Origin of the sequence: Streptomyces silaceus (assembly GCF_001419745.1) — a bacterium.
GTDB classification, from domain to species: Bacteria; Actinomycetota; Actinomycetes; order Streptomycetales; family Streptomycetaceae; genus Streptomyces; species Streptomyces silaceus.
In genome coordinates, this window is sequence record NZ_LIRJ01000001.1 from 1 (window position 1) to 45,718 (window position 45,718).

Below are 45,718 nucleotides of genomic sequence, written 5' to 3' on the forward strand. Positions count from 1 at the left end.
CCGGCCCGCCGGCGGGCCGGAACACCGTCATGAGCACACCCGATCGGCTTGTTCCGGACGGTTCCGGAGATGGCCTCACGGCACCGCATCTGAGGTGAAACGCCCTGCAAGCGGGGCGAGTTGATAACCCCTTGTGGCTCACGGGCACCACTGATAATTTCCTGGTCTAGACCAACGCCGGGCCGTCGCGCCACGTCGGCCCCGCGCAGGTCTGTCCCCACCTGCCTCGGAAATGGAGCATCGTGGAACGTGCACTTCAGGTCCAGCCGTCGTCGGGAATCGCCGAACCCGACAGCAATGAACCGCACGACACCAGGAACATGCGCTCGATCACTTCGGGCCTCCGCGTCCTGGACTTCGCCGACACCAAGGTCGTCATCAAGCCCTGGGGCCGCGAGCGCTGGCTCCACGAGACGGACGCGCCGTACGGCTTCAAGGTCATCCGGATCACCGCCGGGAGCCGCACCAGCCTGCAGTACCACCGGGAGAAGCGGGAGAGCTACTTCATCCTGGAGGGCGAGGCGGTCCTGCACTACCGGGCGGAACACGACGGCCCCACCCTGGAACTCCCCATGCCGTCCGGCACGCTGGCCCACGTCGACCCGGGCAGCGTGCACCGGGTGGAGGCCGTGACCGACATCGTCCTGGTGGAGGTGTGCACGCCCGACGACGGTTCGGACAACGTGCGTCTCGACGACGACTACCGGCGCGGGGACGGGCGAGTCGAGACGGAGCACTAGGCCCGGCCGTCGGGGTTCCGCCCGATGGTGTTCAAGACGCTGTCGAAGTCGGTGCCGGAGGTCGGCGAACACCGCAGGATCGTGGTGGCGGCCGCGGTGGACACCCTCGGGGTCGGCCTGTTCCTGCCCCTGTCGCTCTACTACTTCACCGTCACCACCGGTCTGCCGGTGGCGGGCGTGGGAGCCGCCACCAGCGCGGCGACCCTCTCCGCGCTGGCCCTGGCACCGGCGGCCGGTGCCGCCACCGACCGGTTCGGCCCCCGCGCCCTCGCGGTCCTCAGCAATCTGGTGACCGCGGCCGGCTACCTGGCCTATCCCTTCGTCGACGGGTACGTCGGCCTCTTCCTCGCGGTGTTCACCGTGATGGCGGGAGACCGGATGTACTACGCGGCCTGGCCCACCCTGATCGCCGTGATCGCGGGCCCCGGCCGCCTCGACGCCTGGTACGCGCTGATGCAGGCCGTCGGGTCGGGCAGTCTCGGCCTGGGCGCCCTGGCCAGCGGGGTGTTCCTGGCGGGCTCGGGGCCGGGCTCGCTCGACGTCCTGGTCGTCTTCAACGCGGTCACCTCACTGGTCTCGGCGGTGCTCGCCCTGTCCCTGCCCAAGCGGCACCTGCAAGGAGCGCGGACCCCGCGGGAGGACGCGGGCCCCCGCGCCGGATTCCGGCGCGTCCTGCGGGACCGCGTCTTCCTGAGACTGCTGATCGGCCAGGCCCTGATCGCCACGGCCTGGACACTGCCGAGCAGCTTCCTGTCGCTCTACCTCGTCGACTCGCTGGGCCTGCCGGTCTGGTGGGTCATGGCCACCACCTGCCTCAACTACCTGATCCTCTTCGCGTTCCAACTGCCCGTCACCCACCTCGTCCGCACCCAGCACCGCACCCTGACCATGGCGATCGGCGCCGCCTGCTTCATCGTCACCAGCGCCCTCTTCGCGCTCGCCGCCGAGGTCGGGCGCACGGCGGTGCTGGCCGTGGTGATCGCCGCCATCGTCGTCTACAGCGTCGGCGAGATGCTCTGCGTGCCCGCGGGCAACGCGGCCGTCGCCGCCCACGCCCCCGAGGAGATGCGCGGCAGCTACATGTCCGTGTTCCAGATGACCGGCACGATCGCGTTCGGCGTCGCGCCGGGCATGGTCGGCGCGCTCTACGAAGCCGACCCGCGACTCGTGCTTTTGGCCGTCGGCGTACTGGTGACGGCCGGCGGCTGCGCCGTCCTGTCCAGCCGGAGGGGACTGACCACCGATCGTTGAGAAGGAGGCGAAGACACGATGGCCCCTCGTGATGCCGACGGCCTCACCGCGTCGCAGCTCCTGGCCCGCCGCCTGGCGGGCTGCGTCGTACTGACCGCCGATCCCGACGCGCAGAGCACCGCGTGGGGCATGTGGCAGTGGTGCCGCGACGACCACCTGGCGGCACTCGCCCGCTACCGCGAACGGGGCGGCGCGCTCCTCGCGCCGCTGATCGACACCCTGGCCGCCGCGCCCCGGGACCTCGCCGCGTTCCGGGCGCTCACCGCGGCGACCACGAAGGTCCTCGACGAGGACCGGACGGCCGCCGCCGCTCTCACGGACGTGGTGCGCGCCCTGCGGCAGACCGCCAGGATCAGCGCACACATCGGCGCGGACGTCACCGACACCCACGTGGTCGCCCCGCTCCCCACGGAGCGGATCCTCGCGGGAATCGACACCTCGCGCCCCCGCCCGACGGCCGATCCGGTCCTCGCGACCGTCGTCGTCCCGTTCCGTTCCACGAGCGCCGACGACGGCCGGGCCCGCAACCTCGCCGCCTGTCTGGCCTCGCTCGACGACCAGGACCTGCCCCGCGACCGGTACCGCGTGGTCATCGTCGAGTCCGACACCCGGCCGCGCTGGCAGTCCGTCTTCGGCGCGTACGCGGACAGCTACGTCTTCGCGTACGCACCGGGGCGCTTCAACAAGGCATGGACGGTCAACTGCGGTGTGGTGCACGGCGGCGGTCCCGACGAGCTGGTCTGCGTCCTGGACGGCGACCTGCTGCTCGACCCCGGCTTCCTCTCCCGCTGCGTCGCCCGCTTCGAGGACGACACCCTCCAGGGCCACTGGCCCTACCAGCACGTACTGTTCGCCGACGGGCCCAGCAGCGACCTGGCCGTGGCGCGGCGCTGCGGGCCGGAGCGGGCCGCCGTGGACGCGGAGCGGCTGCGGGGCACCCACCTGCACCGGACGCCGGGCGGCTGCGTGTGGGTCCGCCGCGGCCTGTTCGACCGGATGGCCGGGATGGACGAACGCCTGGAGGGCTGGGGCGGCGAGGACAACGACTTCGCCTGGCGCGCCGAACTGTACGGCGGACTCGAACGGTTCGACACCGACCTGCTCCACCTCCACCACGAGCGCTGCGCGCCCGACACCGCCGACCGTCCCCCCTCCCTCGAACAGTTCCCGTGGTGCACCTGGCCCGTCGACTCGCCCATCGGGGACCTCGACAAGTACCGGGGCGACCGGCCCGGCGCGCCGCGCGACCAGCGCCCCTGACCTCTCCCCCGCCGCGAGCCTCCGGCATCCCTCTCGGCCAGCACCTCCGACACCTTTGACACCTCTGAGGAGACGAACGTGCCCAGTTCCCCTTTCGACAGAGAGCAGCTCCCCTTCCTCGGCATCGGCCCCGTGTCCCGGAACACGGTCGACGCCGCGCTCAGCGCCGCGTACCGCTGCGGCAGTCGGATCATGCTGATACCGAGCCGCTCCCAGGTGGACTCCGAGCGCTTCGGCGGCGGCTATCTGGGCTGGTCGACCGATGACTTCGCCGAATACGTACGAGCCCGCGACCCGGAGCGGCGCGCCCTGCTGTGCCGGGACCACGGCGGCCCGTGGCAGCACCCCACCGAGCGGTCGCTGACGTCCGAGGACGAGGCTCTGGAGTCCTGCACGGACTCCTTCCGCAGCGACATCGAGGCCGGCTTCGACATCCTGCACATCGACTCCTCGGTGGAGCGCTCCGGCGAGGCGCCCTTCGACGCGGCGGCCCGCCGCCTGGTCTCGCTCTACGAACGCTGTGCGACCGCCGCCGACGAGGCACGGCGCCCGATCCGCTTCGAGATCGGCTTCGAGCCGCAGGGCGTGGAGGCCAACGACCCGGAGCAGTTCGCCTCGCAGCTCGACGAGGTGTGGGCCGAGATCATCGGCCGCGGCCTCGCGGGACCGGTCTTCGTCGTGGCGCAGACCGGTACGAAGGTCCAGGAGCTGTCCAACACCGGCGCCTTCCTGCGGCCGGAGTCCCGGGACGCGGTCCGGGCCCGCATCGCCGCCTTCGCCGAGACCTGCCGGGAGCGGGGCACCCGGCTAAAGGCGCACAACTGCGACTACCTCAACCCGGCCGACATCGGCGCGCTGGCCCGCGCCGGAGTGCACGCGGCCAACGTCGCCCCCGAATTCGGCACCGCGGAGACCCGGGTGGTGCTCCGCCTCCTCGGCGAGTTCCAGCTCGCCGAGGCGACCGAACGGTTCCTCTCGCTCTCCTTCGAGTCGGGCAAGTGGGGCAAGTGGATGACGGCGGACACACCCGCGACGGACTACGAACGCGCCGTCATCTCCGGCCACTACGTCTTCGAGACCGAGGAGTTCCACGAGATCCGCGCCGAGCTGGACGCCGTGCTCACGGCACGCGGCCTGCCCGGCCTGCGGGCGCAGATCGTCTCCGAACTCACCCTGCTCATCGAGCGCTATCTGCTCGCGGGCTCGGACCGCTGGTACGCCGAGCCGCAGCTCCAGGCCAGGTGAGGGGCGCCATGGACCACTCCGCGTCGACGACTCCCCCCTCGGCGTACCGCGTGCCGAAGTACCACTACGCGGACCAGTTCCCCGACCTCGACACGGTGACGCTGCCGGGGCTGCGGCGCATCCTGCTCTCCGGCCAGTACGTCCTCGGCCCGGAGGTCGAACGCTTCGAGCGCGCCTTCTCCGACTACCTCGGCGTCGCGCACACCGTCGGCGTCAACTCCGGCACGGACGCGCTGGTGCTCGCGCTCGACGCCCTGGGCATCGGTCCCGGCGACGAGGTCGTGACCGTGGCCAACAGTTTCCACGCGACGGTCCAGGCGATCGTGCGGCTCGGTGCGACGCCCGTGCTGGTCGACTGCGGGGAGCGGGACTTCCTGATCGACCTGGACCAGGTGGCCGCCGCCATGACCACGAGGACGAAGGCCGTCGTGGTGGTGCACCTCTTCGGCCGCAGCGTGGACGTGCCCGCCGTCGCCGAGCTGTGCCGCGCGGCGGGGGCGGCGCTGGTCGAGGACTGCGCGCAGGCGGCGGGCGCCCGGTTCGCCGGCGTCCGGGTCGGCACCACGTCGGCGGCCGGCTGCTGGAGCTTCGCCCCGGCCAAGAACCTGGCGGCCGCCGGTGACGGCGGCGCGGTCACCAGCGCCGACGCGGACACCGCCGCACAGCTGCGGCTGCTGCGCCACTTCGGCCAGTCCCGGCAGAACGAGCACGAGCTGCTCGGCTACAACTCGCGCCTCGACGCGCTGCACGCGTTCCTGCTCACCGAGAAGCTCGGGCGGCTCGACCGGTGGAACGAGGCCCGCGGCACGGTCGCCGCCGCGTACCGGGAGCGGCTGGCCGGCCTGCCGGTGTCGTTCCAGACGCCCGGCGCGCCCGGCGAGCACGTCTACCACCTGTTCCAGCTGCGCACCGAGTCCGAGAAGGTGCGCGACGGGCTGGTGGACCACCTCCAGGCGCGGGGCGTCGACGCCGTGGTGCGCTACCCCGTGCCGCTGCACCTCCAGCCGGCGTTCGCCGGTCTCGGCCTGCGGGCGGGCGCGTTCCCGGTCGCGGAGGCGCTCGCCGTACAGAATCTGTGCCTGCCGATCAGGCCCGATCTCGACGCGGACGACATCGACTTCGTCTGTGCGTCGGTCGCCGAGTACTTCGCGGGCGACCGGTCCGCGGCCGGCGCGGGGAAGGAGTGACCACGATGAGCGGGTACGAGATCCGGCCCATGGCGGGCGAGGACGACCTGAACGCCGCGCTGGTCCACATGCGGCGGTCCTTCGGCAAGGCACCGTACGAGCCGGAGACGCTGCTGCGCGAGGGGCACGGGAAGGTGGCCGTCAAGGGCGGGGAGATCGTCGGCGGCGGTCTCGTCTTCGCCTTCGACCAGTACTTCGGGGGGCGGGCGGTGCCCTCCGGGGGCACCGCCTGGCTGGCGGTCGCGCCATGGGCCCGCGGCGAACGGCTCGGCAGGCGGATCATGCAGAGCAAGCTGGCCTGGCTGAAGGAGGAGTGCGGCGCCGCCGTCACCTCCGGCTGGAGCCCCGCCACCGGCATGTACCGCAGCTGGGGCTGGGAGGTGGGGGCCATCGGTTCGACCTTCACCGTCCGCCCGTCCGAGATCCCGGTGGCCGACCGGTCCTACGAGCCGGTCCTGCCCACCCCGCAGGAGTGCCGCGCGCTCCACGAACGGCTGGCCCCCCGCTGGGACGGGCCGCTGCGCCGCCCGGACTGGTGGGCCGCCTGGAAGCAGCGGTGCACCCCGTCCCTGCACACGCTGGGCCTGCGCAAGGACGGCGGGCTGGTCGCCTTCTCGACCTTCACCGAGGAGCCGGTCCAGCCGTGGGGCTTCCGGGTCGTCGTGCACGACTTCTGGGCCGACCGCGCCGAGCACGTTCCCGCCGCGCTGGACATGCTGAGCACCCGGGCGCTCCAGGTCCGCGAGATCGAGTTCCGGCGCTCCGTGCTGTCCCGTGCCCCGTACGCGGCCTGGGAGCTGCCGCAGTACACGCTGGTCGAGGAGGGCCGGTACCCGGTCATCTTCAAGATCCTCGACGTCCGGCGGGCGCTGGAGGCGCGGGGCTGGTCGACCGCCGTCGAGGCCTCCGTCTGTCTGGAGGTGAAGTTCGCCGACGACTCGGTCCGGGCGTACACCCTGGACTTCTCCGGCGGCAGCGTGTCGGTCAAGAGCGGCGGCACGCCCACCGTGTGGTGCACGGAGGGCTCGCTGGCGTCCTGGTACGCGGGCGCCATGTCGATGCGCCGGGGCCGGGACTTCGGCCGGGCCTGGGGCCAGGACCGCGAGATCGACCTGCTCGACGCGGCGATCGTGCCGCGCGAGGCATGGATACCCGACACCTTCTGAGCGTGGACAGCCGACACCTTCTGAGCAGAGGAGCCGATGTGAGCGGGCAGCACCGATGGACGGCTCGGGCCGTGCTGTTCGACCTGGACGGGGTCCTGGTCGACTCCATGCCCCTGATCGGCGCGCTGTTGGACCGGTGGGCCGACCTGCACCGCCTCGACCGCGAGCTGGTGCACCGGACGGCGCACGGCAGACGGGAGGCGGAGCTGGCGGCGGCGCTGGTCCCGTCGGCCGACCCGGAGGAACAGGTCGCGCTCATGCAGGGCTGGCAGCTCACCGAGTTCGACGGCTGCCGGCCCTGCCCCGGAGCGGCCGGGCTGATCGCACGCCTCGACGAGGGCCAGTGGGCGGTGGTCACCTCGGGCTCCGGTCCCGTGGCGCGCGGCCGGCTGCGGGCCGCGGGCCTGCCGGCCCCGAGGACCATGGTCACCGCCGACGACGTGGTCCGGGGCAAACCGGACCCCGAGCCGTACCTGCGGGCCGCCGCCGCGCTGGGCGTGGACGTCGCGGAGTGCGTGGTGATCGAGGACGCCCCGTCCGGTGCCGCGGCCGGACTCGCCGCGGGCATGCGGTTGATCACGGTGACGGGCACGGACGCGACCTGGCCCGACGCCCTTTCCGGACCCGTCGTGCGGGTGGACTCACTGGAGCGGATCGCGGTGGCCGGGGCTGGTCCGGATCGGGTCGACCTGCTGATCGGCGCGGAGGGCGAAGTGGTCGCCGGGGGCGGGGCGTAGGCGCGGGCCCCGCCCTGGGCGCGGGGGTGGGCGCGGAGGCGGGAGGCGCGTGCCGCGGAGGCCCGCCCCCCGTACCCCTCACGTCACCTGCGGCACCACCGCCACCGGGCAACCCGCGTGCAGCAGCACGGCGTTGGTGACGGAGCCGAGCATGCGGCCCGGCGCGAGCCTGCGGCGGTGGCGGCCGACCACGACCAGGTCGGCGGAGCGCGAGGCGTCGACGAGGTGACCCGCCGCGTCACCGGAGGGCACGCTCACGTCCACCGGCACGTCGGGGTACCGCCCGCGGAACGGGGCGAGCAGGCCTCCCGCGAGTCCCCCGTACTCCTTCTCCGTCTCCGCGTCCGCGACGGCGCTCATCACGAAGTCACCCGCGGCCGTGGAACTGAGGACGGGCCACGGGTAGGCGGCGATCACCTGGAGCCGGGCCCCGCGCCGCGCGGCCTCCGCGAAGGCGAAGGCGATGGTGGCGTCGTCGGGCGCGGGCGCGGCGAGCCCGAGGACCACGCGGGGCCCGTCGGCCACGGCGGGGTCGTCCTCCGCCGCACGGCGCCGCCGCCCCGGCTCCGGGCTCGCGTCGGGCGCCGGGCGCACGACCACCACCGGGCAGGCCGCCTCGCGCGAGCACGCCAGGCCGTTCGAGCCGAGCAGCAGCCCGGTGAAGCCTCCCCGGCCGCGCGAGCCGAGGACCAGGAGCCCGGCGTCGTCGCCGAGCCGCGGCAGCTCGTACCGGGGGCCGCCGTCCACCGTGACGAACTCCAGCTCGGGCAGGTCCGCGCGTCCGTCCAGCAGGCCGCGGACGTGGTCGAGCACGGGATCGGACTCGGGGCGCTCCAACAGGGCCGTGAACGGCCCGTCGACGAGCGGTGTCCGGTACGAGCGCACATGCGCGATCCGCAGGCGCGCGCCGCGCAGCCGGGCGGCGGCCAGCGCCCACTCCAGGGCGCGGCCGCTGCCGGCCGAACCGTCCACGGCCACCACGACGGGCCGTCGCGCGTCCGATTCCCCTCCGCCCACGAGCCCGCTCGTGGCGGGCTCGTTCCCGACGCTGTCGACCGGCTCGCTGTTCATGCCCTCAGCCTGGCGCGGCCCCGCCCGCGCGGGGAGGGCCGAAGGTCACCGTCGGCAGGGCCGAACGGCCTTGCGGCGGGCCGCTGTTACGTCAGGTCGAACTCGCCCTCGCGCGCGCCGTGCACGAAGGCTCCCCACTCGGCCGGAGTGAAGATCAAGGAGGGGGCCTCCGGGCGGCCGCCGTTGCGCATCGCGATGAAGCCCTCGACGAAGGCGATCTCCACGTCTCCGCGCCCCGCGCTGCTGGATCGCCAGTCGGCACTGCTGAGGTCGAGCTCCGGCTTGTCCCAGCCCGCGAGTGGGTGCTGCTGAATGGTGCTGTCGGCCACGTCCGTGCTCCTCCCGAATGCGTCGTCCGGCGCCAGCCTAGCTTTCGCTTCCGGCGCCGCACAGGCCGCGACGGAAGGACCACGGCCCGGCCCGCGCCGCGTCCACCCTCACGTGGTGGGCGGCTCCGCCCCGACGAGCCACATCGCGAAGAACTGCGAGCCGCCGCCATAGGCGTGCCCAAGTGCCCTGCGGGCCCCGTCCACTTGATGTTCTCCGGCCTGGCCGCGCACCTGAAGTGCCGCCTCGGCGAAGCGGATCATGCCGGACGCGCCGATGGGATTGGTCGACAGGACACCGCCCGACATGTTGACCGGGAGGTCGCCGTCCAGCTCGGTCACGCCGGACTCGGTGAGCTTCCAGCCCTCGCCCTCGGCCGCGAAACCGAGGTTCTCCAGCCACATCGGCTCGTACCAGGAGAACGGCACGTACATCTCGACCGCGTCGATCTCCCGGCGCGGGTCCGCGATGCCGGCCTGCCGGTACACGTCGGCCGCGCAGTCCTTGCCCGCCCGGGGCGAGACGAAGTCCTTGCCCGCGAAGAGCGTCGGTTCGCTGCGCATCGCGCCGCCGTGCATCCAGGCGGGCGGACGCGGCGAACGGGCCGCGCCCGCACGGTCGGTGAGGATCATCGCGCAGGCGCCGTCGGACGACGGGCAGGTCTCGGAGTAGCGGATCGGGTCCCAGAGCATGGGCGAGGCCTGGACCTTCTCCAGGGTGATGTCCTGCTCGTGGAGGTGGGCGTAGGGGTTCTTCAGGGCGTTGCGGCGGTCCTTGTACGCGACGAGGGAGCCGACGGTGTCGGGGGCTCCGGTGCGCCGCATGTACGCGCGCACGTGCGGGGCGAAGAAACCGCCCGCGCCCGCGAGCAGCGGCTGCTGGAACGGGATGGGCAGCGACAGGCCCCACATCGCGTTGGATTCCGACTGCTTTTCGAAGGCGAGGGTCAGGACGGTGCCGTGGACGCGGCCCGCGACGAGGTTCGCGGCGACGAGGGCGGTGGAGCCGCCGACGGAGCCCGCCGTGTGGACGCGGAGCATCGGTTTGCCGACGGCGCCGAGCGCGTCGGCGAGGTACAGCTCCGGCATCATGACGCCCTCGAAGAAGTCGGGCGCCTTGCCGATGACGACGGCGTCGATGTCGGCCCAGGTCAACTCGGCGTCCGCCAGGGCACGTCGGGCAGCCTCGCGGACCAGACCGGCGATCGACACGTCGCGCCGCGCGGCCACGTGCTTGGTCTGCCCGATCCCCACGACGGCGACCGGTTCCTTTCCTGCCGAACCGCCCGCCTGACTCCTCACCGGACTGTTCATCGGGCGTCTCCTTCCAGGACGGCGACCAGGTTCTGCTGGAGGCAGGGCCCGGACGTGGCGTGCGCGACGGCACGGTCGGACTCCCCGCGGTGGATGCGGGCGGCGGCCTCGCCGAGCCGGATGAGCCCCGCGGCCATCACGGGGTTGGCGGCGAGCGCGCCGCCGGACGGGTTGACGGCGACGTCGTCGCCGAGCCGCAGCGCCTTGCGCAGGACGACCTCCTGGGAGGTGAAGGGGGCGTGCAACTCGGCCGTGTCGACGGGCCGTTCGAAGAGCCCGGCCCGTTCGGCGGCCAGCCGGGTCGACGGCGAGTCGGTGAGGTCGCGCACGCCGAGGCCGTGGGCCTCGATGCGGTGGTCGATGCCCCGGATCCACGCGGGCCGCTCGCACAGCGCCCCGGCCCGCTCGCCCGCGGCGAGGACCACGGCGGCGGCCCCGTCGCCGATCGGCGGGCAGTCTCCGGTGCGCAGCGGGCGTACGAGATAGTCGCCCTGCGCCACCGGACCCCGCAGCTGCGCATGGGAGTTGGCGGCGGCGTCGGTGCGGCTGCGGTGGGCGACTCCGGCGAGCGCGGGCTCGTCGGTCTCGCCGGCGTCGATGAGCGCCTGCGCCTGGAGCGCGGCGAGCGCCACGGAGTCGGGCCACAGCGGCGCCACGTAGTACGGGTCGAGCTGGCGGGTCAGGACGTCGCGCACGGAGCCGGGCGAGGACTTGCCGTAGGAGTAGACGAGCGCGGTGTCGGCCTCGCCGGTCTGGAGTTTCACCCAGGCCTCGTACAGCGCCCAGGCGCCGTCCATCTCGACGTGGGACTCGGAGATCGGCGGCCAGGCACCCACCCCGTCGAGCGCCATCGTGAAGGAGAAGGCGCGGCCCGCGAGGTAGTCCGAGGACCCCGAGCAGGTGAAACCGATGTCACTGGTCCTCAGGCCGGTGGCGGCGAGGACCTCGTGCAGCACCGGCATGAGCATCTCGACCTCGGAGAGCTCGTCGGTGGAGCGCAGGTGGTCGCTCTGCCCGAAGGCGACGACGGCGACGTCCCGGGCGGGCCGCCGCGCGGCGGACGGTGACGACGGCATCTACACCAGCTCCTTGTACGTGTCGTAGTCGGCGTCGGGTTCCCCCGTGGGCCGGTAGTGGTCGGGGTAGCGGCCGCCCTCGGTCCACACGGGTTCGACGCGCAGGCCCATGCGGACCTGGTCGTAGGGGATGCCCGCGATGCGGGCGTGGAGGGCGAGGTCCGCGCCGTCGAGGGCGATGTGCGCGTAGACGTAGGGGACCTCGATGTCGAGGTTCTTCGCCTTGATGTTGACGATGCAGTACGTCGTGACGGTGCCGCGCGGTCCGACCTCGACGCGGTCCGTCGTGGCGACGCCGCAGGTGGGGCAGGCGCCCCGGGGCGGGACGTAGACCTTGCGGCAGGAGGGGCAGCGCTCGCCGACGGTCCTCTGGTCGGAGAGGGCGTGGATGTAGGCGGACTGGGCGCGCCCGGGCGAGTAGGTGTAGTCGAGCCGCGCGGCCGCGACGATGCCGCTGACGGGCTCGGTGAACTCGCCCGTGTGCGGGGCGGGTCGGCCGCCTTCCTCCTGCCCTTCGTACGGCTCGAAGCAGGCGATGTCCGTGATGGCGCCGACGCGTTCGGCGGCCCAGCGGACGCGGACGCGCATGCCGGTGCGCACGGCGTCGGGGCCGGGCGCGTCGAGGGCGTGGAGCAGGGCGGTGTCGGCGCCGTCGAGCGTGACGAGGACCCAGGCGAAGGGGGTGTCCAGGGGCTGGCCGCGGCGGGGTTCGTGGTTCCAGGCCCAGGTGGTGACGGTGCCGGTCGTGGCGACCTCGACCAGGTCCCGTATCTCTTCGGCGGTCACCGGGTCGTACTCGACGGGCGGCACGAGTGTCCGGCCGTCGCCGGTCCTGACCCCGAGCACGGTGCGTTCGCGCAGCCCGGTGAGGAAGGCGCTCTGCACGGGCCCGAGGGAGCGGGTGAAGGGGAACTCGACGACGAGAGGCGCGCGCAGCACCTCCGGCGAGGGGGCGGATGCCATGAGGGGAACTCCGTTTCCAGGTGACGGGGAACGCGCCCCGGAGAGGGGCGCGAGGAACTGCGTGACCAGCCACGACGGCCCCGCAGCCGAGGAACGGTCTACGCGCGCCGGAAGACGGGCGCCCGCTTCTCCGCGAAGGCCCGCGCCCCCTCCTTCGCGTCGGCCGTGTCGAACACGGGCCACCCCCGCTTCAGCTCGGCGGCGAGCCCGTCGGCCTCCGTCATCTCGGCCGTCTCGTACACGGACGCCTTGACCGCCTCGACCGCCAGCGGCCCGCACGCGTTGATCTGCTCGGCGACGGCGAGGGCACTCTCCAGCGCCGTGCCGTCCGGGACGACCCGTCCGATGAGCCCGATCGACGCCGCCTCGGCCGCCGAGTAGGGGCGCCCGGTGAGGAGCATCTCCAGGGCGTGCGTACGAGGGATCTGGCGGGGCAGTCGCACGGTCGAGCCGCCGATCGGGAACAGGCCGCGCTTGACCTCGAAGAGCCCGAACGTCGCCGACTCGCCCGCGACGCGGATGTCGGTGCCCTGGAGGATCTCGGTGCCGCCCGCCACGCAGTGGCCCTCGACGGCGGCGATGACGGGTTTGCGGGGCCGGTGGTGGCGCAGCATCGCCTTCCAGTGCAGATCGGGGTCGGCCTGGAGCCGGTCCCGGTACTGCTGGCCCTCCATGCCCTTGCCGGCGAGGGCCTTGAGGTCCATGCCCGCGCAGAAGGAACCGCCCGCGCCGGTGAGCACGATCGAGCGGATGCCGTCGTCCTCGTCGGCCGCGACCCATCCGTCGTAGAGGCCGACGAGCATGGCCAGGGACAGCGCGTTCTTCGCCTCGGGCCTGTTCAGCGTGAGTATCAGTGTGGCGCCCTCGCGCCGCACGGAGAGGTGTTCGGTCCCACCCATGTGCCGTGCTCCCTCCATCGGCCGTCGCCGGGCGACTGCCCCGTCGCCCACGGACCTGGAACAGGTTGCAGTAGGCGGAGAGCCAGTTCAAGAGTTTTCTGACAGTCAGTCAGTTTTCTTCTGCGGGGGCCCTTCCCACTTGTGGGTGCCTCTGCTCTGATGACCGCCAAGCCAATCGCCAAGCCAGACGTCGCTTGGACTCCGGGGTCAGGAGGAGCACGGTGGAGTACAACCTTGCCGACCTGTTCGAGTCGGTCGTCGACGTGGTCCCCGACCGCGAGGCGCTCGTGTACATCGACCATCCCGGCACGGGCGCGGAGCGCCGTCTGACCTACGCCGAGCTCGACGCCGCCGCCAACCGCGTGGCGCACCACCTGATCGACAGCGGCCTGAAGCCGGGCGAGCACCTGGGTCTGCACCTGTACAACGGCGTGGAGTACCTGCAGACGGTCCTGGCCTGCCTCAAGGCACGTCTCGTGCCGGTCAACGTCAACTACCGCTACGTCGAGGAGGAGTTGGTCTACCTCTACCGCGACGCCGACCTCGCCGCGCTGGTCTTCGACGCCGAGTTCACCGAGCGGGTCGCGGCCGCGCTGCCGCGCACGGACAAGCTGCGGCATCTGATACGGGTGGGCGCGCCGCCCGCCGGCGCCCCGGCGCTCGACGTGGTGGCCTTCGCCGACGCGGAGAGCGCGGGCTCGCCGGAGCGCGGCTTCGGACCGCGCTCGGCGGACGATCTGTTCATCATCTACACCGGCGGCACGACCGGCATGCCCAAGGGCGTCATGTGGCGCCAGGAGGACCTGTTCTTCGCCGGGCTCTTCGGCGGCGAGCCGGCGGGCGACCCGGTCAAGCGCCCCGAGGAGCTCGCCGAGCGCGTCGCGGCGGGCGGCCCCGGCATCACCTTCTTCCCCACTCCCCCACTGATGCACGGCACGTCGACGCTGACCTCGTTCATCGCCTTCAACTACGGTCAGCGGGTGGCCATTCACCGCAAGTACGTGCCCGAGGAAGTGCTCCGCACGATCGAGAAGGAGAAGGTCTCCAGCGTGTCGCTGGTCGGCGACGCGATGCTCAGGCCACTCGTCGACGCGCTGCGCGGACCGCTCAGGGGTACCGACCTGTCGTCGCTGTTCAGCGTCTCCTCGTCCGGGGCGATCATGTCGGAGACGGTGCGCGCCCAGTTCCAGGAACTGGTGCCGAACGTACTGCTCCTGAACAACTTCGGCTCCTCCGAGTCCGGCTCCAACGGCAAGGCCACGGACGACTCGGGCCCGGAGAAGGGCTTCCGCCTGGAGGTCAACGAGCGGACGCGGGTGGTGGATCCGGCGACGCACGATCCCGTCCCGGTGGGCGAGGTGGGCCGCCTCGCGCAGCGCGGCCATGTCCCGCTCGGCTACTACAACGACCCGGCGAAGACCGCCGAGACCTTCTTCCAGAAGGGCGACGAGCGCTGGGTGCTGCTCGGCGACATGGCGACGGTCGACGAGGACGGCATCGTCACCGTGCTCGGGCGCGGCTCGCAGTGCATCAACACGGGCGGCGAGAAGGTGTATCCGGAGGAGGTCGAGCAGGCCCTGAAGTCCCATCCGGACGTGTACGACGCGCTGGTCGCCGGAGTACCGGACGAGCGCTGGGGCAACCGGGTGGCCGCCGTCGTCCAACTGCGCCCCGACGCCCCCTCGTTGGACCTGACCGCGATCCAGACGCACTGCCGGGCCCTGCTCGCGGGCTACAAGATCCCGCGCGCCGTCGTCGTCACGGACCACATCCAGCGCTCGCCGAGCGGCAAGGCGGACTACCGCTGGGCCAAGTCGGTCGCCTCCCAGGGAGCGCGCGAACAGTAGCGGCGGCCACCCTTCCGCTTCCCCGGCACTCCGGTCGAAGGCCCAGGTCAGCTCTGATTAGACTGGCTGGTCAGATCATTGGACGTGTGACACGACGGCCCGGCCGTCGCCGGGGAGTAGTGAGCAGCCGATGGCCATGGTGGGCCTGTTCTGGATCGCCGAGGGCGACGTGTACGTGGGCGCGAAGCCGTCCGGCCTTGCGCCCGGCGTCCGCCTGACCCCCGAGGGCGTGGAGGCGCTCGGCGACGGACAGGCCCGCCTGTACCTGTGGGAGGACGTGGAGTCCCTCACCGTGGCGGACGTGCCCGCCAAGTCGCTGATGCGGCGGGTCGGCACGGTCACGCGCCTCACCCTGGGCACGGTGAAGGAGCTGGCCATGCCCGTGGGCCCCGGCATGGTCGAGGAGGCCCCGGCGATGATGACGGTGCGCGTGCGCACGTCCGCCGGCGAACGCGAGCTGTCGGCCTACGTCGCCGCCTCCGCCGGCTACCCCAGGACCGAGGTCGACCTCTCCCGCGCCCTGCTCGCCCGCCTCACGGAGGGCGCCGCGACGATGTCCACGACGCTGGCGGCCATGTCGGAGTGGGGCCGCGGCGCGGAGGGCGCGTCGCCGCGCGGGGCGGAGCGGGAGAAGCTGCTGCGCGGCTGGGTGGGCTAGGACCCGGGGCGGGCCCGCGGTGACGGCTTCCCGTACCCGCGAGCGCGCCGCCCCGGGTCCCGCCCGTCAGGCCGCGTTCTCCTCCGTGAGCTGGTAGAGCTCCGGCACGGAGACCTTGATCGGCTCCTGTGTGGTCCGGGCGATCACGACCACCGCGGGCTCGTCCGGGTCGGGATTCTCCTCCCGGTGCGGGACGAACGGCGGCACGAGGAAGAAGTCACCCGGGCCCGCGGCGACCCGCACCTCCCGCGTGCCGTCGTGGTAGACGAACACGGGGTGGCCGCTGACCACGTAGATCCCCGCCTCCGAGTCGCCGTGGTGGTGGTTGTCCGTCGAGCTCAGCGGCGGGTTCTCCACCATGCCCATCCAGAGCTTCTTCGAGCCGACCATGCTGCCGCTGATGGCGGCGAAGCCGTCCAGCTCGCCGGAGCGGACGTGGTGGACGCGGTTGTTCAGCGGCGTGCTGTCGTCGGAGTCCTGCGCGGTCCCGGTGCCGTCCTGGAAACTCATCGTGAAGCCTCTCGATTCCGATTGCCTGGCTGTGCGGAGGCCTGGCCTGTCGACTCGTCCCCCGCGTCGGCTTGACGGAATCCAGAGTGCTCCCGTCGCATCAGATACGGCAATTGACCTTGCTGATGCGGCAAACGGAATCACGAGCGCCGGGACTCAGCCCGCGCAGACCGACCGCACCGCGCGCCCCAGGGCCACGGAGTGCAGGGCGTCGAGCCGTTCCTGGTGCCCCACCCGGACGGCCGCCGCCGTCAGCACGCCCCCGCAGGAGGGCGCCGTCCGCGCGTCCGGGGACGCGGCGACGGCCCGCACCAGACCGGTGTTGATCCGGTTGATCTCCTCGCGCACCTCGGCGAGGTCGGGCCGCTCCGTCGGGGCCTGGGAGGGGTCGGCGTCCCAGCGCCGGAACAGGCCCCGCTGGACGAGCTTGTTGGCCTCGATCTGGTCGCGGAAGATCCGCACGGTCGCCTCCGGGTCGGCGCCGAGCTCCTTGGCCTGGGCGGCCACCGCGTCCAGGACCTGCTTCTCGCGGGCCGGGTCGTCGATGGGGCTGTCCGTGCCGTACTTGGCCGCGGCGACCAGGTCGGCGGTGGCCAGGCGCCGGGCGGACAGCTCGGCCAAGGGGTGCAGCAGGGCGTACGGACCGGCGGAGGCCGCGGGCGCCGGCGGGTGCGCGGGCGCCGCGACGGCCGCGCCGCCTCCCGCGAGCAGAGCGGCGGCCACGGCGCCGGCGGTGAGCAGACGGCCGGCCGTAGAGGTGAGGCGCACGACGGTTCCCCCAGGGGGTCGGTGACGGACGTTCGGCGACCGCGCGGGAGCGGCCGGGGCCGCGCGCGATCGGCGCTCATCGTACGAGCCGTGCAACGGGCGAACCGTGTGCTGACGAACCGTGCGCGCCGCCACCGGGCGCCACTCGCCCACCGCCGCCCGCCCGCCGCTCAGTCCTGCGCGAGGAACCCCGCGACGCGCCGCGCGAACCACTCGGGATCGTCGAGCCACGGGAAGTGCCCGCCACGCGGCTGCACTTGGCGCACCCCGCGCGGGAACAGCCCGGCGAACTCCTCGGCGTGCGCGGGGTTCGGGCCCCCGTCCCACTCCCCCGCGAGGACGAGCACCGGCGCGTCCAGGGCGGTCAGGGCGGCGCGGGTCGCGGGCGGGTCGAAGGCACCCTCTCCGTAGAAGGCGGCCGCCGCCTCCGCGTTCTTCTCGCGGGCGCTCGCCGCGCGGTGCGCCCGGGCGGCGGCGTCCCAGCGGCCGTAGGCGAGGGGCGCGAGGGCGTCCCACACCTCGGCGGGGCCGCGGCCCGCCGCGATCTCCTTCAGCGCCGCCTCGGCGGCCGGGAACCAGGGCTCGTCCGCGCGCAGCGCCGCTGCGGCGCGGTGGTCCTCGTCGGTGACCGTGAGGCCGACGGAGTGCGTGGACGGGGTGACCAGGACGAGGGTGCGGACCCGCTTGGGGTGGCGGGCCGCGTACAGCGTGGCGATGTTGCCGGACGCCGAGTGCCCGAGCAGGTCGATCTCGTCGAGCCCCAGGTGCTCGCGCAGCGCCTCCACGTCGTCCACGAGCCGGTCGCAGCGGTACGTCGCCGGGTCGGCGGGCGCCGCGGAGTCGCCGGTGCCGCGCAGATCGAGCAGGACGAGGCGGCGGTGCGCGGTGAGGCCGCCGAGGTCCCCGAGGTAGGCGGAGGCGCGCATGGGGCCGCCCGGCACGCACAGCAGCGGTTCGCCGTCCCCCTTCTCGTGGTAGGCGAGCTCCGTCCCGTCGTACGCGCTGAATGTCGGCATGCGAGTGATCATCACATCCCGCGTCGGGCGCGGGCAATCGGCCCTCGCCCGCGCTGGCCCATGACGGTGGCCCATGACGCGGCGCCCCAGCTCAAAGCGGAGGTGCCCGATCTCTTGACGCCCACCGTCCGGACTGGATTACTGAGGTCCAAGGAAGATCGACGACCGAATGATCGGTCGCCCGTTCGGGACGGGAGCACACCTCATGACGCGTATGCCGCTACTGCTGGACGCGGCGGAACGGCTCGGCCCCCGGGAGCTCGCCGCGCTGCAGCTGGAACGCCTCCAGGACACCCTGCTGCACGCGTACGAGAACGTGCCGTTCTACCGGGCGGCGTTCGACAAGGCGGGCCTGCACCCCGACGACTGCCGTTCGCTCGCCGACCTGGCACGGTTCCCCTTCACCACCAAGGACGACCTGCGGGCCAACTACCCGTTCGGGATGTTCGCGGTCGAGCAGTCCGAAGTGCGCCGCCTGCACGCCTCCAGCGGCACGACGGGACTGCCCACGGTCGTCGGGTACACGGAGCAGGACCTGTCGATGTGGGCCGACGTGGTGGCCCGCTCGATCCGTGCCGCGGGCGGCCGGCCCGGGGACAAGGTCCATGTGGCGTACGGCTACGGCCTGTTCACGGGCGGGCTCGGCGCGCACTACGGCGCCGAGCGGCTCGGCTGCACGGTGATCCCGGCGTCCGGCGGCATGACCGCGCGTCAGGTGCGCCTGATCCAGGACTTCCGGCCCGAGATCATCATGGTGACCCCGTCGTACATGCTCACGCTCCTGGAGGAGTTCGAGCGGCAGGGCGTCGATCCCCGTACGACGTCCCTGCGCGTCGGCATCTTCGGCGCGGAGCCGTGGACGGAGGAGATGCGGCGCGAGATCGAGGAGCGCTTCGCCATCGACGCCGTGGACATATACGGGCTCTCGGAGGTGATCGGCCCGGGTGTCGCGCAGGAGTGCGTGGAGACGAAGGACGGGCTGCACATCTGGGAGGACCACTTCTATCCCGAGGTCGTGGACCCGATCACGGGTGAGGTGCTGCCGGACGGCGAGCGCGGCGAGCTGGTGTTCACGGCGCTCACCAAGGAGGCCATGCCCGTGATCCGCTACCGGACACGGGACCTGACGCGTCTGCTGCCCGGCACGGCGCGGATCTTCCGCCGGATGGAGAAGGTGACGGGCCGCAGCGACGACATGGTGATCCTGCGGGGCGTCAATCTCTTCCCCACCCAGGTCGAGGAGATCGTGCTGCGTACGGCGGGCATCGCGCCCCACTTCCAGCTGCGCCTGACCCGCGAGGGCCGCATGGACGCGCTGACCGTGCGGGCGGAGGCGCGCGCGGACACGCCGCCCGAGCGGCGCGAGGCCGCCGCGCGGGAGATCGCGGCGGCGGTGAAGGACGGCATCGGCGTCTCGGTCGGCGTGGAGATCGTCGATCCGGAGACGCTGGAGCGGTCGGTGGGGAAGTTCAAGCGGATCGTGGATCTGCGGGTCTGAGAGGGACACGCCGGACCGGCCCAGGACACCGGTCGCCCGGTCCCGGCTGTCCCGCCTGGACCCCGCCACGGTGGACGAGTCCCGTTCCGGCGCCGGCCGCACGGCGCGCTCCTAGCGGCCCGCGCGGCCTCCGGGCACGGGGTCGTCCGCCGTGCGGGCCCAGCGCTCGTGGTCGCGCCATGCGCCGTCGATGAGCTGGAAGGCCGTCGAGTATCCCTCGCGCCGGAAGCCCAGCCGGGCGACGAGGTGGAGCGAGGCGACGTTGTCCGGCTGGATGTTGGCCTCCAGCCGGTGCAGCCCCAGCGGCCCGAAGGCGTGCTGGACCACGAGCCCCAGCCCTTCGGTCATGTACCCCCGGCCGGTCGTGGAGGCGTAGGCGGTGTAGCCGAGGGTGCCGGTCTGCAGGGCGCCCCGGACGATGTCGTTGATGTTGACGCCGCCCACGATCGCGCCGGTGTCGCGCAGACAGATCACGAAGCCTTCGTGGGTGGGCCGCCCCAGCCGTTCGAGGCGCCGCTCGAAGGCCTCCCGCGTGAACTCACGGACGCCCAGCCAGCGCCGCTGCAACTCGGCGCTCTCCCGGGACAGCGCCGAGATCTCGTCGTGGTCCTCGCGACGGAGGTGGCGCACGGCGACGCGCGGCCCCTGCCGGAGGTGGGTGGTGTCGGCCATCAGGGGATCCTACGCAGCCGCCTCGGGCCACGTGCGGGATGCCCGCGTGCGGGACTGCGTCCTCACTCCTCTCCGAAGCGGTCCCGCAGCTCCCTCTTCAGGATCTTTCCGCTGGCGTTGCGTGGGAGTCCGTCCACGAACAGGACCCGCTTGGGCGCCTTGAAGTGGGCGAGCCTGTCGCGGGCGTGGGCGATGAGGTCGGGTTCCGTGAGCCCCTTGCCCGCGCTCGTGTCGGCGCGTACGACGACCGCCGTGACCGCCTCGATCCACCGCTCGTCCGGCAGACCGATCACCGCGGCCTCCGCGACGCCCTCGTGCTCGTACAGCGCGTCCTCGACCTGGCGGGAGGCCACGAGGACTCCCCCGGAGTTGATGACGTCCTTGACCCGGTCGACGACCGTGAAGCAGCCCTCGGCGTCCCGCACGGCGAGGTCGCCCGAGTGGAACCAGCCGTCGCGGAACGCCTCCGCGGTCTCCTCCGGCTTGTCCCAGTAGCCCTCGCACAACTGCGGTGAGCGGTAGACGACTTCACCCTGGGTGCCGTCGGGCACCTCCTGGCCGTCCTCGTCCACGACGCGCGCCTCGACGAACAGGACGGGCCGTCCGCAGGAGTCCATGCGGCCCTCGTGTTCGTCGGGTCCCAGGACCGTGGCGAGGGGGCCGATCTCGCTCTGCCCGAAGCAGTTGTAGAAGCCGAGCCCCGGCAGCCGGGACCGCAGCCGCTCCAGGACCGGGACCGGCATGATCGACGCCCCGTAGTACGCCTTGCGCAGGGCCCCCAGGTCACGGGTGGCGAAGCCGGGGTGGCGCGAGAGGCCGATCCAGACGGTGGGCGGCGCGAACAGACTGTCGGCGCGGCCCGCCTCGACGAGCTCGAAGATCCGCTCGGGGTCGGGCGCGTCGAGGATCGTGTTCTCGGCGCCGACCGCGAGGTAGGGCAGCAGGAAGACGTGCATCTGCGCCGAGTGGTAGAGCGGGAGCGAGTGGACCGGCCTGTCGGCCGCCTTGAGGTCGAGGGCGGTGATCGCGCTGACGTACTCGTGGACGAGGGCCCGGTGCGTCATGATCGCCCCCTTGGGCAGTGCGGTGGTCCCGGAGGTGTAGAGCAGCTGCGCCACGTCCTCAGCGCCGGGCCCCTCCCCCTCGTACACCGCCGCCCCGGCGAGCCGCGCCAGCAGCGAGTCCTCCGCGTCGCGCAGCGCCAGGGACGGTACGCCCTCGGGCAGACGGCCCGCGAGGTCCGGGTCCGCGAGGACGAGGGAGCTGCCGGACTGGCGGACGATGTAGGCGAGGTCGTCGCCGGTGAGGTTCTGGTTGACCGGCACGTGGACCAGGCCCGCCCGCGCGCAGGCGAGGAAGCCGATCAGGTAGGCGTCGGAGTTGTGGGCGTAGGCGCCGACGCGGTCGCCGGAGGCCAGGCCCTGCGCGCGCAGCACGGTCGCCGCGCGCGACACGGCGTCGTCGAGTTCCTCGTACGTCCAGGACCGCTCGCCGTAGTGCAGCGCCGTGCGCCGAGGCGTGCGGCGCGCACTGCGCCGGAGGACTCCGTCGACCGTGTTGTCACGTACACCCGTCATGGGCGTGATCCTGTGCCCGGCCACCGCCGAGGTCAAGAGATCTACGCCGGGCCAAAGGATCCACGTCGCCGCGGGGATCAATCGACATACCGCTTGGTACGCTCAACCGCTCCTTCCCTCACCCCAGTTGGGAGGCACGATGCGCAACCGCACAAGACGCACGGCAGCCGTGGGAATCACCCTGCTGACGGCCGTGGCCCTGCTGCCGTCGTCCGGCGCGGGGGCCGCGGTGTCCCGGGACGCCCGCCCGTCCGGCGGCGGCCTGCACGCCACCATCCGCTACACCGAGTACGGCGTCCCGCACATCCTCGCCAAGGACTACGCGAACCTCGGCTTCGGCACCGGCTGGGCGCAGGCCGCCGACCAGGTGTGCACGCTCGCCGACGGGTATCTGACCGTCCGGGGCGAGCGCTCGCGCCACTTCGGGCCCGACGCCTCGCCCGGTTCCGCGCTGTCCTCGGCGTCCACGAACCTCGCCAGCGACCTGTACTTCCGCGGTGTACGCGAGGCGGGCACCGTCGAGAAGCTCCTGAAGCAGCCCGCGCCGGCCGGACCGAGCCGTCGCTCCAAGGAACTGATGCGGGGCTTCGCCGCGGGCTACAACGCCTGGCTGAAGCAGAACCGCATCACCGACCCGGCCTGCGCCAAGGCCGACTGGGTGCGCCCGATCACCGCCCTGGACGTCGCCAGGCAGGGCTTCGCCGTGCAGGTGCTCGGCGGACAGGGACGCGGCATCGACGGCATCACCGCCGCCGCGCCGCCCGGCGCGAAGGACGTGGACCGCGCGCCCGACCCGCGGCGTACGGCGAAGGCGGCCCGCGAGCTGCTCTCCGCACAGGACGCCGACATGGGCTCCAACGCCGTGGCGTTCAGCGGGCGCACGACCGCGAACGGCAAGGGACTGCTGCTCGGCAACCCGCACTACCCCTGGCAGGGCGGGCGCCGTTTCTGGCAGTCGCAGCAGACCATCCCCGGCGAACTCAACGTGTCCGGCGGGTCGTTGCTCGGCACGAGCGTAGTCAACATCGGCTTCAACGGCGACGTGGCGTGGAGCCACACGGTCGCGACCGGCGTCACCCTGAATCTCCATCAGCTCACGCTGGACCCCGCCGACCCAACGTCCTATCTCGTCGACGGCAAGCCCCGGAAGATGACGAAGCGCACGGTGACGGTGCCGGTCAAGGGCGGTGCGCCGGTGACCCGCACCCAGTGGTGGACCCGCTACGGCCCCGTCGTCACCGGGCTCGGCCCACAGCTCCCCCTCCCCTGGTCGTCCACCACCGCGTACGCGCTCAACGACCCCAACGCCGTGAACCTGCGCGGCTCCGACACCGACCTCGGGTTCGGCACGGCGCGCTCCACCGCGGGCATCCTCAAGTCGCTGCGCGACACCCAGGGTCTGCCCTGGGTGAACACCGTCGCCGCCGACCGCCACGGCCACTCGCTGCTGAGCCAGTCGCAGGTGCTGCCCCGCATCACCGACGACCTGGCGCAGCGGTGCAGCACCGCGCTCGGCAAGGTCACCTATCCGGCGTCGGGCGTCGCCGTGCTCGACGGCTCGCGCGGCGACTGCGCGCTGGGTTCCGACAAGGACGCGGTGCAGCCGGGCATCTTCGGCCCCTCGCGGATGCCGACCCTCAAGGACGCCCCGTACGCGGAGAACTCCAACGACAGCGCCTGGCTGACCAACGCGGACCGCCCGATCACCGGTTACGAGCGGATCTTCGGCACGATCGGCACGCAGCGCTCCATGCGCACGCGCGGCGCGGTCGAGGACGTCGCCGCGATGGCGGAGAAGGGTGATCTGACGGTCGCGGACCTCCAGCGGCAGCAGTTCGCGAACCGGGTGCCGGCGGCGGACCTGGCGGCGGACGACACGGCGAAGGCGTGCGCGGCGCTGCCGGGCGGCACGGCGACGGGAAGCGACGGCACGGCGGTCGACGTGAGCCGGGCCTGCACGGTCCTGGCGCGCTGGGACCACGCGATGGACACCGACAGCCGGGGCGCGCTGCTCTTCGACCGCTTCTGGCGCAAGCTGACGGCGGCCGTGCCCGGCGCACAGCTGTGGAAGGTGCCCTTCTCGGCGGCCGATCCGGTGCGCACCCCGAACACGCTCGACACCGCGCTGCCGGGCTTCCGCACCGCGCTGGCCGACGCGGTCACCGAGCTGACCGCCGCGGGCATCGCCCTGGACGCGCCGCTGGGCGCGAACCAGTACGTCGTACGCGACGGCGAGCGCATCCCCGTCTCCGGTGGCACGGAGTCGCTCGGGGTCTGGAACAAGGTCGAGCCGAACTGGGACGCGAAGGCCGGGTACACCGAGGTCGTGCACGGCACGAGCCATGTCCAGGCGGTCGGCTGGACCGAGGGCCGCTGTCCGAAGGCCCGCACGCTCCTGTCGTACTCCCAGTCGTCGAACCCCCGCTCACCGCACTTCAGCGACCAGACGAAGCTGTACGCCGAGGAGCGCTGGGTGACGTCACGCTTCTGCGAGAAGGACATCCTCGCGGATCCGGCCCTGAAGGTGGTCCGCGCGCGAGAGCACCGCTGACACCACTTCCCGACGGCCGGGCCCCACAACCGGGGCCCGGCCCGGCACCTTTGACGGAGCCTCATACCTCGTCCGCCTCCGGCGGGGTCACATCGCGCGCTCGCGTCCCTCCCAGTACGGTTCGCGCAGCCGCCGCTTGTAGAGCTTGCCGTTGGGGTCGCGCGGCATCGTCGCGATGAAGTCGACGCTCTTGGGGCGCTTGTAGCCCGCGAGGCGCTCCTCGCAGTGGGACAGGATCTCGGCGGCCAGCGCGTCGTCGGCCGCCCTGCCCTCGGCCACCTCGACGACGGCCTTGACCTCCTCGCCCCAGTCGTCGTGCGGGATCCCGAAGGCGGCGGCGTCCGCGACCGCGGGGTGCGTGAGCAGCGCCGACTCGATCTCGGCGGGATAGATGTTCACCCCGCCCGAAATGATCATGTCGATCTTGCGGTCGCGCAGGAACAGATAGCCGTCCTCGTCCAGCAGGCCGAGGTCGCCGACGGTGAAGAAGTCCCCGATGCGGTTCTTCTTCGTCTTCGCCTCGTCCTTGTGGTACGAGAATCCGCCGGTGGACATCTTCATGTAGACGGTGCCGAGCTCGCCCGGGGCCAGTCGGTTTCCGTCGTCGTCGAAGACCGCCAACTCGCTGATGGGCCAGGCCTTTCCGACCGTCCCGGGCTTCTTCAGCCAGTCCTGCGCGGTGGCGAACGCGCCGCCGCCCTCGCTGGCCGCGTAGTACTCCTCGACGCACTCGCCCCACCACTCGATCATGGCGCGCTTCACATGGTCGGGGCAGGGCGCGGCACCGTGGATGGCGTGCCGCATCGACGACACGTCGTACGCGGCCCGCGTCGCCTCCGGCAGGGCGAGCAGCCGGTGGAACTGGGTCGGCACCATGTGCGTGTGCGTGCACCGGTGCGCGTCGATGAGGCGGAGCATGTCCTCGGGCGTCCACTTGTCCATGAGGACCAGCGGATGGCCGATGTGCAGGGCGGCGCCCGCGAACTGGAGGACGGCCGTGTGGTAGAGCGGCGAGCAGACCAGGTGGACGTTGTCGTCGAAGGGCCTGATCCCGAAGATGCCGAGGAACCCGCCGAGGTAGGACTCCTCGGGGAGCTTGCCCGACAGCGGGCGGCGGATGCCGCGCGGGCGGCCCGTCGTGCCCGAGGTGTAGTTCATGACCCAGCCGAGGGTGCGGTCGGTGGGGACCGACTCGAGCTGGCCGTCCAGGAGTTGGGCGTAGGGACGGAAGCCGCGCACGTCGCCGACGGCGTACCGGTGGCTCGTCGGGAGCCCGGCCTCGTCGGCGGCCGCGACCGCCGCGTCGGCGAACCGCTCGTGCGCGATCAGCACCTTGGCTCCGGAGTCGGAGACGATCCAGGCGATCTCGGGGCCGACCAGGTGGTGGTTGACCGGGACGAGATAGAACCCGGCCTGGGAGGCGGCGAGATACGCGGTGAAGAACTCCACGCCGTTGGGCAGGACGACCGCGAAGGCGTCGCCGCGTTCCAGGCCCGCGGCGCGCAGCCCGTGCACCAGCTGGTTGACGGCGCCGTGCAGCCGGCCCGCCGTCCACTCCTCGCCGTCGGGCGCGACGAGGACGGTGCGGCCGGGGTCGGCCGCGGCCTGGGCCCAGAAGCCGTTCGGCGGAGCGCTGTTGGGGGGTGTGCTCACGACTGACTTCCCCTTCCGGCGATGCGGTTGACTCGGTCGACGGCCCGCTCGAATCCGCGCGTCAGATCGTCGAAGACGGCCTGCACGCTGCGTTCGCTGTTCATCCGGCCGACGATCTGCCCGACCGGAGTGCCGAGCAGCTCCTGCACCTCGTACTTCTGGATGCGGGACACCGCCTCGGCGACCAGCAGGCCCTGGAGCGGCATCGGCAGCGGCCCGGGACCCTGCGGATCGTCCCAGGCATCCGTCCACTCCGTGCGCAGCTGCCGGGCGGGCTTTCCGGTCAGGGCGCGGGAGCGGACCGTGTCGCCGGATCCGGCGGCGAGCAACTTGCGGGTGAGGGCCGGCGAGTGGAGGTCGGCCTCCGTGGTGGTGAGCCAGAGGGAGCCGAGCCAGACGCCCTGTGCGCCGAGGGCGAGCGCGGCGGCGATCTGCTGCCCGCTGCCGATGCCTCCGGCGGCGAGCACGGGCAGCGGCGCGACCGCCTCGACCGCCTCCGGGGTGAGCACCATGGACGCGATCTCGCCGGTGTGGCCGCCCGCCTCGTACCCCTGCGCGACGACGATGTCGATGCCGGCTTCCGCGTGCTTGCGGGCGTGCCGGGCGCTGCCCGCGAGGGCGGCGACCAGGACGTCGTGGTCGTGGGCCCGCTGGATCACGTCCGCCGGGGGCGAGCCGAGCGCGTTGGCGAGAAGCTTGATCGGGTAGTCGAAGGCGACGTCGAGCTGGTTGCGGGCGACCTGCTCCATCCAGCCGGTGATGCGCCAACCCGACTCCTCGCCCTCGGCGAGTTCGGGCACGCCGTGCTTGGCGAGGGTGTCCTTGACGAACTGCCGGTGCCCGTCGGGGATCATCGCCTCGACGTCGGCCTCCGTGACGCCCTCGACCTTCTTGGCGGGCATCACGACGTCGAGGCCGTACGGCCTGCCGTCGACGTGCTCCTGCATCCAGTCGAGGTCTCTGGCCAGCTCGTCCGGCGCCGTGTAGCGGACCGCGCCGAGCACCCCGAACCCGCCCGCCCTGCTGATGGCGGCGGCCACCGCGGGGAAGGGCGTGAAGCCGAAGATGGCGTGCTCGACTCCCAGTCTCTTGCTCAACTCCGTCTGCATGGGCGCAGGATGCCGCAGCCGACCGGCCGAGGGAAGAGATTTTCTGATGCAGTGTCAGATATTTGGCACAGGTGCGCGGCGCGACACGGAGCACCCCTTGATCGCCTTCGACTGACCGCATGGTCAGTCATCTGACCGATCGGTTAGTGTGTCCGCACCGTGGGGCTCGACGGACGGAGGACACCGGGATGGAACGGACGACGTGCTGTGTGGTGGGCGGCGGACCGGCCGGCATGATGCTGGGCCTGCTCCTCGCGCGGGCGGGCATCGAGGTGACCGTCCTGGAGAAGCACGGTGACTTCCTGCGGGACTTCCGGGGCGACACCGTCCACCCGTCGACCCTGCGCCTGCTCGACGAACTCGGCCTCGGCGAACGCTTCGCGCGGCTGCCCGCGCGCAGGCTGCGGGAGATGCGGATGCACATCGACGGCACCACCGTCGTCGCGGGCGATCTGCGGCACATCCCCGGCCGCCACCCGTACATCGCGATGGTCCCGCAGTGGGACTTCCTCGATCTCCTCGCGGGCGCGGCCGTCGCCGAGCCGTCCTTCACGCTGCGGATGCGGACCGCGGTGACGGGCCTGCGGACGGACGGCTCCGGCCGGGTCACCGGCGTCCGGTACACCGACGCCGACGGCACCCCCGGCGAGCTCGGCGCCGACCTGACCGTGGCATGCGACGGCCGGGGCTCACTGGTCCGCACGGCGGCGGGGTTCACCCCCGTCGCGTACGACGTGCCCATCGACGTCTGGCAGGTCCGCGTGGCCGCCCCGCGCGACGACCTCAAGAACGGCCGTGTCTTCCTGAGCATCCGCGACGGCCAGATCGCCGCCACCATGGACCGCGGCGACTACTACCAGACCTCCTACCTCATCAGGAAGGGCACGGACGCCGAACTGCGCGCCCACGGCATCGACTGGTTCCGCGACCGCCTCGGCGCCCTGCTCGGCTGGGACCGCACGGCGACGGCGGAGATCACCTCCTGGGACGACGTGAAGCTCCTGGAGGTCACGATGGACCGGCTGCCCCGGTGGTACGCCGAAGGCGTCCTCTGCATCGGCGACGCCGCGCACACCATGTCGCCGGTCGGCGGCGTCGGCGTCAACCTCGCGGTGCAGGACGCCGTCGCGGCGGCCCGCCTCCTCGCCGGACCGCTGCGCCGCGGCACGGTCGGCGTCCGCGACCTGGCCCGCGTCCAGAAGCGCCGCACCCTGCCCACCGCGCTCACGCAACGCCAGCAGCGGGGCGAACACGACATGCTCCTGCGCCCGGCCCTCGACGGCACCCTCCGCGGCGACCGCCTCCCGCTCCCCCTGCGCCTGCTCCGCACGGTCCCCGCGCTGCGCACGGTGACGGGCTACCTCGGCGGCGTGGGCGTACGCCCGGAACGCGCACCGGAGTTCGCCCGCCGCTGACCTCCGACGCGGTGCGCGGGCCACGCGCGCAGCGCCCGTACCGTCCAGTCGACCACCTGCGCCAGGCCCTCCGGGGCGGGCCAGCCGTTGATCACCGCCAGGAGGTACAGGTAACGGTCCCTGCGGGGGTCGTTCATGACGTCGAGGCGGGCCGCCAGGCGTCGGCGGAGGTCCTCGCCGTCGGGGGCCCCGACGATCCCGGCGTAGTGGGCGGCCAGCGCCGCGACGATCGGGGCGGCCAGGGGCGAGGTGGGCTCGATGGCCTCGCTCAGGGCAGGGTCGGCCAGGGAACGGACGGCCTCGGCGAGGATGCGGGGCAGGCCCGTCGCGTCGTCCGGGGCCCGGTCGGCCGCCATGCCGCGGGCCATCCCCTGCACGCTCACGCGAAAACCGGGGTCCGCCATCAGACCGGCCAGTTCCACCCATGCCTCGATCTGCGCCACATCGGGGACGTCGGGCAGTTCGGGGGTCATGGAGCGGATCACCGCGGGGAACGCGGGGTGATCGTCCAGGCCCTCGAAGACCGTGCCGAGGAAGTCGCCGATCAGGCGGCCGCGCTCGTCCTCGGAGAGCGTGGCGAGCCGGTGCATCAGGTCCAACTCCTGGGGTGTGCAGCCGCGTTCGGCCACCGCGGACAGCACCGCGCGCCGCAGCCGCAGGGTGTGGATCTGTACGTCCAAAGCCTCGGCGTGCGCCGCCGCCACGTCGGGCAGCGCGACCTCGCGGTCCACGACCCTGCGGATCGTCGGCAGGTCCAGGCCCAGCTCCCGCAGGGTCCGCACCAGGTCGAGGCGTGCGGCGGCGTCGGGGCCGTAGCGCCGGTAGCCGGCCGCGCTGCGGTCCGTGGGGACGACGATCCCGGAGTCCGAGTAGAACCGGATCGTCTTGACCGAGAGCCCGGTCCGCCTGGCCAGCTCGCCGATCGAGTACAGGGTGTCCGGGAGGGGCGCCCCCGTGGTGAGGGTGTCGGGAGAGAAGGATGCGTCGTCGCTCATGGGACCACCCTCACGTCTCCCCTTACGGGAGACTCAAGCCCGCGTTCGCGGCTCGTGCCGCTCGACGGCGCGCAGCGTGAACGTCACCAGCTCGTCCGCCGCCGCGTCGAGGTCGAGGTCCGGGTGGACGAGCCAGTGCCCGATCACCCCGTCGATCGCTCCACCGATCGCGAGGGCCAGCGTCGCGGGGTCGAACACCCGGAACCGGCCTGCGCGTTGGCCCTCGGCGAGCAGGTCCGCGAGAGCGTTCCAGCGGCCCGCCGTGTCGTGCCCACCGGGGTTCTTCAGGCGTGTGCCGTCCTCGTCGTCGAGGAGCATCTCCGTGATCACGCGGACGTGGCGGCGGTTGTCCCGCTGGTAGCCGACCATCGCGCGGACGTAGGCGACGATCGCCGCGCGCGGGTCGGCCTCGGCGGCCACCTGCTCGTCCACGTACGTCATGAACCGCTCCAGGACGTACGACAGCGTGGCCCGGGTCAGGTTGTCCTTCGACGAGAAGTGGTAGAGGACGGCGGCCTTCGACAGGCCCGCCTGCTCGGCGATCGCCGCGAGCGACGTCGCCGGATAGCCCTTGGTGGAGATCATGTCGATCGTGCACTCGATGAGCTGGCTGCGGCGGGCCTGTTCGGTGAAGGTCGGAGTGCCGGCTCCCCGCCGGGACGAGCGGGTCGTACGCGGCGAAGAGGCGACGCCGGACGTACGGGACGCGTCAGCGGCCATCGTGACGCTCTCCTCTCCTCGCTCGCGCCGGTGATCGGCATCCGACCGTACACCAGCGGCTATGCCCCCATCGCGGCCATGGCGGCGTTGTGCCCGGGGATGCCGCTGACGCCGCCGCCGCGCACCGCGCCCGCCCCGCACAGCAGGACGTTCGCGTGCCGGGTCTCCACGCCCCACCGTCCGGTGTCCTCCTGCGCGTAGGGGAAGGCGAGGTCGCGGTGGAAGATGTTGCCGCCGGGCAGCCCGAGGTCGCGCTCCAGGTCGAGCGGGGTCTTCGCCTCGATGCAGGGGCGGCCCTCGGCGTCGAGGGCCAGGCAGTCGGCGAGCGGCTCGGCCAGGTGCGCGTCGAGCTGCGCGAGGGTCGACTTCAGGAGGTCCGCGCGGACGGCGTCGTTGTCCCGCGCGAAGAGCCGCGCGGGCGTGTGGAGTCCGAAGAGGGTGAGGGTCTGGTAGCCGCGCTCGACGAGGTCGGGGGCGAGGATCGTCGGGTCGGTGAGCGAGTGGCAGTAGATCTCGGAGGGCGGGGCCGCGGGCGGGGCCCCGGCGGCGGCCTGGGCGTACGCGGCGGCCAACTCCTCGTACCCTTCCGCGATGTGGAAGGTCCCGGCGAACGCCTCGCGCGGGTCGACGGCGGTGTCCCGCAGCCGCGGCAGCCGCTTGAGCAGCATGTTCACCTTCAGCTGTGCGCCTTCGGCGGGCGGGGGCGGCGCGTCGCCGAGGAGCGCGGCGAGGGCCTGCGGCGACGCGTTGACCAGGACGTGGCGCGCGGCGACGGTCCGCTCGCCGTCCTCGCCCTCGCGGTACGTCACCTCGCCGCGCTGCCCGTCGGTGGCGATGCCCGTGACCTCGCAGCCGGTGCGCAGCGTGGCGCCGGCCGCCCGCGCGGCGTCGGCGATGGCCGTGGTGAGGGCGCCCATGCCGCCGACGGGCACGTTCCAGTCGCCGGTGCCGCCGCCGATGACGTGGTAGAGGAAGCAGCGGTTCTGGCGCAGCGAGGGGTCGTGGGCGTCGGCGAACGTGCCGATCAGGGCGTCGGTCAGGACGACGCCGCGCACCAGGTCGTCGGCGAAGCGCGCCTCGATCGCGGTGCCGATCGGCTCCTCGAACAGGGTGCGCCAGGCGGTGGCGTCGTCGACGCGGGCGCGCAGTTCGGTGCGGGTGGGCAGGGGTTCGGTGAGGGTGGGGAAGACGCGGCGGGCGACCTGGCCGGTCATGGCGTAGAAGTCGCGCCAGGCGTCGTACTCGCGGTGGTCCCCGGTGAGCCGCGCGAAGGCCTGCCGGGTGCGGGCCTCGCCACCGCCCACGAGCAGCCCGGTGGGCCGTCCGGCGCGCTCGGCCGGGGTGTAGGAGGACACGGTGCGGGTGCGCACCCGGAAGTCCAGGTCGAGGTCCCTGACGATCTTCTTGGGGAGGAGGCTGACCAGGTACGAGTAGCGGGAGAGCCGCGCGTCGACCCCGGCGAAGGGACGGCTGGAGACGGCGGCGCCGCCGGTGCCGGGGAGCCGCTCCAGGAGCAGCACGGACCGCCCGGCGCGGGCGAGATAGGCGGCGGCGACGAGACCGTTGTGACCTCCGCCGACGATGACGGCGTCGTACGCATCACGATCAGGCATGACTCTTCCTAGCACGGGGGCCGGGCGCCGGGGTACGCCCGGCGCGGACAAGGCGTGGCGCTCCGCGGTGCCGTGGCGCGGCGCCATCCGGGGCGGCCCCATGGCCCGGGCGCGCCCGCCGTTCAGTGCCCGCCCGTGGCCCCTCGCTGCCGCAGCGCCGCCACCCGGCGGTACAGCTCCACCGCCTCCGTGCCCCGGCCGAGCTGTTCCAGGCAGTGCGCCTCGTCGTTGCGGCTGGCCAGCGCGTCGGGGTGGTCGGCGCCGAGGACCTGTTCGCGGGCCGCGGCGACCCTGCGGTACTCGGTGAGCGCGTCGGCCCAGCGGCCCAGCCAGCCGAGCCCGACGGCGACCTCGCGGCGGCTCACCAGCGTGTCGGGATGGTCCGCGCCGAGCACCCGCTCGCGGATGGCGCACACGTCCCGCGCCTCCGCGAGGGCCTCCTCCCAGCGGCTCTGCCGGCCGAGGTTCACACCGAGGCCGTGCCGGGCCCGCAGCGTCTCGGGGTGGGCGGGGCCGTTCACCCGTGTGCGGTCGTCGATCAGGTCGCGGTACAGCTCCAGGGCCTCGCCGCTGCGGCCGAGCCTGCCGAGGCTGATGCCGACCTCGTAGCGCGCGGCGAGCGTGTCGGGGTGGTCGGCGCCGAGCGCCCGTACCCGCGCGTCGGCGACCTCGCGGTAGGTCTGCAGCGCCTCGGGCCAGCGGCCCAACTGGCCGAGTGCGTAGGCGACTTCGTACCGCGTGACGAGCGTGTCGGGGTGCGTCGCGCCGAGGACGCGCGCGCGGGCCGCGGCCACCTGCTCGGCGAGATGGTAGGAGTCCTCCAGCCGGCCGAGGCGGCTCAGGTTGTAGGCGAGGTTGTGGCGGCAGCGCAGGGTGTCCGGGTGGTCGGGGCCCGCGGTGCGCTCGCGCACGGCGAGCACCGAGGTGTACGTCTGGTGGGCCTCGAAGTGCCGCCCGAGCTGGCCCAGTACGTACGCCATCTCCTGGCGGGCGGCGAGCGTCTCCGCGTGCTCGGGGCCGAGCGTGCGCTCGCGGCCCTGGGCGACGCGGCCGTACTCGCGCAGGGCGTCGGCGGCGCGGCCGGTGCGGCTGAGCGTGAAGCCGACCTCGTAGCGGCTGGCGAGCGTGTCGGGGTGGTCGGGGCCGAGGGCGTGTTCGCGCTCTGCGGCGACCGCGCGGTGCACCTCGCCCGCCTCGGCCCACCGGCCGAGCCTGCCCAGGCTCAGTCCCGCGTTGTGCCTGCTGGCGAGGGTGGCGATCAACTCCGGTGGCGGTGTGGGCCGTTCGGGACCGCGGGGCGCCGCGGACCGGCGCTGGTCCGCGCGCGGGATCCACTCGCCGGTCAGCCCGGCCGCCGTGTCGGGCGGGGTGGCGCGCAGCTCGGACGCGCCGGTCGCCTTGTGTCCCGTGGTCATGCCGCGGGTCCAGGAGGGCAGGGGCGGCTCGTCGGACGGCAGCGGTTCGGGGCGTCGCACGGGAGGGGTGGCGACGGTCGGTACGTACGAGGACGCGTTGCGGCCCGCGGCGATGCGGCGGCCCAACTCACGGGCGTCGCCCGGCCGGTCGCCCGGCTCCTTGGCGAGCAGGTCGAGGACGATCCGGTCGAGGTAGGGGGGCAGGTCGGCGCGGCGCCTGCGGGGCGGCTCGGGCGCGGTGTCGCGGTGTCCGACGAGCACGGCCCAGGCGTCCTCCAGGTCGAACGGCGGGGCGCCCGTGGCGATCTCGTAGAGCACACAGCCGAAGGAGTACAGGTCGCTGCGCTGGTCGACGGGGTCGCCGCTGATCTGCTCGGGCGACATGTAGTGCGGGGTGCCCATGGCGATGCCCGTGCCGGTCAGGCGGGAGGTGAAGCCGATGTCGGCGCCGAGGCGGGCGATCCCGAAGTCGCAGATCTTCACCGTGCCGTCGGCGAGCCGCATGATGTTCGCCGGCTTCAGGTCGCGGTGCACGATGCCCTGTTCATGGGTGTACGCGAGGGCGGCGGCGACCTGGTCGGCGATCTCGACGACGTCGGCGACGGGCAGGGGGTGCTGCTTGTTGTCCTCCAGGAGCTGGCTGAGGTTGCTCCCTTCGAGGAGTTCCATCACCAGGTAGAGCACGCCCTCGTACTCGCCGAAGTCGTGGACGACGGTGACGCCGCGGTGCTGGAGCGCGGCCGCGACGCGCGCCTCGCGGCGGAAGCGCTCGCGCAGGACACGGGTGAAGGACTGGTCGTGCTGGGGTCCCATCGGCTTGAGGCACTTGACGGCGACCTGGCGGCCGAGCGACTCGTCGCGTGCGCGCCACACCTCTCCCATGCCGCCGCGCCCGATCAGATCCAGGAGCCGGTAGCGGCTCTGGATCAGCCTGGTGTCCGCCATCGCGTGCTGTCGCCCCCGTTGTTTCGCTGCACCCTCCCCGGCCCGTCCAGTATGGCGTCCCGTCTGTCGAGTTTGTACGGGGCCGGGCGGGCGCGCCGACGGGCGGCGGGACGGCCCTGCGGTACAACTCATGGGCGTACGGCGGCAGGAAGGCGTACGGGAGGCCGCCCACACGCCGCCGCGGCGGGGCGCGCGCCGGGACGAGCGGGGGGAACCGCCCATCGATCGGAACCGGCCCCGCCTTCGATCAGGATTCGAGAAGCGCCGGGACCCCGTTCCCGCCTAGCGTGACGTGCATCAGTTCCGTCCCGGGGATTTTTCCCGCGAGGCGGAGATACTGCTTCAGGCTGGTGAGATCGAGCCAGGCGACGACGACGGCGACCGGGCGATCGGTCCCGCCCGACAGAGGGAGACCGACAGTCATGGCCAAGAGGACGAATCCGCGGTCGCCCGCGTCGCACGCCGCCGACAGCCACGACCTGATCCGTGTGTACGGCGCCCGCGAGAACAATCTCAAGGACGTCAGCATCGAGATCCCCAAGCGCCGTCTGACGGTGTTCACCGGGGTCTCCGGCTCCGGCAAGAGTTCCCTGGTGTTCGACACGATCGCCGCCGAGTCGAAGCGGCTGATCAACGAGACGTACAGCACGTTCGTGCAGGGCTTCATGCCGAACATGGCGCGGCCCGAGGTCGACGTGCTCGACGGCCTGACCACCGCGATCACCGTCGACCAGCAGCGGATGGGCGGCGACCCGCGCTCCACGGTGGGCACCGCCACCGACGCCAACGCGATGCTGCGGATCCTCTTCAGCCGCCTGGGCAAGCCGGCCATCGGCCCGCCCAGCGCGTACTCCTTCAACACCGCCACGGTCCGGGCGAGCGGCGGCATCACCGTCGACCGCGGCGCCGCGAAGACGAAGACCGTGAAGGCGACCTTCAACCGCGTCGGCGGCATGTGCACGCGCTGCGAGGGCCGGGGCAACGTCTCCGACATCGATCTCACCCAGCTCTACGACGACTCCAAGTCGATCTCCGAGGGCGCCTTCACCATCCCCGGCTGGAAGTCGGACAACGTGTGGACGGTGGGCCTGTACGCCGAGTCGGGCTTCCTCGACCCGAACAAGCCGATCCGCCGGTTCACGAAGAAGGAGATGCAGGACTTCCTCTACCGCGAGCCGACCAAGGTGAAGGTCAACGGCGTGAACCTCACGTACGAAGGCCTGATCCCCAAGATCCAGAAGTCCTTCCTGTCCAAGGACAAGGAGGCGATGCAGCCCCACATCCGGGCCTTCGTGGAGCGTGCGGTCACCTTCACCACCTGCCCCGAGTGCGACGGCACGCGGCTGAGCGAGGGGGCCCGGTCGTCGAAGATCAAGCGGAAGAGCATCGCCGACGCCTGCTTCATGGAGATCAGGGACCTGGCCGAGTGGGTGCGCGGCCTCGACGAGCCGTCGGTGGCGCCGCTGCTCACCGCGCTGCGGCAGACCCTCGACTCGTTCGTGGAGATCGGTCTCGGCTATCTCTCGCTCGACCGGGCCTCGGGCACGCTCTCCGGCGGCGAGGCGCAGCGCGTCAAGATGATCCGCCACCTCGGCTCCTCGCTCACCGACGTCACGTACGTCTTCGACGAGCCGACCGCGGGCCTGCACCCGCACGACATCGAGCGGATGAACAACCTGCTGTGCAAGCTGCGGGACAAGGGCAACACGGTGCTCGTCGTGGAGCACAAGCCGGAGGTCATCGCCATCGCCGACCATGTCGTCGACCTCGGCCCCGGCGCGGGCTCGGCGGGCGGCACCGTCTGTTTCGAGGGCACGGTCGAGGGGCTGCGCAAGAGCGACACGGTCACCGGCCGCCACCTCGGCGACCGGGCCGCCGTCAAGGACGAGGTGCGCGCGCCGGCCGGCGCGCTGGAGATCCGCGGCGCGACGGCGAACAACCTGCGCGGCGTCGACGTCGACATCCCGCTCGGCGTACTGGCCGTCGTCACCGGTGTCGCGGGCTCCGGCAAGAGTTCGCTGGTGCACGGTTCGATGCCGTCCGACGCGGGAGTCGTGTCCGTCGACCAGAGCCCGATCCGCGGCTCGCGGCGCAGCAACCCGGCGACGTACACCGGACTGCTCGACCCGATCCGCAAGGCCTTCGCGAAGGCCAACGACGTGAAGCCCGCGCTGTTCAGTGCCAACTCCGAGGGCGCCTGCCCCACCTGCAACGGCGCCGGCGTGATCTACAGCGATCTGGTGATCATGGCCGGTGAGGCCACCACCTGCGAGGACTGCGAGGGCAAGCGGTTCGACGCGTCGGTCCTGGAGTACCGGCTCGGCGGCCGGGACATCAGCGAGGTGCTCGCGATGTCGGTGAGCGAGGCCGAGGAGTTCTTCGGCGAGGGCGAGGCCCGCACCCCGGCCGCGCACAAGATCCTGGAGCGCCTCGTCGACGTGGGGCTCGGCTATCTCACCATCGGGCAGCCGCTGACCACCCTGTCCGGCGGTGAGCGCCAGCGCCTCAAGCTGGCCACCCACATGGGCGACAAGGGCGGCGTCTACATCCTCGACGAGCCGACGACCGGCCTCCACCTGGCCGACGTCGAGCAGCTGCTCGGCCTGCTCGACCGTCTGGTCGACTCCGGCAAGTCGGTCATCGTCGTCGAGCACCACCAGGCGGTCATGGCGCACGCCGACTGGATCATCGACCTGGGTCCCGGCGCCGGCCACGACGGCGGCAAGGTCGTCTTCGAGGGCACGCCCGCCGAACTGGTCGCGGCGCGTTCGACGCTCACCGGTGAGCACCTCGCGGAGTACGTCGGCGCCTGACCGCTCCGTCTTCGACGGCGGGCGCGCTCAGCACCGCGCCCGCCGTTTCCGCCGTTCCCCCTGTTCCCGTGGAGCCGCTTGCCCCCGCCGTGCCCGCCGCGACGGCGTTGGCGGTGACGATCACGCCGATCGCCGCCCACGCGGCCGGGTCGAGGTGCTGGTCGAGGACCAGCAGGCCGACGAGCGCGGCGAACACCGGGTTGACGCTCATGAAGACGCCGAAGGACGCGGCCGGGATGCGGCGCAGCGCCAGCAGGTCGGCGAGGAACGGCACGGCGGAGGAGAGCACACCGGCGGCGAAGGCGCACAACAGGGCCTGGGCGGTGGGCCGTTGCAGGTAAAGGACGATGGCGCCCACGGGCAGGTAGAGCAGCCCGGACACGGCCGCGGCGGCGGCCGAGCCCTGTACGCCGGGCAGGCGTGCGCCCACGGTGCGGTTGAGCAGGATGTAGCAGCCCCAGCAGACGGCGGCGAGCAGCGCGAGCCCGATGCCGAGGAGGTCGGTGCTCGCGCCGGGGCGGGTGAGCACGACCACCGCCCCGGCGGCGGCGAGCGCGCAGACCAGGTCGGTGCGGCGCCGGGACCCGGCCAGGGCCACGGTGAGCGGGCCGAGGAACTCCAGGGTGACGGCGAGCCCGAGACCGATCCGGTCGATCGCGCTGTACAGCGACAGATTCATCGTCGCGAACACGACGGCGAGCCCCAGGACCGGCCGCCACTGCGCCCCCGTGAACGTACGGAGCCGCGGCCGCCCCGCGCCCATCAGCACCAGCGCGGCCACCCACTGACGCACCGCCACCACCCCCACCGGCCCGAGCACGGGAAAGGCGAGCGCGGCGACGGAGGCCCCGGCCTGATTGGACAGGCCGCTGCCCAGCATCAGCGCCGTCCCCGCCCAACGGCTCGAACTCACCGGCTCCACACGCGTGTCGACTGCCATGCCACGACCCTGCGCGCGGCGCCCGCATACGCAAAATGCATCCGACGCGCCACCGATACGCTGAGCGTATGGATGGACGGATGGGTGGAGGCGGGGACGGGCTCGGGGGCGAACACGGTCCCGGCCGTGCCTCCGGCCGAGGGGAGCTGGAGCTGCGGCACCTGCGCTGCCTGGTCGCGATCGTCGAGTACGGCGGTTTCACCGACGCGGCGATCGAGCTGGGCGTCTCCCAGGCGTCGGTCTCCCGCACGCTGCTCGCCCTGGAACGCACCCTCGGCGTGCGGCTCCTGCACCGCACCAGCCGCACGGTCACGCCCACCACCGCCGGCGTGCAGGTGCTCGCCCGGGCCCGGCGCCTGCTCGCCGAGGCCGACGCGCTGGTGAGCGAGGCCGCGGCGGGACACACGCGGCTGCGCCTCGGCCACGCGTGGTCGGCGCTCGGCGAGCACACCGCCGAGTTCCAGCGCCGCTGGCACGCCCGCCACCCCGCGGTCGAGCTCCAGCTGATCCGCCACAACACCCCCACCGGCGGGCTCGCCGAGGGCCGGTGCGATCTGGCGGTGGTGCGCGGCCCGGTCGACACGCGCCGCTATGCCCACGCCGTCGTCGGCCACGAACGCCGTTACGTCGCGCTGGCCTCCGACGACCCGTGGGCGCGGCGCCGGAGCATCCCGCTGGCGGAGGTCCGCGAACGCACCGTCGTGGTGGACCGGCGCACGGGCACGACGACCGTGGACCTGTGGCAGGAGGGGGCGCATCCCGTCGTGGAGCACACGGTCGACGTCGACGACTGGCTCGCCGCGATCGCCACCGGCCGTTGCGTCGGCGTCACGCCCCACGCCACGGCGACCCAGTACCGGCGCGTCGGCATCACCTACCGCCCTCTCCGGGACGCCGCTCCGGTACCGGTCCACCTCCTCTGGCACGCCCAGGACCCCCACCCCGCGACACACGCGGCGGCGGCACTGGCCTGCGAGCTGTACCGGTCCGGGTCACGCCCGTGACCGTGCGACGGGCGTCAGTCATGGTCGGCGACGAAGTCCGTGATCGTGGCTGGGCATGACCGTCGACGCCCTGTCACACGCGTCGCGCGGGTAACGCGTCCGGCGCGGCCGGCACCCCTCTAGCGCCGGACGCGCGGCATGCCCAGGCCGATCCAGGAGATGATCTCGCGCTGGATCTCGTTGTTGCCGCCGCCGAAGGTGAAGATCACCGCTGAGCGGTAGCCGCGCTCCAGTTCGCCGTGGAGGACCGTGCCCGCCGAGCCCTCCTTCAGGGCACCGGCGGCGCCGACGACCTCCATGAGCCAGGCGTACGCGTCGCGGCGGGCCTCGGAGCCGTAGACCTTCACGGCGGAGGCGTCCTGCGGGGTGAGGGTGCCTTCCTGGACGGCGTTCACCATCTGCCAGTTGAGGAGCTTCATCGCGTCGAGCCTGGTGTGGGTCTGCGCCAGGCGCCTGCGGACCCAGCTCAGGTCGATGACGCGGCGGCCGTCGGCCAGCTTGGTGTCCATGGCCCAGCGCTGCACGTCGTGCAGGGCGCGGATCGCCATCGTGCCGTGGGCGGCGAGGGTGACGCGCTCGTGGTTGAGCTGGTTGGTGATCAGGCGCCAGCCCTTGTTCTCCTCGCCGACACGGCGGGAGACCGGGACCCGGATGTTCTCGTAGTAGCTGGCGGTGGTGTCGTGCGAGGCGAGGGTGTTGATGACGGTGCAGGAGTAACCGGGGTCGCTCGTCGGCACGAGGAGCATGGTGATGCCCTTGTGGAGCGGTACGCCCTCTTCGGGGACGGAGGTGCGGACGGCGAGCCAGACCCAGTCGGCGGTGTCACCGTTGGTGGTCCAGATCTTCTGTCCGTTCACGACGTACTCGTCGCCCTCCCTGACCGCTCTGGTCTTCAGGGCGGCGAGGTCGGTGCCGGCGTCCGGCTCGCTGTAGCCGATGGCGAAGTCCAGCTCGCCGGAGAGGATCCGCGGCAGGAAGTACGCCTTCTGCTCGTCCGTGCCGAACTGCATGATCGTCGGGCCGACCGTGTTGAGCGCCATCAGCGGCAGTGGTACGCCGGCCTGGGCGGCCTCGTCGAAGAAGATGAACTGTTCCATGGGGCTGAGCCCGCGCCCGCCGTACTCCTGCGGCCAGCCGACGCCGAGCCAGCCGTCCGCCCCCAGGCGCCGCACGGTCTCGCGGTAGAACCGCTTCTGGGCGGCGGGGTCGGCGTACCGCGTGTAGACGTTGTCCGGCACCAGCTCGGCGAAGTACGCACGCAGCTCGGTGCGCAGCTGCTGCTGCTCGGGCGTGTATTCGAGGTGCACGGCCCCTCCAGGCTCGGTCCGGGGTTCGACGGCGGACACAGTAGAACTCGTTTCAGAAATAGGGAATGGCGACGGCAGGTCCGTCCGGCGTCGGAGCGGCGGGGAGACGGCGAGACCGTGGGGCACATCCGGACGGGGGCATGTCCGGATGTGACAGGGAATCGTCATTGCGGCCATGGGGGCCGGCGGTGAGGATGGGGTCATGCCCCTTCCGCACCGGGTCGTCATCGCGGTCTTCCCCGATGTCGATCTCCTCGACGTCACCGGCCCCGCCGAGGTCTTCGCGCTGGCCAACCGCGAGACCGCGGGACGCGCCGGCTACGAGGTCCGCCTCGCCGGACCGGCCGCGGGACCGGTCCGTACGTCGGCCGGCGTACGGATCCTCGCGGACCTCTCCTTCGACGAGGTCGGCGAGGACGTGGACACCCTGCTCGTGCCCGGCGCGGTCGACATGACCGACGAAGGGCCCGTGGCCCGGGTCGACCCGGACGTCGTGGCCTGGGTGAAGGACACCGCCCGGCACGCGCGGCGCGTGGCCTCGGTGTGCGTGGGGGCGCACCTGCTGGCCGCGGCGGGGCTCCTCGACGGGAAGACGGCGACGACCCACTGGTCGACCGCCGCCCAGCTCGCCGCCGACCACCCCGGGGTCACGGTCGACCCGGACCCCATCTTCGTCCGCACCGACCGCGGCCGACTGTGGACCGGGGCGGGGATCAGCGCCTGTCTCGATCTGGCGCTGGCGCTGGTCGCCGAGGACCAGGGCGAGCAGACGGCCCTCACGGTCGCCCGGCAGCTGGTCCTGTACCTCAAACGGCAGGGCGGACAGAGCCAGTTCTCCGTGCCGCTCAGCAAGTCGGCCACGACCCGGCGGGACATCGACGAGCTCCGTCTGTGGATCGCCGACCACCTCGACGGGGACCTGTCCGCGGGGGCGCTGGCCGCCCGGATGTGCCTGAGCGAACGGCACTTCGCCCGCGTCTTCACCCAGGAGACGGGCACGAGCCCCGCCGCGTACGTCGAGGCCGCGCGGATCGAGGTCGCCCGGCGGCTGCTGGAGACCACCGACCATCCGCTCGACCGGATCGCGGCGGCGGCCGGGCTCGGCTCGGTCGAGACGCTGCACCGGGCGTTCCGGCGGCAGGTCGCGACGACACCGGTCGCCTATCGGCGGCGGTTCCGCACGGCGGCCGACTGACACGGGCCGCCGCCCGAGTCCACCCCTTCCCCGGATTCCACTGGGTCCACCCCATCCGGTCCGATCACCGGACCGTCCCTTCGCACAGGCGAGGCAGACGGCTTCGCCCTGCCCTAATCCCTTGAAAGAGGCACCTGATGAGCACGCTCACCCCGTCCCAGGCCCTGCGCGACGTCTTCGCCCTGGACAACGAGCCGCCGCGGCTCGCCGAGTCCGTCCTGCTCCTGGTCGACATCCAGAACACCTACCGCACCGGCGTGATGGCGCTGCCCGGCGCCGACGAGGCCGCCGCGGCCGCCGCCCGGCTGCTGCGGCGGGCCCGTGCCGCGGGCACCCCGGTCGTGCACGTCATCAACGACAGCGGCGAGGGCACCCCGTACGACATCCGTGCCCACATCGGCGCGATCTGCGACGAGGTCGCGCCCGTCGAGGGCGAGGCGGTGGTCGTCAAGACGCTGCCCGACTCCTTCCAGGGCACCGACCTGGAGAAGGTCCTGACCGAGCTGGGCTTCGCCCCGGGCGGCGAGAAGGATCTCGTGCTGGCCGGCTTCATGACGCACATGTGCGTCACGTTCACCGCGCAGGGCGCCGTCAACCACGGCTACCGGCCCACGGTCGTCGCCGAGGCCACCGCGACCCGCGCCCTCACCGCCCCGGACGGCGCCGTCGTCTCCGCCGACACGCTGCAGGCCGCCGCGCTGACCACCATCACCGACCGGTTCGGGCCCGTCGTGGCCACGGTCGACGCCCTGCCCGCCTGAGCCGTCCGCTCCGTCTGCGCCGGGTTCGCGGCGACCGGTCCCGTGCCGCGCGACCCTCAGCCCATCGTCGCCAGGAACGCGTCGCACGCCTGCGCGCAGCGGCGGCAGGCCTCGGCGCAGTCGGCCGAGGCCGGGCGCAGGTCGCACAGGAAGGCGCAGCGCAGGCAGATGGCGCGGCACCATTCGACCTGCAGGCGGACGCGCTGCTCGTCCTGGTCGCTCTGGTCGGCCAGGACCCGGGCCGTCGCGTCGCACACGTCCGCGCAGGCGCTGTTGAGGCGGGGCCCGGCCCCGGACTCGGCCGGTCCGCGCCGCTTGGCGCACTCGCGTACGCACTCGTCGCAGGCCTGCGCGCACGCGAAGCGGTCCTCCAGGTAGCGGACGAGGTCCTGGTGACCGAGTTCCTTCTCGGGCGCGGGGGTCGTCGCCGTGGACGTCGTCACCGCCGTGGGCACGACGGGCGTCGTGGCCGTCACGGGCGGCTCGCTGGTGACGGGTGGTGCGACTGTCATGGGCGTACTGGGTGTGGTGGGTGTCACGGGGCCCCTCCCTTCGCTCCCGCACGGGTAGCCGCCCGTCGATTGGCTCAAACACGCCCGGGACGCGCCGCCGGAAGGAAACGGATACCAGGGGGAGTTCCCGAACGGGGGGGCGGGAACTCCTGGGGCGGGGAGCGGCCGGTCGCCGCTCCCCGCCCTTGCGTCGCGCCCCGTCCAGCCCGCCGCCGCGCGGTAGAACGACGACATGACGCCGCATCACGGACCTGGACACGGACACCACGGGCCCCACCGGTCCCCCGGACCGGGCAGCCGGTCCGTGCCCACCGCGGAGATCGGCGACCGCCATCCACTGTCCCTGGTCCTCGTCACCCTCACCGCCGTCAGCGGGCTCGTCGACGCCGTCTGCCACCTCGGCCTCGGCCATGTCTTCACCGCCAACATGACGGGAAACGTCGTCGTCATCGGATTCGCCCTGGCCGGGGCTCCCGGTTTCTCCGTCACCGGCTCGCTGGTGTCCCTCCTGGCCTTCCTCGTCGGCGCCGCGGGCGCAGGACGGCTCGCCCTCGCCTTCCGTGGACGGCATCGCGTCCCCTGGGTACGCACCGCGGTCTGGGGCGAGGCGCTGCTCCTCGCGGTCGCCACGGCCGCCGCGTTCGCCACCGGCGGTACGCCGCCGTATCCCGTGATCGTCCTGGTCGCCCTGGCGATGGGCCTGCGCAACGGCACCGTCGGCCGGCTGGCCGTACCGGACATGACGACGACGGTGCTCACCCGCACCCTGGCCGCGCTCGCCGCCGAGTCGCGGCTCGCGGGCGGCACGGACCGGCGGGCCGTCCGCCGGATCGTCGCCGTGACGGCGATGCTCGCGGGTGCGATCCCCGGCGCCTGGCTCGTCCTCCACCACGGCATCGCCTGGCCCCTGCTCCTGACCACCCTGATCGTCGCGGCGACGGCCCTCGCGTACCGCGAGCACGCGTGAACCGGATCAACTCCCGGAAGCCTTCCCGCTTTAGACAATGTCTCGGTTTGGTCTCGGTCCCGTACGCGGTGAGCAAGGCGGCGCCAGGCCCTCGTACTCCCGCTCCGAGAGGCCGAGTTGCACGGCGTCGGAGCAAGGGCCATGACGCTCGGCGACGGCCATGACACGAGGACACGAGGAGACCCCGATGACCGGCACGACGGGCACCACCCGCATGTACCGCAGGAACACCGCCCTGTTCGTTTCCTTCGCGGCGGCGGGCGCCCTGCTGCTGTCCGCCTGCGGCGGCGGTGACGACACCGGCTCCGGGTCCCCCTCCGGCGCCGCGTCCTCGTCTTCGTCCTCGTCTTCGCCCTCCTCTTCGGCAGCCGACACCTCCGGCTCCATGGAGCTCGCCCTCAAGTCCGGCACCGCGCGGCAGAACGGTGCCCCCGAGAACACCGGGGACTGGGCCAACCCGCCCGGCAAGCCCGCGGCGAAGCCCGTCCAGCGCAAGTGGGTCCAGCTCTCGGCGGGCCGCGCGGGCGACCTCGACCCGGTGGTCGTCAACGGCTCCGGCTTCACCCTCTACCGCTTCGACAAGGACACCGCCTCGCCCTCCAGGTCGAACTGCGACGGCGCCTGCGCCACGACGTGGCCGCCCGTACTCGTGGACCCTGGCGGCAAGATATTCGTCGACGGTGTGGACCCGTCACAGGTCGGCGTCATCAAGCGCGACGACGGCACCCACCAGGCGACCATCGGCGGTTGGCCGGTGTACCGCTTCAGCAAGGACGTCCGGCCCGGTGACACCAACGGCCAGGGCGTGGGCGGGACATGGTTCGGCGTGCGGCCCGACGGACAGAAGGCGGGGCAGCCCGCAGGACAGGAGGGGCAGCCGGGCCAGGACGAGCAGGGCGGGCAGGACGAGGCCGCTTCCGGCGACGGGGCGCGGGCCGCCGCACCGGCGACCAGCGCGATCCTCTTCGACGAGCCCGGCTTCTCCGACAGCGGTCCGGCCCAGGGGGTCGCGGGCAAGGGCTGCCAGGACGTCGCCCGGCCCAAGGTGACCTCGTCGATCTCGCTCAGCGGCTCGGCGAAGATCTGGTCCGGCCCAGACTGCACCGGTGAGTCCGAGGTGATCAACGGAGACGTCGCCGACCTCGGCACCATCGGATTCGACAACAAGATCAGCTCGGTGACGTTCGGCTGATGGTGACGTTCGGCTGATCCCGCGCCGCGCGCGGCGGCCTCCACAGACCGGCGCCCACCCCGATCCGTCCCCCGGGGGTGGGCGCCACTCCTGCGCGCCCGCTCACCCCTCGCCCACCGCGCACTTCAACGGCCACGGCTCCCGCCCAGGCGCCGCGCCGACGCCTTCAGGTGGACCATCGCCACCGACGGCGGCACGACGCCCGCTCCGTCCTCGGCGCCCGCCAGCACCGCGGAGAAGGCGAGACGGTGATCGACCCGCCGCCGCACCGTCCGGTCGGCGGTGAGCGTGTACTCCACACTCGTACGCCCCATCGCGGGGACCCTGACCCGTCGTGGCCCCTCCGCCCTCGCCGACCAACCGGCGCCGGGGTGGGCGGTGACGGTGACCGTGCGGGCCTCGGCGGTGAAGTTGTAGACGTCCAGCGCCATCCGGGTACGGGAGCCGAGCCGGTAGCCCAGGGGCGGATCCGCGTCCCCGTCCTCCTTGCCCGGGGCCGCGTTGCGCGCGGCGTACCGCTGGCTGAGGACGATGTGCTCGGCGGCGGAGAGCGCACGCCGTCGCGGTCCGTCGGCGTACGCACACCTGCCGTCGGCAGGCGTACGCGCGGCCTCGTCGCCGCCCGCCGAGACCACGTACACGGGGTCACGCGAGAGGGGCACCTCTCCCGCGGCCGTCCGGGTCCCCTCCCCCAGCCTCCGCCCCATGATGTCGTGCACGGCCGACACCGCCCCGAAGGGGCGCGGGTGAACCCGCACGGGCTCCGGAGCCCACGCCACGGTCACCCGCACCCGCCGCCCCTCCCCGTCCCGCTCCCCCGTGTCGAAGAC

At 72.8% G+C, this 45,718-nt stretch carries 39 protein-coding genes; 18 read left to right on the forward strand and 21 right to left on the reverse strand.

The window, feature by feature from the left end:
* The first annotated feature begins 242 nt into the window (after nucleotides 1–242).
* The 7 genes from AOK22_RS00005 (at nucleotide 243) to AOK22_RS00035 (ending at nucleotide 7,586) form a co-directional block, all read left to right on the forward strand.
* Nucleotides 243–740, forward strand: a complete 498-nt coding sequence (locus AOK22_RS00005) for a cupin domain-containing protein (RefSeq protein WP_055696409.1) — start codon at nucleotides 243–245, stop codon at nucleotides 738–740.
* Between the two features lie 24 nt (nucleotides 741–764).
* Complete coding sequence (locus tag AOK22_RS00010) at nucleotides 765–1,991, forward strand: MFS transporter (RefSeq protein ID WP_055696410.1); 1,227 nt, start codon at nucleotides 765–767, stop codon at nucleotides 1,989–1,991.
* Between the two features lie 18 nt (nucleotides 1,992–2,009).
* Nucleotides 2,010–3,251, forward strand: coding sequence for a glycosyltransferase family 2 protein (locus tag AOK22_RS00015; RefSeq protein WP_055696411.1), 1,242 nt, complete (start codon nucleotides 2,010–2,012; stop codon nucleotides 3,249–3,251).
* Between the two features lie 78 nt (nucleotides 3,252–3,329).
* Nucleotides 3,330–4,496 carry a class II D-tagatose-bisphosphate aldolase non-catalytic subunit gene (locus AOK22_RS00020; RefSeq protein ID WP_055696412.1) on the forward strand — a complete coding sequence of 389 codons (1,167 nt, stop codon included), beginning with the start codon at nucleotides 3,330–3,332 and terminating at the stop codon, nucleotides 4,494–4,496.
* Nucleotides 4,497–4,504: 8 nt separating this feature from the next.
* Nucleotides 4,505–5,683, forward strand: a complete 1,179-nt coding sequence (locus tag AOK22_RS00025; protein WP_055696413.1) for a DegT/DnrJ/EryC1/StrS family aminotransferase — start codon at nucleotides 4,505–4,507, stop codon at nucleotides 5,681–5,683.
* 5 nt (nucleotides 5,684–5,688) lie between these two features.
* Nucleotides 5,689–6,849, forward strand: a complete 1,161-nt coding sequence (locus AOK22_RS00030) for a GNAT family N-acetyltransferase (RefSeq protein WP_055696414.1) — start codon at nucleotides 5,689–5,691, stop codon at nucleotides 6,847–6,849.
* 38 nt (nucleotides 6,850–6,887) lie between these two features.
* Nucleotides 6,888–7,586: an HAD-IA family hydrolase gene (locus tag AOK22_RS00035; RefSeq protein ID WP_157872120.1), complete on the forward strand. Its 699-nt coding sequence runs from the start codon at nucleotides 6,888–6,890 to the stop codon at nucleotides 7,584–7,586.
* Between the two features lie 78 nt (nucleotides 7,587–7,664).
* On the opposite strand, the gene AOK22_RS00040 is transcribed toward AOK22_RS00035, so the two are convergent.
* The 6 genes from AOK22_RS00040 to AOK22_RS00065 all read right to left on the reverse strand — a co-directional run bounded on the left by AOK22_RS00040 (nucleotide 7,665) and on the right by AOK22_RS00065 (nucleotide 13,235).
* Nucleotides 7,665–8,657, reverse strand: a complete 993-nt coding sequence (locus AOK22_RS00040) for a universal stress protein (protein ID WP_079036229.1) — start codon at nucleotides 8,655–8,657, stop codon at nucleotides 7,665–7,667.
* An 86-nt stretch (nucleotides 8,658–8,743) separates the two neighbouring features.
* Nucleotides 8,744–8,986 carry a DUF397 domain-containing protein gene (locus AOK22_RS00045; protein WP_055696416.1) on the reverse strand — a complete coding sequence of 81 codons (243 nt, stop codon included), beginning with the start codon at nucleotides 8,984–8,986 and terminating at the stop codon, nucleotides 8,744–8,746.
* Nucleotides 8,987–9,094: 108 nt separating this feature from the next.
* Nucleotides 9,095–10,297: a thiolase domain-containing protein gene (locus AOK22_RS00050; RefSeq protein WP_055696417.1), complete on the reverse strand. Its 1,203-nt coding sequence runs from the start codon at nucleotides 10,295–10,297 to the stop codon at nucleotides 9,095–9,097.
* A complete protein-coding gene (locus AOK22_RS00055) occupies nucleotides 10,294–11,373 on the reverse strand; it encodes a thiolase domain-containing protein (RefSeq protein WP_055696418.1) in 1,080 nt (359 codons plus the stop codon). The genes AOK22_RS00050 and AOK22_RS00055 overlap by 4 nt, the downstream gene beginning before the upstream one ends.
* Entirely contained in the window at nucleotides 11,374–12,336 is a 963-nt protein-coding gene (locus AOK22_RS00060) for a Zn-ribbon domain-containing OB-fold protein (RefSeq protein WP_055696419.1), read from the reverse strand.
* A gap of 98 nt (nucleotides 12,337–12,434) precedes the next feature.
* Nucleotides 12,435–13,235, reverse strand: coding sequence for a crotonase/enoyl-CoA hydratase family protein (locus AOK22_RS00065; RefSeq protein WP_055696420.1), 801 nt, complete (start codon nucleotides 13,233–13,235; stop codon nucleotides 12,435–12,437).
* A 221-nt stretch (nucleotides 13,236–13,456) separates the two neighbouring features.
* Here AOK22_RS00065 and AOK22_RS00070 point away from each other — a divergent pair, with 221 nt between their 5' ends.
* Complete coding sequence (locus tag AOK22_RS00070) at nucleotides 13,457–15,082, forward strand: acyl-CoA synthetase (RefSeq protein WP_055696421.1); 1,626 nt, start codon at nucleotides 13,457–13,459, stop codon at nucleotides 15,080–15,082.
* Nucleotides 15,083–15,212: 130 nt separating this feature from the next.
* On the forward strand, nucleotides 15,213–15,740 hold the full coding sequence (locus tag AOK22_RS00075) for a hypothetical protein (RefSeq protein ID WP_055696422.1): 528 nt from the start codon (nucleotides 15,213–15,215) through the stop codon (nucleotides 15,738–15,740).
* Between the two features lie 66 nt (nucleotides 15,741–15,806).
* Here the strand turns inward: AOK22_RS00075 and AOK22_RS00080 are convergent, their stop codons facing one another.
* From AOK22_RS00080 to AOK22_RS00090, 3 genes are all read right to left on the reverse strand, one after another.
* Complete coding sequence (locus AOK22_RS00080) at nucleotides 15,807–16,250, reverse strand: cupin domain-containing protein (protein WP_055696423.1); 444 nt, start codon at nucleotides 16,248–16,250, stop codon at nucleotides 15,807–15,809.
* Nucleotides 16,251–16,406: 156 nt separating this feature from the next.
* The gene (locus tag AOK22_RS00085) at nucleotides 16,407–17,018 is read right to left on the reverse strand and encodes a chorismate mutase (RefSeq protein WP_055696424.1); all 612 of its coding nucleotides are present in this window, start codon (nucleotides 17,016–17,018) and stop codon (nucleotides 16,407–16,409) included.
* Between the two features lie 170 nt (nucleotides 17,019–17,188).
* Nucleotides 17,189–18,034: an alpha/beta fold hydrolase gene (locus AOK22_RS00090; protein ID WP_055696425.1), complete on the reverse strand. Its 846-nt coding sequence runs from the start codon at nucleotides 18,032–18,034 to the stop codon at nucleotides 17,189–17,191.
* Between the two features lie 214 nt (nucleotides 18,035–18,248).
* Here AOK22_RS00090 and paaK point away from each other — a divergent pair, with 214 nt between their 5' ends.
* Nucleotides 18,249–19,532: a phenylacetate--CoA ligase PaaK gene (gene paaK, locus AOK22_RS00095; protein WP_107101806.1), complete on the forward strand. Its 1,284-nt coding sequence runs from the start codon at nucleotides 18,249–18,251 to the stop codon at nucleotides 19,530–19,532.
* Nucleotides 19,533–19,643: 111 nt separating this feature from the next.
* Here the strand turns inward: paaK and AOK22_RS00100 are convergent, their stop codons facing one another.
* Together AOK22_RS00100 and AOK22_RS00105 are read right to left on the reverse strand one after the other, a co-directional pair.
* Nucleotides 19,644–20,204 carry a GNAT family N-acetyltransferase gene (locus AOK22_RS00100; RefSeq protein WP_055696426.1) on the reverse strand — a complete coding sequence of 187 codons (561 nt, stop codon included), beginning with the start codon at nucleotides 20,202–20,204 and terminating at the stop codon, nucleotides 19,644–19,646.
* A 62-nt stretch (nucleotides 20,205–20,266) separates the two neighbouring features.
* Nucleotides 20,267–21,781: an acyl-CoA synthetase gene (locus tag AOK22_RS00105; protein ID WP_055696427.1), complete on the reverse strand. Its 1,515-nt coding sequence runs from the start codon at nucleotides 21,779–21,781 to the stop codon at nucleotides 20,267–20,269.
* 139 nt (nucleotides 21,782–21,920) lie between these two features.
* Here AOK22_RS00105 and AOK22_RS00110 point away from each other — a divergent pair, with 139 nt between their 5' ends.
* Nucleotides 21,921–24,332, forward strand: a complete 2,412-nt coding sequence (locus tag AOK22_RS00110; RefSeq protein ID WP_055696428.1) for a penicillin acylase family protein — start codon at nucleotides 21,921–21,923, stop codon at nucleotides 24,330–24,332.
* A gap of 87 nt (nucleotides 24,333–24,419) precedes the next feature.
* Here AOK22_RS00110 and AOK22_RS00115 read toward each other — a convergent pair whose 3' ends face one another.
* Complete coding sequence (locus tag AOK22_RS00115) at nucleotides 24,420–25,985, reverse strand: acyl-CoA synthetase (RefSeq protein WP_055696429.1); 1,566 nt, start codon at nucleotides 25,983–25,985, stop codon at nucleotides 24,420–24,422.
* A complete protein-coding gene (locus tag AOK22_RS00120; protein ID WP_055696430.1) occupies nucleotides 25,982–27,094 on the reverse strand; it encodes an NAD(P)H-dependent flavin oxidoreductase in 1,113 nt (370 codons plus the stop codon). Before AOK22_RS00120 ends, AOK22_RS00115 begins: the two co-directional genes overlap by 4 nt.
* A gap of 188 nt (nucleotides 27,095–27,282) precedes the next feature.
* Between AOK22_RS00120 and AOK22_RS00125 the strand changes: the two genes are divergently transcribed.
* Nucleotides 27,283–28,509, forward strand: coding sequence for an FAD-dependent oxidoreductase (locus tag AOK22_RS00125; RefSeq protein ID WP_055696431.1), 1,227 nt, complete (start codon nucleotides 27,283–27,285; stop codon nucleotides 28,507–28,509).
* Here the strand turns inward: AOK22_RS00125 and AOK22_RS00130 are convergent.
* The 4 genes from AOK22_RS00130 to AOK22_RS00145 form a co-directional block, all read right to left on the reverse strand.
* Entirely contained in the window at nucleotides 28,452–29,504 is a 1,053-nt protein-coding gene (locus AOK22_RS00130; RefSeq protein ID WP_063795165.1) for a MerR family transcriptional regulator, read from the reverse strand. The two genes, AOK22_RS00125 and AOK22_RS00130, sit on opposite strands and share 58 nt — an antisense overlap.
* Nucleotides 29,505–29,537: 33 nt before the next feature.
* The gene (locus AOK22_RS00135) at nucleotides 29,538–30,224 is read right to left on the reverse strand and encodes a TetR/AcrR family transcriptional regulator (protein WP_055696432.1); all 687 of its coding nucleotides are present in this window, start codon (nucleotides 30,222–30,224) and stop codon (nucleotides 29,538–29,540) included.
* A 59-nt stretch (nucleotides 30,225–30,283) separates the two neighbouring features.
* Nucleotides 30,284–31,837, reverse strand: coding sequence for a phytoene desaturase family protein (locus AOK22_RS00140; protein WP_055696433.1), 1,554 nt, complete (start codon nucleotides 31,835–31,837; stop codon nucleotides 30,284–30,286).
* Between the two features lie 122 nt (nucleotides 31,838–31,959).
* The gene (locus AOK22_RS00145) at nucleotides 31,960–34,197 is read right to left on the reverse strand and encodes a serine/threonine-protein kinase (RefSeq protein ID WP_055696434.1); all 2,238 of its coding nucleotides are present in this window, start codon (nucleotides 34,195–34,197) and stop codon (nucleotides 31,960–31,962) included.
* Nucleotides 34,198–34,619: 422 nt separating this feature from the next.
* On the opposite strand from AOK22_RS00145, the gene AOK22_RS00150 reads away from it, so the two are divergent.
* Complete coding sequence (locus AOK22_RS00150; protein WP_055696435.1) at nucleotides 34,620–37,010, forward strand: ATP-binding cassette domain-containing protein; 2,391 nt, start codon at nucleotides 34,620–34,622, stop codon at nucleotides 37,008–37,010.
* Here AOK22_RS00150 and AOK22_RS00155 read toward each other — a convergent pair.
* Nucleotides 36,973–37,950 (reverse strand): EamA family transporter, encoded by a 978-nt coding sequence (locus tag AOK22_RS00155; protein WP_244164646.1) that lies wholly within the window; start codon nucleotides 37,948–37,950, stop codon nucleotides 36,973–36,975. The two genes, AOK22_RS00150 and AOK22_RS00155, sit on opposite strands and share 38 nt — an antisense overlap.
* A 68-nt stretch (nucleotides 37,951–38,018) precedes the next feature.
* On the opposite strand from AOK22_RS00155, the gene AOK22_RS00160 reads away from it, so the two are divergent.
* Nucleotides 38,019–38,954, forward strand: a complete 936-nt coding sequence (locus AOK22_RS00160; protein ID WP_237773387.1) for a LysR family transcriptional regulator — start codon at nucleotides 38,019–38,021, stop codon at nucleotides 38,952–38,954.
* Nucleotides 38,955–39,073: 119 nt separating this feature from the next.
* On the opposite strand, the gene AOK22_RS00165 is transcribed toward AOK22_RS00160, so the two are convergent.
* Complete coding sequence (locus AOK22_RS00165) at nucleotides 39,074–40,261, reverse strand: acyl-CoA dehydrogenase family protein (protein WP_055696436.1); 1,188 nt, start codon at nucleotides 40,259–40,261, stop codon at nucleotides 39,074–39,076.
* Nucleotides 40,262–40,463: 202 nt separating this feature from the next.
* Between AOK22_RS00165 and AOK22_RS00170 the strand changes: the two genes are divergently transcribed.
* Together AOK22_RS00170 and AOK22_RS00175 are read left to right on the forward strand one after the other, a co-directional pair.
* Entirely contained in the window at nucleotides 40,464–41,456 is a 993-nt protein-coding gene (locus tag AOK22_RS00170) for a GlxA family transcriptional regulator (RefSeq protein WP_055696437.1), read from the forward strand.
* 137 nt (nucleotides 41,457–41,593) lie between these two features.
* Entirely contained in the window at nucleotides 41,594–42,217 is a 624-nt protein-coding gene (locus AOK22_RS00175; protein ID WP_055696438.1) for an isochorismatase family protein, read from the forward strand.
* Between the two features lie 56 nt (nucleotides 42,218–42,273).
* Here AOK22_RS00175 and AOK22_RS00180 read toward each other — a convergent pair whose 3' ends face one another.
* Nucleotides 42,274–42,729: a four-helix bundle copper-binding protein gene (locus tag AOK22_RS00180; RefSeq protein ID WP_341845546.1), complete on the reverse strand. Its 456-nt coding sequence runs from the start codon at nucleotides 42,727–42,729 to the stop codon at nucleotides 42,274–42,276.
* A gap of 304 nt (nucleotides 42,730–43,033) precedes the next feature.
* On the opposite strand from AOK22_RS00180, the gene AOK22_RS00185 reads away from it, so the two are divergent.
* Both AOK22_RS00185 and AOK22_RS00190 read left to right on the forward strand, forming a co-directional pair.
* Complete coding sequence (locus tag AOK22_RS00185) at nucleotides 43,034–43,696, forward strand: YoaK family protein (RefSeq protein ID WP_055696439.1); 663 nt, start codon at nucleotides 43,034–43,036, stop codon at nucleotides 43,694–43,696.
* Between the two features lie 187 nt (nucleotides 43,697–43,883).
* Nucleotides 43,884–44,888, forward strand: coding sequence for a hypothetical protein (locus AOK22_RS00190; protein WP_244164647.1), 1,005 nt, complete (start codon nucleotides 43,884–43,886; stop codon nucleotides 44,886–44,888).
* 125 nt (nucleotides 44,889–45,013) lie between these two features.
* Here AOK22_RS00190 and AOK22_RS00195 read toward each other — a convergent pair.
* The coding region (locus AOK22_RS00195) for a hypothetical protein (RefSeq protein ID WP_208606351.1) at nucleotides 45,014–45,718 on the reverse strand (705 nt) is incomplete at its 5' end.

Bases quoted from the DNA above. Each gene is read 5' to 3' on its own strand.
- AOK22_RS00080 (WP_055696423.1), bottom strand. From the start codon at position 16,250: ATGAGTTTCCAGGACGGCACCGGGACCGCGCAGGACTCCGACGACAGC.
- AOK22_RS00065 (WP_055696420.1), bottom strand. From the start codon at position 13,235: ATGGGTGGGACCGAACACCTCTCCGTGCGGCGCGAGGGCGCCACACTG.
- AOK22_RS00155 (WP_244164646.1), bottom strand. From the start codon at position 37,950: ATGGCAGTCGACACGCGTGTGGAGCCGGTGAGTTCGAGCCGTTGGGCG.
- AOK22_RS00125 (WP_055696431.1), top strand. From the start codon at position 27,283: ATGGAACGGACGACGTGCTGTGTGGTGGGCGGCGGACCGGCCGGCATG.
- AOK22_RS00025 (WP_055696413.1), top strand. From the start codon at position 4,505: ATGGACCACTCCGCGTCGACGACTCCCCCCTCGGCGTACCGCGTGCCG.
- AOK22_RS00160 (WP_237773387.1), top strand. From the start codon at position 38,019: ATGGATGGACGGATGGGTGGAGGCGGGGACGGGCTCGGGGGCGAACAC.
- AOK22_RS00110 (WP_055696428.1), top strand. From the start codon at position 21,921: ATGCGCAACCGCACAAGACGCACGGCAGCCGTGGGAATCACCCTGCTG.
- AOK22_RS00190 (WP_244164647.1), top strand. From the start codon at position 43,884: ATGACCGGCACGACGGGCACCACCCGCATGTACCGCAGGAACACCGCC.
- AOK22_RS00015 (WP_055696411.1), top strand. From the start codon at position 2,010: ATGGCCCCTCGTGATGCCGACGGCCTCACCGCGTCGCAGCTCCTGGCC.
- AOK22_RS00060 (WP_055696419.1), bottom strand. From the start codon at position 12,336: ATGGCATCCGCCCCCTCGCCGGAGGTGCTGCGCGCGCCTCTCGTCGTC.
- AOK22_RS00030 (WP_055696414.1), top strand. From the start codon at position 5,689: ATGAGCGGGTACGAGATCCGGCCCATGGCGGGCGAGGACGACCTGAAC.
- paaK (WP_107101806.1), top strand. From the start codon at position 18,249: ATGCCGCTACTGCTGGACGCGGCGGAACGGCTCGGCCCCCGGGAGCTC.
- AOK22_RS00120 (WP_055696430.1), bottom strand. From the start codon at position 27,094: ATGCAGACGGAGTTGAGCAAGAGACTGGGAGTCGAGCACGCCATCTTC.
- AOK22_RS00040 (WP_079036229.1), bottom strand. From the start codon at position 8,657: ATGAACAGCGAGCCGGTCGACAGCGTCGGGAACGAGCCCGCCACGAGC.
- AOK22_RS00180 (WP_341845546.1), bottom strand. From the start codon at position 42,729: ATGACAGTCGCACCACCCGTCACCAGCGAGCCGCCCGTGACGGCCACG.
- AOK22_RS00135 (WP_055696432.1), bottom strand. From the start codon at position 30,224: ATGGCCGCTGACGCGTCCCGTACGTCCGGCGTCGCCTCTTCGCCGCGT.
- AOK22_RS00010 (WP_055696410.1), top strand. From the start codon at position 765: ATGGTGTTCAAGACGCTGTCGAAGTCGGTGCCGGAGGTCGGCGAACAC.
- AOK22_RS00145 (WP_055696434.1), bottom strand. From the start codon at position 34,197: ATGGCGGACACCAGGCTGATCCAGAGCCGCTACCGGCTCCTGGATCTG.
- AOK22_RS00055 (WP_055696418.1), bottom strand. From the start codon at position 11,373: ATGCCGTCGTCACCGTCCGCCGCGCGGCGGCCCGCCCGGGACGTCGCC.
- AOK22_RS00130 (WP_063795165.1), bottom strand. From the start codon at position 29,504: ATGAGCGACGACGCATCCTTCTCTCCCGACACCCTCACCACGGGGGCG.
- AOK22_RS00175 (WP_055696438.1), top strand. From the start codon at position 41,594: ATGAGCACGCTCACCCCGTCCCAGGCCCTGCGCGACGTCTTCGCCCTG.
- AOK22_RS00090 (WP_055696425.1), bottom strand. From the start codon at position 18,034: ATGCCGACATTCAGCGCGTACGACGGGACGGAGCTCGCCTACCACGAG.
- AOK22_RS00170 (WP_055696437.1), top strand. From the start codon at position 40,464: ATGCCCCTTCCGCACCGGGTCGTCATCGCGGTCTTCCCCGATGTCGAT.
- AOK22_RS00050 (WP_055696417.1), bottom strand. From the start codon at position 10,297: ATGAACAGTCCGGTGAGGAGTCAGGCGGGCGGTTCGGCAGGAAAGGAA.
- AOK22_RS00100 (WP_055696426.1), bottom strand. From the start codon at position 20,204: ATGGCCGACACCACCCACCTCCGGCAGGGGCCGCGCGTCGCCGTGCGC.
- AOK22_RS00140 (WP_055696433.1), bottom strand. From the start codon at position 31,837: ATGCCTGATCGTGATGCGTACGACGCCGTCATCGTCGGCGGAGGTCAC.
- AOK22_RS00075 (WP_055696422.1), top strand. From the start codon at position 15,213: ATGGCCATGGTGGGCCTGTTCTGGATCGCCGAGGGCGACGTGTACGTG.
- AOK22_RS00105 (WP_055696427.1), bottom strand. From the start codon at position 21,781: ATGACGGGTGTACGTGACAACACGGTCGACGGAGTCCTCCGGCGCAGT.
- AOK22_RS00150 (WP_055696435.1), top strand. From the start codon at position 34,620: ATGGCCAAGAGGACGAATCCGCGGTCGCCCGCGTCGCACGCCGCCGAC.